Origin of the sequence: Legionella nagasakiensis (genome assembly GCF_900639915.1) — a bacterium.
Classification (GTDB): domain Bacteria; phylum Pseudomonadota; class Gammaproteobacteria; order Legionellales; family Legionellaceae; genus Legionella_A; species Legionella_A nagasakiensis.
Genome location: NZ_CAAAID010000013.1, coordinates 1 through 57,671 on the forward strand (window position 1 = coordinate 1; position 57,671 = coordinate 57,671).

Sequence of the window (57,671 nt, forward strand, 5' to 3'; positions counted from 1 at the left end):
ACTCTTCAGTTTAATCTCTCAACATCAGTATCTCTACTGACTCACTTCATCTCTTTCAAGCACTCCAGTCACTCAAAGCGCCCACACAGTTTGTCTTCTATCTTCTTAATCAGCTCGCCCTCAAGGCAGTGACGCACATTCTACTCATACAGCTCACATTGTCAATCTATTTTTAAACTTGGGAGTAAATAATCTAAGTTTAAGCTATTGGACTTTAGAAACTGCTTGTTGAAACAACCAGATATTAAAACCACGATAATCGAGTAAGATTATTGCCTCTTACTAATCGTAAAGCGCCATTACTAGATGTAATTGTAATACACAAATAGTGTAGCATATTATCCAAAAACAAGTTAAACAAAAAATCCAAAACGCACTATTATCCAATGGCATTCATGCAATTTTTTATATCTTTTCATAACGATAAAAGGTCATATCATATTTATTTTTTTCATCATGCGGCCTAAAAATTGCCTCTCGAACTTGCCAAGTATTTTCCTCTAATTTTGGAAAAAAAACATCTGCATCGAATTGATGATGAATTTTTGTTAAATAAATTCGCTGAGCGAATGGTAGCGTTTGTTCGTAAACATGCGCACCACCAATAATCATGATTTCCGGTTCATGGCGGGTTAATTCCAGAGCGCGATTTAATGTGTCAACAACCACAGCTCCATTGATTTGAGCTAGACGCTTACTGAGAACAAGATTCAATCGCCCAGCTAAAGGTTTACCTATTGACTCATAAGTCTTCCGTCCCATGAGGATAGGTTTGCCAAGGGTAAGCGCCTTGAAATGCCGTAAATCAGCCGGCAAATAACAAAGTAACTGATTATCTTTACCCAATGCGCCATGTTCATCAACCGCTGCAATCAAACTAATGAGCGTCATGTTTCTCACTTTTTTTTATTGCCATGAATGCGGCCATTTCTATTGCAGCCTTTATGCTCCCAATGCCGGCTTTGCCAGTGCCGGCTAACTCCAAAGCTGTACCATGATCGACTGAGGTACGAATGATTGGCAGGCCTAAAGTAATATTTACTGTCCGTCCAAAACCAGCGTATTTTAAAACAGGCAATCCTTGATCATGATACATTGCTACAAAAGCATCACAGTCATTAACATGCTGTGCCGTGAACATGGTATCGGCCGGAAACGGGCCATGCACATCTATCCCTTGGTCTTTCAATGCGCGCAAAGAGGGGCGGATGACTTCAATTTCTTCACGCCCAAGAAACCCATCTTCACCAGCATGCGGATTCAGTCCTGCAACGAAAATCCGAGGTTTGGAAATTCCAAACTCTTGCTTTAACGATTTATCAAGGCAAGTAATGACATTGGTCACAGATGACATGGTCACTGCCTCCGAAACATCCTTGAGCGGCAAATGAGTGGTCACCAAAGCAACCCTCATGGCATCGCACGCCAGCATCATCACGACAGTCTCGGTATTGCATTGATGTGCTAAAAATTCCGTATGACCACTAAAAGCGAATCCAGCTTGATTGATCACTGCTTTATGCACAGGAGCGGTAATCAAGGCGGAAAATTCCCCTTGCAAACAACGTTGAACTGCGATTGTTAACATGGCAAGTACATAAGAAGCATTTTGAGGATTAAGAACTCCAGCTATCGGTTCTGCGGTGCAGGGAACGTGTAATACGGTTAACTGATTGTGGGGCTTGGTGACGGTCTCGCCTATCGCATAATCTTTTAAGGTAATGTTCAAGCCTAACTGCTCAGCACGCTGAGCTAACAATGACTTATCCCCTAAAATGACGATAGGTAAGTGAGAAACAGCCAATGCCAAACAGACATCAGGTCCAATTCCAGCTGGCTCACCACTGCTCACGAGCAGTGGTTTCATGCCAATTCCTTTTCTAGAACTTTCACGTAAGCATCGGTACGCATGTGCTGCAGCCAATTTTGCACCGCTTCCGTAAATTTACGCTGATGTAAAAACTGCCTGACTTGCTGACGTTGAAACGCCTCTGAATCATCAACGGTTTTGCGCTCTAACACTTCAATTAAATGCCAACCGAATGGGGACTTTACAGGTTTGCTGACAGTATGCAACGGCAAGCTATCCATTGCGGTTGCAAACTGAGGAACCAATTCATCTGCCGTCACCCAGCCTAAATCCCCCCCATTGACCGCACTGGCAGCATCCAGAGAATATTGTTTGGCCATCAATGCAAAATCCTTACCGGATTTTAATTGTTGATAAATATTATTGATTTGCTTTTCAGCTTCAGCGAGGGTTATGTTAGCACTTTGCTTTAATAAAATATGACGTGCATGGGTTTTTGTCACATGGTGTTTTTCATCTTTGCCGCCGATGGCGATTAGCTTAATCAATTGTAATCCATTACCCGTACGGATGGGGCCTGAAATTGCTCCCCTTCTCATGTGAACGACTTCCTTGGCAAACACTTCTGGCAACTCAGCCAAATGCCGTTCACCTAAATCACCACCTTCCAATGCATATTCACCACTCGATTCCTCAACAGCCAAGCGACTAAAATCATCACCTTGTTTAATTTTTTGCAACAACATCCGAGCTTTTTTTTGTGCTTTTTTTAGTTGATCGGTAGTAGGCTCTTCTGGCAAGGGAATAACGATGTTTTGCAAATGGTATGTCCATTGATTTTTTTCATTATTCCGCGAGGTTTTGAGATAATCATCTACTTGCTGCGATGAAACCATCACCTCCTGTCCTATTGCTTTTTGTTGCAGTCGACTGATTAACATTTCTTTACGAATATTATCTCGATAGGTTTCCCAAGCAAGCCCTTGCTTCCCAATTTCTTCACGTAATTGCGTCAGAGATAAATGATTGGAAGAAGCAATTTTCGCTATAGCACCATCCAATTCGGCATTATCAACAGAAATATTGTTATTTTTTGCCAACTGTAATTGCAAATCAACATCAATTAAATGCTGTAGAACTTGTTTACGTAATACTGTATCGGGAGGGAGTTCCATTCGTTTCTCAGCAAGCTGCTGCTTTAGTGCATCAACCTGCGCATCTAACTCACTGGCGGTAATTACATCATCATTTACGATAGCTATTACACGATCTAAAGGCTGTGCAGACACTGCCATAACAAGCGCGGGAAATAACATTAAAAAAATTAAAATCTGTCTTCGCATGCCATAATCCTCATCTCTTTAAGTATAACTGCTCTAAGGCATCATTAGTTGCAGCAATTTAGGTTATTATTAATCAAAATACAAGCAAAGTTACTTAATTTAAGTCAAAAATTGCGATCAAAATTATCAAGTTAATGCCGAAAAATATCAGAATAACCCGGCAAATAACTGTTAATCACGCTGGATGGGTCACCACTTGCAGCGCTGCCTAAGCCTTTAAGTAAAATTTGCAGATATATACTATTATTGTATTGTGGTGACAACGTTGTAGGCGATATGCTTTTAAAGGTGCGGCCACCTAATACACGAATAGCCCAACAACAATTATCATATTGCAACCCTAAAAACGTCATCATGTTATATCGCTTGCTGATATTATAACTATATATCCCAAGACTGCTCCATCTATCCGAGAATGGCCAAGCATAGGAAAAAGTGGCCTGATGCAATGCATTATTTTGTATGTTACTGTTAGCCACTTGAGTGACATCACCATCCACCAGATAGGTATAACCAAAATTGATGATTTGGTTTACCTGAGGTTGATAATGAATATTTAAATAACCATTGTTTGTTGCATGCGTATAGACATCCCAGACATAATCCCCTGTCATCATCCAGGTGGAATTTAAATGATATTTTAACCGCGATGCAATGGGTGATGACTTAGCCACGGGTGATAAATAACCCAGCATAAGAGAACCATCACTGCAATTTCCTTCTTGGCTATAGCAAAGCTGGACACGCCTATTGGAAAAATAACGAATCTGGCCTATAGAAAAACTGGCTTTCTCCTGGCCGTTTTCTTCAGACAACCACCGTGTGGTTACAGCATAGGCCAATTGATTAGCATCACCAATACGATCAAACCCAGAAAAGCGGTTTGTACGAAATAACTGGTCATTATTAAAAATCATATAAGCCGAATCAAAGACCGGAATCGTCGTTTGATCATGATATGGAACGTATAAATAATACAATCTAGGTTCGAGTGTTTGTAAGTAGCCATGCCCCATTAGCGCTGTAAAACGTTCAAAAAATAATCCACTATCCAAGCTGTATCGAGGGATAGTCCGATTAAATGATTGAGACATCTTACCCCCGCCATATTGAATGTTATAATAATTTTCAACTAATTGCAGGGAAGGTGTTACATAACCCCAAGGTTTAAATTCTGCAAATGACAAAATTGGATTTAAATGATAACGGGGCCCTTGTGGCTGAGGCATACTTGCCGACCAGCGAAAATTATCCAATTGACCTAACACATTGAAATTGGCTTGAAATGGCAAATCGTTGTACGCGCCTCGTGCCAGTAATTGCGGCAACCGTTGATAAATATCGGAGATGACGGATTGATTAATTGGATGCAGGGTTTGATAACTTTGCATCATTCCACGAAACAACCAATGTTCTGTTGTATAAGCTAACGTCCCCTGGCGCAGTAACTGGTTCTGCGTCGAAACAGCTAAATTAGTACTAAAATCTTGCAAATAATAATCATCTGATACCTGCTGATAGTCAATTCCCAGATGTAAATTAGGATTAAATTGGGTATGTTCCTGCAGCAAAAAAGACCAACGATTATTTGGCGTCCCTCGTAAACTAGGGTACTGGTTGCTATTGTCTGTGACAAACTTGGCAAAAGCACGATCATTAGGCAAGAGATGACCGCTGACGATTCCAGCCGAACTCTCTGTTAAAAAGCGAAAATCTCCCCCCATCATCAATCCACGTCGCGTATAGACATGAGGAATCAAAGTTGCATCATAATTAGGCGCAATATTCCAATAGTAAGGAAGCGCTAAATCAAAACCACCTATGTTTGAATAGCCATACATCGGCATTAAGAACCCCGATTTTCGTACTTTGGCCGTCGGAAAGCTTAAGTATGGCGCGTATAAGACTGGCCAATCATGGACGCGCAATATGGCATGTTTTGCTACTCCCCTGGATTTCGAATAATCAAGCGAAATTTCACCTGCTTCAATCTGCCAGGCGTTGTCCTGGGGTGCACAGGTGCTATAAGTAGCTTTACGTAATAGATAATCTTGATTCGCGAACCGCTCAATAAAGCTAGCGCGTCCCCAAGCCGGTAAGATTGCGTTAGCACGCTGGGTACTAAATCGGTATAAAACATCCTCAACGCGTCCGGATTTATCTTGCGGATTAATGACAGCTTTTCGCGCAATCATGAGGCGATCAGGTTCAAGATAACGAACCTCTCCCAGCAATTCAATTTTTGTCACTTGGCTGGTTTGTTCATCACGATAGATATAGGCAGTTTGCGCATTAACCACTCGCTGGGTTTCATGCACTTCTACATTTCCGGATAAGCGGGAACGACCTTTCGCATACAAAGAGGCTTCATCGGCCTGAACACGGATTTCTCCTTCTGTAAAAGGCACTACAGAAAGCGGTTGATATACACCTCGACACAAAGGATAGGCATTGTTTGGCTGCCATCCAAGGCACTGAGCAAATGTCGTGCGAAGCATAGCATTTAATGGCACATCACGAGACATTACACACGCCTGCACAGGCTCTATACTCACCTTGGTAGCATAGGCTACTGCACGATGTAAGCCGCATGCAAGCACTACTGCAAAGCCTATAGCAATTAGCGTATAATACCCCCCATGCCGGGGAGATAATTTATAAATAGAGAAAAAACCCCATATTTTCAGTGCAGCAATGAAAAACTTACCCCGGTATTTAGTAAGCGAAGTTAAAAAAATTAAGGCCTTACGGCCAAAATAATAGAAGTGTCCACAAGCCTTAATATGCACCACCATGAATATCGCCAAACAAGGCAGGAAGTATAACATGCACAGTCGGCAAAGAGCACTTAACCAGTGGCTTAAAGAACAATTTGGAACGATACAATTTACTTTAATACCATTGGCTGGAGATGCGAGCTTTCGCCGCTATTTCAGACTTCAACATGAACAAACTACTTACGTAGTCATGGATGCCCCTCCTGATAAGGAAACCATACACCCGTTTATAAAGATTGGCAAAGCGTTGGCTGACATCGGTCTTCACACGCCCCAAGTATCTGCTGTCCATCTTGCTCAAGGATTTGTGCTTCTTGAAGACTTTGGCGATCAATTACTCCTGAATGCGCTTTCTCCAAATAAGGAAGATATCCTTTATAAAGCTGCCATGACCACTTTAATTCAAATGCAGCGTTGCCCGAGTGATAATCTATCAGAGTTCAATAAGGCTCATATGCTTGAAGAAATGAATCTGTTTCAACAATGGTTTCTAAAAACTTACCTTGGGCTAACACTCACGGCCGATGATATCCAAGTTATTCAAAATACATTCAATAGGCTTGCCGAAGTTATCTTAACGCAACCGCAGGTTTTTATTCATCGCGATTATCATTCACGCAATTTAATGATCATTCATGAAATCCCTGCCATTAAACTGGGTATCATCGATTATCAAGATGCGATGAGAGGGCCCTTTACTTATGATTTAGTTTCCTTGCTAAAAGATTGCTACATACAATGGTCGCCTGAAACAATAGAGAACTGGGCTAGTTATTTTTATCATGCGATGCCAACAACCTATGGCTGGTCCCTGGCAGAATTTTTATGGGCCTTTGATATGTGTGGATTACAGCGGCATTTAAAAGTTTTAGGGATTTTTTCTCGATTGCATTTACGTGACCAGAAGCCTGCCTATTTACAGGATTTGCCACGTACCTTTAACTATGTTATGGCTTGCCTGGAAAAACACGATGATTGGCTTTCTTTTTATCATTTTTTACAACAAAAAGTACAAGCTCCTTTTATAGAGAAACACTCATCATGCATACCGCAATGATATTAGCCGCCGGACGAGGCGAACGCTTAAACCCAATTACAGAAACAATGCCTAAGGCATTATGCATAGTTCACCATATTCCTTTAATTGAACATCATATTATTAATTTGGCTAAAGCCGGATTTCAGCGAATCATTATTAATCATGCCTATCTGGGTGGAAAAATTCGCCAGCATCTAGGAAATGGAGCCCACTGGGATGTTAGAATTTTATACTCCCCAGAGCCTCCTGGTGGTCTTGAAACAGGAGGAGGAATCGTCAATGCTTTACCTCTATTAGGAAATCATCCTTTTCTGGTCGTGAATGCCGATATTTTTACCGATTATTCATTTTCTTCCCTTGCCTTGCCTCCTAAACAGCTAGCCCATTTAGTTCTAGTCAACAAACCGTTTTATTATCAGCATGGAGATTTTGGCTTATCTACCCTGCAATATCTTGAGAATGAAAATAGACAATATACTTTTGCCGGCATTGCCTGTTACCATCCTCATGCCTTTAAGCATGGTCATCCTGGTCGCTATTCACTGACCCCTTTGCTTCGTGACCTGGCAAAACATAAAAAAGCAAGCGGTGAAATTCATAGAGGGAAATGGATTGATATTGGTTCGCCAGAAAGATTGCAACAGGCGAACCGTGAGACTCACATACCCGAATGAGGCGCTTGCTCTTGCTCCGTTTCTGCAGTGACTTTTTCTTCTACTTTCTGTTCTGGATAAGCATGTTGTCTTGTTGATACCATCACATCATCATTTTTATTGTGTACATACGCTTCAAAACCACGATGTGTGTCTTGGATCAATTCTTTAAGTTTCTCCGCATCTGCTTTTACAGGATTACCTGCTGTGTCTTTTTTTACATTACCTTTTTCATCCATTTCATAGATAACGCCCCCTTTACTCATCATATTGTTTTCCACCAGCCAAGCATTAAATAATTTATCCAAGGCTTCAACGGTTTCAGCATCAAGTTCTTGGCCATTGCTGCTATATCCACGCAGCAATTCCGCCGCGTCACTAACAGCAAAATCAAAGGTAATTGATTTGTCACTAATATGATGCGCTGCTTCTGCAGCAAGATTAAACTGAAATTGTTGTATCGTAGAAAGCTGTCTCTCGCCTAGCCATGCATCAACGCTTGTTTTAGTCTGTTGCTCTCTGTAATAGACAAATCGCGCCATCTCCTCCAAGATTTTACTGGAACGATCGAGCACACCAGCTTCTTGTAAACGTGCTTGGAATAACTCATAACCGTATTGAGCGGTATCAGCCCTCGTGGCAACTTCCATAAATTTTTCCAAAGTTAAGGCACTTGGCAATGGATTTAAGCTGATCCCCCCACGAGATTTTGCTAATGGTAAAGACATATTATTCTCTCATTTGTTCAAGAATAGTTCGTTGCTAATGATTATAGCAAATTGCTATTGGTCCCCAACGACATCATTAATCAATCGTATGTTAAAAACATGTAAATTAATCCAATGGCGTTTTAAACTGCTGCGTCAGTGACGCAAACGTTTTCCTTTTCATGGAGTCAAATGAAAATTCATCCACTTGAATGGCATCCCATCGCAATTTTTCGACAGCAAGCAAGTGATTCATTTCTTCTTGAGTGATTTCATTTTTATCAACTTTTTCCATAAGTTTTTGCTTGAGACTGCCAAATTTAAAACGTTTCAAATCACGGATTTTTTCATACAAGGCTTCATGTTGAATCATCGCTTGCAATGCTATCTCCATGCGGTCAACTGGTTGATTATGATCACCACTTAAGTAAACATGTTTACTTAAGTGTTCGCGATAATGATTATTCCTGGTCATCATACGAGCCAACTGCTGACTAAGTTTGTCACTAGGATAACGCATGCTTTGCCCTAAGGGAAATGCCAGTACGCGCATCACCCCCCCCATAATACGTGAAGGGAAATTCTGACAGAAAGCAATCATGGATTTCTGCGCATGATAAAAACAATAAGAAACAGCCCATTTGGCATGTAATTGTTCTGCTTCTGTTGCATGCTCTCGGGCATACTGAAGTGCCGCCATAGCCATGTAAAGGTAAGACATCCCATCAGCGAGTCTTGCAGACAACCGTTCCTTACGTTTTAACGCACCACCCAAATAAATTAAAGCCAAATCAGCTAACCAGGCAAACGCATGACTCAAACGCACAAGTCGCTTATATTCTTTTTTAAGTTCATTATTGGGCACAGCAATAAAGAACCCGCCACTCCATGCAGAACAGACTGTTTTGGCAATATTACGGATAAAATAATGGATATGCTGCCAAATAATGTCTTTAAACGCATGTTTATCGCCACTGGCCAAGGCATAAAATTCCTGACGAATAAACGGATGGCATGCCATTGAACCTTGACCAAAAATTAATAAATTACGTGACATAATGTTGGCGCCTTCAACAGTCACAGAGATTGGAATTCCTTGATAAAAGCTAGTCATGTAATTGCGAGGCCCCACCACCACCGCACGACCAGCATGAATATCCATAGCATCATTAATGACAATACGGGCCAGTTCCGTGTTGAAATATTTGGTAATAGCAGAAGCAACGGAAGGTTTTTTATGCTGATTTACAGCCGCCACCGTCAGTAAACGAGTAGCATTCACCAGATAACTTAAGCCAGCAATTTCCGCAAGCTTTTCTTCGACGCCCTCAAATTGCGCTATTTCAACGTTAAATTGTCGACGAATACGTGCAAAAGCCCCTGCTGTCAGATACGAAATTGCTGACGATGCAGTCCCTAGCGCAGGCAAAGAAATGGAACGCCCTATCGACAAACATTCAACCAACATTTGCCACCCATGTCCTGCCTGTTTCTGGCCACCGATGATCGAAGCGATAGGAACAAAAATACTCTCACCGCGAATAGTGCCATTCATAAATGGCTGATCAGCCGGTAAATGCCGATTTCCAATCTCAAGATTTTCTGTATCGCGAGAAATCAATAGGCAAGTGATCCCTTCTTCGCCTTCCCCCTGCAATAAACCATCTGGATCTCTTAAATTAACGGCCAATCCTATCAATGTTGCAACTGGGGCCAAAGTAATCCAACGCTTGTTCAATGTCAGATTAAGTCCAAGTATCTTTTTGCCGTTAATGACTTTCTTGACCACTACTGCCTCAGATTTAATAGAGGTTGCATCACTACCAGCATCAGGCTCAGTTAAAGCAAAACAAGGAATATCAATCCCTTTTGCAAGCCTTGGCAAATAATATTTTTTTTGCTCGTCCGTCCCATAATGTTGCAATAACTCTCCAGGGCCCAAGGAATTAGGAACCATGACCGTCACGGCAGCTACCCCCGACCGGCTGGCAATTTTCATAACCACATCCGAATGAGCACGAGCCGAAAATCCCTTGCCTTGATATTCCTTGTCAATCACCAGACCGAAAAATCCTTTTTCCTTAAGATAATCCCAAACTTTAGTTGGTAAATCATGCTGCTGACTGATTTCCCATTCATCCAGCATGCCACATAATATTTGAGTTTCATTATCAAGAAATGCCTGCTCTTCAGGCGTAAGGTCTGATGTAATAGAATTTAATTTATTCCAATCTGGCGTTCCGGTAAAAATATCTTTTTCTAGCCACGTATCGCCTGCATTTAATGCCTCTTCTTCAGTTTTTGATAACTTGGGAAGCGATTTTTCCGCATGATGGTATAAGAATTCACTGATGGCACCACGAATCGACTCCACTCTGATAATAAGAAAGATTCCAATGATGACCACCCACAAAAATAACCCAGCAATCCAGGGAAGACCAATAAAAAACGTCGCGATTAACAAATAGACAGCACTTCCAATGTCCCAGACAAGTGGGTTCAGTGCATGATAAAGAACAATCAAAGTAAACAGCAAATATAACAAAAAAAACAGTGTAGCCATAACAATCCCTTCCTTTATCTATGCAACCTCTTAATCATTTTGAGCCTGTCAAAAAGCTCGTAAGATTAATTATATTAATTCAATATGTTATGCCAGTATATACTTCTCTTAAATCGTGATTAACAAAAAATAAGAGACACCTTGTCAGCAGGCACAAAATGTCCTAGGCTCTGTTAGTGTTCAATCCTATTGTCGTTGATTGATGATGAGTAAGCGTTTCGTCTGGAATTTTGAAATAAAAAATGAATTCCTGCTGGAATTACCAAGCAATAATGACACACCAGCCGATGAGCTGCGCTGGGAATCACGGTATTTTTGGCCTGAAAGCGCAATTATTTCTTTAAATGGCCTTAATGATCAATTTTTAGAATTATCTAGATACGAGGCCAAGCATCGACAAGACACTTATTATCTATTGCCTGATGTCAATTTCAATTTAAAAATGCGGCATGATCAATTACTTTATAAGCCAATGCTTAAGCAAACGACTTGGGCAGCCGCCTACGGCAAAAAAATTAAACTTGCAGCGACTGAGCAATCCCTTTTTATTCCTAATAGTAACCCTATCGATATTCAATCGCTTTTGGTAAATGCTAAAGACAAAATAAAAACAGTGACCGTCAGTAAAGAGGCACTGATTTACCAATTTCCCATTACCCCTAAGCTTAAGATGGAATTGGCAAGATTGTGCATTGGTGATGAAGTTTACTTTAGTTTAAGTCTCGAATCCAAGGTATTGACTTGGGTTGAATACATGAGCAAAAGCCTTCTGCAAGGCAAAACGCCTTGTGATTATGTAACCTTCCTTAAAACACTTATTTAGCTACTCTCGTTGAAGAACGATGCAAGATGATGGCAGAATAAGGTGCAACCATTTAATGATTTAAATTATGCCCTAACATGATGATTAAAACGTTATTTGCCATCATTATCAGCTTCGGTAAAATCGGATTGATTTCATTGGGCGGCGGCAATTCCATGTTAAAACTATTGGAATATGAAGCCGTTACCTATCGCCACTGGATTGGGCCTGAAGAGTTCATTCGTATGGTCGGCAGTACCTTTTTATTTCCTGGTCTAACTGCTGTCAAATTATCAGCGCTGATTGGCTATAAAGCAGCCGGGCTCTTAGGACTCATGTTCGCCGTTATCTGCTTAAATCTGCCAGGATTACTCCTCGCTGTTGCAGGGTATCAATGGTTAACGAGTCACGATGGTCCTATGATTAAGAAAATTATGGTTTCTGTGCAGTATGGTGCATTGGCATTATTAGCAGCAGCCTCTTTTTCCATTGCTCAAGGGGTGCTTGAAATGTATTATTCTTTCTCAATCGTCATCGCTTGTATTTTATTTTTTTTAGCGCTAGCTTTTTTACAATTGTCTCCTTTTTGGGGACTCATTGCCTTTATAGGAATTTGTTTTTTTCTAGTGCGTTGAATTTATATTGCCATTGGAGGCCAGCTTGACTCTCTCTCTGGATAACCCAGACTATTATATTAACCGCGAATTTACGGCACTAGCATTTAATGAGCGAGTTTTGCAGCTCGCCCGCAATGAACAGCTACCCTTGCTGGAAAGAATGCGTTACCTTTGTATTTGCAGTAGTAACCTGGATGAATTTTTTGAAATACGAGTTGCAGGATTAAAAGAAAAAATAGCTCTTGCTTCAATAAAATTAAGCATCGATGGCCTGCGCGCAGATGAGCTGTTAAGTCAATTAAGTAAAAAGACCCACCGATTAATCGACGAGCTATACAGCATTTTTAATAAGCAATTATTGCCCGCAATGAAAAAAGAGAATATCCATTTTTACAATACGGAAGACTGGACTGAGGATATTCACTTGTGGGCACAGCATTATTTTAAAAATGAAATTTTGCCCATTGTAAGTCCCATTGCTCTGGATCTTGCGCATCCTTTTCCTCGTTTATTTAATAAAAGCTTGAATTTCATCATTTCATTAAGTGGCAAAGATGCTTTTGACCGTAATATTAATTATGCAGTTGTTCATGCTCCCAGATCTTTACCAAGATTGATTCATCTACCTTCGGAACTATGTGGTGAAGGAAGTCATTTTGTTTATTTATCTTCGATTATTAATACCCACATCAACCGTTTTTTCCCAGGTATGGAAATTGACGGCTGTTATGCTTTTCGCCTGACCCGCAATAGTGACCTCTCACTAAGAGATGAAGAGGCAGAGGATTTAGCAGCCGCTGTGCAAAAAGAATTGTTTTCCCGCCATTATGGTCATGTGGTACGGCTCGAAATTGATAAACAATGCCCACATCACATTACAGATTTCCTTTTACAAAAGTACCACTTGCGTCATGAAGACACTTATTATTGCGATGGTCCTGTTAATATCCAGCGTTATTTACAAGCAATTAACCGTATTCCAAGAGCAGATTTAAATTACCCGCCACTTACTCCCCGATTTCCCAGCTTTCTTAAACATAAATATGATCTATTTAGCATTCTTGATGAGCAAGACATCCTGCTTCATCATCCTTTTCAAAGCTTTGACGTCGTTATTGATTTTGTTCGACAAGCCGCGGCCGACCCCAGCGTGTTTGCTATTAAACAAACGCTCTACCGCACTCGCTTCGACTCCATCATGGTTAAGGCGTTGGTGGAAGCAGCCCGTTCTGGTAAAGAGGTCACTGCAGTTATCGAACTGCGGGCACGATTTGATGAAGAATCAAACTTACGGCTTGCCAATCAGCTGCATGAAGCAGGCGTCTTAGTGTTGTATGGCGTGGTAGGCTTCAAAACGCATGCTAAAATGACTTTAGTTGTGCGACGCGTGCATGGCAAACTAAAACGATATGTCCATTTAGGGACAGGCAACTATCATGAAGAAACAGCAAAACGCTATACAGATATCAGCTTACTCACCGCTAATCCTGCAATTACCGCAGATACTCAAATTATTTTTCAACAACTCACAGGGCTCGGTAAAACCGTTAAGCTTAAAGAATTATGTCATTCTCCGTTTACACTGCAAAAAAATCTTTTGCAACTTATTGACCAATGTGTTCATGCCGCAACAAAAGGAAAAGAGGCAGAAATCATTATCAAGGTCAATGGTTTGACGGACATAATCATGATCCAAGCACTTTATGCTGCGTCGCAGACTGGTGTTAAAATCACGCTTATCGTACGCAGCGTCTGCTGTTTGCTTCCCGGCATAAAAGGAATCTCTGAAAATATACGTGTCTTATCCATCGTCGGCCGTTTTTTAGAACATCATCGTATTTATTATTTTCGTCATGAAAAAGAAGAACATTATTACTGTTCCAGTGCTGACTTAATGGAAAGAAATCTATATAACCGAATTGAAATCATGTTTCCTATTTTGGAAGAGGCATGCCGTCAACGCATCAAACACGAAATATTGAAAAACTATTTGAAAGATACAAAAGACATCTGGGAAATGCAGAGTGATGGGACTTACAAACCTCCACGCAATGGCACCTACAGCGCCCAGGAAAAATTATTGGAATTATACAGCGACAACAATCAACTAACCTAAATGTTGTTAACCATTCTAAAGCGCTGCAATGTGTTCTGTTATAATAAGTGACTTGCTTTTCTTGCCAGCTTCTTCACAGGCAAGGCGCGGTACCAAGTACCCTGGCAAACGTGTCTGCAAGGACTGAAAAATGTTTTTTGCTTCAGCCAAAGACACATCAAAATGCGCCGCACCTTGCACTTTGTCCAGTAGGTGCAAATAATAAGGCATGACACCACATTCCAATAAACGCTCACTTAAAGCCGCCAAGATCAAAGGATCATTATTAATGCCGGCCAATAAAACAGACTGATTCAATAGATGGCAATCGACATGGCGTAATGCCGCACATGCCTTAGCCACCCGTTCATCCAGTTCCCGTGGATGATTGCTATGCAATACAATCACCTTTCGCAAAGACATAGACGCTAACAAGTCAAGCAAAGACTCATCAATACGTTCCGGCAATACCACAGGAAGACGAGAATGGATTCGCAGCGTACGTACGTGTGGAATCCTTGAGAGATGAAAACATACTTCTCCTAATACTTCATCTTGAGCCAGTAAAGGATCGCCACCACTCAGAATAACTTCCTGAATAGAAGAATCCTTAGCAATATAATCCAGGGTTAACTGCCATCCTTTTCGACCAGGGTTATTATTGCGATAAGGAAAATGCCGGCGAAAACAATAACGACAATTGATGGCACAACTACCAGTAAGAATGAGTAAAACCCGACCATGATATTTATGAATCAATCCTTTGATGGGGTTCGCTGACATTTCTTTTAGCGGATCATGAACAAACTCATTGCGAATGTGCAGTTCTTCTTCCACAGCAAGCACTTGCAGTAATAGAGGATCATAACGATTTCCTTTTTCCATAAGCTCCGCAAACGCTCGAGGGACTCGTGTTTTAAATTGCTTTTCGGCCAGATGACTTGCTAGAAAGAGAGGAAGTTGCAAAAATTCTAGCAATTCAGCGGCCGAGGAAAAACCTTGAGCTAGAATTTTTTGCCAACTGGAAGTGGAATCTCGCATTCAAGATACAGAATTGGTAAACTTCACGAACTTTAACGAAATCACACCAAAATCTCAACAGTGGGGAACAAATGGCAATCTACAGCACCAATGAATTTAAAAACGGATTAAAAGTGATGGTTGATAATGCTCCCTGCAGCATTGTTGATTGTGAGTTTGTCAAACCAGGCAAAGGGCAAGCATTTACACGAGTAAAAATTCGCAATCTCAAAACTGGTCGTGTGGTTGAACGAACTTATAAATCCGGTGAAACATTACCTTCTGCGGATGTAGCCGATGTAGAAATGCAATATTTATATAATGATGGTGAACTTTGGCACTTCATGGTACCTGATAATTTTGAACAATATGCAGCCGGCCCGGAAGCAGTTGAAGAAGCGGTAAAGTGGCTCAAAGAACAAGACCTATGTACTGTTACACTTTGGAATAATGAACCACTTCAGGTCATTCCTCCCAATTTTGTCGTGCTTGAAATTACTGAAACTGACCCTGGCCTTAAAGGAGATACTTCCGGCGGAGGTGGAAAGCCTGCTGTTTTAGAAACAGGAGCGGTGGTCCGCGTTCCATTATTTGTACAAACTGGAGAATTAATTAAAGTCGATACCCGCAAAGGGGAATATGTATCTCGGGCTAAGGAGTAACTCTTTAAATAATGGACAAATCACCCACTTGCCAGAGAGAGGGGGATGAAAACCGGCAAGGGGTATGTCCATAGTTAGTATCCTTACCAACGATACCAAGAGCGTCGATAAACACGCGGGCCATAATAGGTGCGGGTGTTATAATAGCGATAGCCAGAATAATAACGTGTAGGATAATAATAACGAGTACCCCAATAATAAGAGGGATAACCCACGCCTACGGAGTAAGTACTATAAGTTGGTGTATAGGTTGTGGTAGCTACTGTGCAACCACTCAATAATACTGCGGCTGATAGGGCTAAAAAGCCAGAGGTTAGCGTTTTCATGACTGCTTCCTTGCAAAATATGTATATTAATTATACTTTAAGATTAAAATTATATCAACTTAGAAGGGGGGTTAATACAACTTTTAGGCGTGCTTTAACATTTTAATTTGAGTGGTCAATTGATCATACCCAGCTTCAACATTGACATAATCTCGAGAAGCTAAGTAAATAGACAAAGAGCCATCATCTTCTGCATTTCTGGCTTGCCATACACTATTATAATTTAAATCTTTTAGGCGTATAAAATCATCTTTTTTAGTCACTAGATAAAAATTTCTATAATGACGCTTATCGGAATAATTCAACGCCTGAGCCTCAGAAGACAGAGGATGGCCGGGCAAATATTCATGGACGGAATAAGAGCGATTATTATGGACGGCAATAATTTTCCCTTCAGGTAACAGCATTTTAATCTTATCTGCTAGTTTTTTGACTTCTTGATGTGCCTCAGGGGTGTAAGAGCCAAACTGCATCAGCGTTTTTTTAATACCAATATCACTAAAAATACGATTTGGATCAAATTCATAACGTTTATGATATAAATGAAAAACAATATTTCTTTCACCAGAATGAATTAAGGTAAGAAGATGCCCGCCCTCAGCATTGATGATTGCATTTGCCGCCTTTAGAGCCGTTGTTTCATTTTGATGTAAATGCACAAAGGTTTTGCCACGACCTCGCTCTTTCTGGTGGATAATAACGATTTCATCACCTACTCTCACAGGATGCTTATCGGCAAATACTGGTTGCAACGACAGAAGAAAGCACACAAAAATCCACCCCATTTTCATTTAACTTTAACCATTAAGTTTAAATTTGTAACATATTATCGCAATCCGATCCTAATCTCAATGTTCAAATTCAAGCCGAATTGGTCAAATGCCTCAAAATGGATTCAAAGATAAGACGACACTGATTTAGATATCAAAGATAGAAACAGGCAATGATCCCCTGCGCATCTGAGCCGCAAATCCTATTCATCATGGTGACCTATGAAATGCTTGAGGTTCCCTGCTCAGAAACAGATTTACACACGGCATCTCAAACAAATCTCCTTCTTTCCATCGTATTTTGGTTCAGCCAGGGTAAATCATTACCTCTATGTTTTATAATAGACCACTAAGTGGATAATTGGCAATAAACCTTCTTTATATTCTCCCCATTTTAATAAGCACAATTAGTCAACACACTGCACATATTGTTAATAATGTGGTATGATTCGTACTCTAATTTCTCAAGCAACATTCGCTGAAGGTACTATGAAAACCATTGTCGAATCATACCAAGCGGGCCTATTTCAAAAAAAATTCTGGATGCCTAACCTTATTTCCGGGATTATTGTCGGAGTAGTGGCGCTACCCTTGGCTATGGCATTTGCGATTGCCTCTGGTGCAAAACCAGAGCAAGGACTTTATACAGCGATTGTAGCTGGTTTATTGGTCAGTCTATTTGGCGGCAGTCGTTTACAAATTGCAGGACCCACCGGTGCTTTTATTGTGGTATTAGCCAGTATTACGAGTAAATATGGCATCGATGGCTTGCAAATCGCAACAATACTCGCCGGATGTATGCTGCTTTTTTTTGGGTTAGCACGACTTGGAGCCGTTATAAAATTTATACCGGATCCGGTCATCATTGGGTTTACAGCGGGGATTGCAGTTGTCATTTGGGTCGGACAATGGCAATATTTCTTTGGTTTGCCACCAATACAAGGTGGACATTTTCATGAAAAATTATGGCATTCCTTGCAAGTGCTTCCTCAATTAAATCTGGCAACCACCTTATTGGCTGTCCTGTCATTAAGTATTGTCATGTATGCCAACAAAATACGGCTTCTCAAACAAGTTCCAGGACCTTTGATAGCACTTGTTATCGCTACGTCCTTACAATCAATTTTTCAATTCGCTGATGTAGCAACCATTGGAAAAGCCTTTGGTGGTATTCCCCAAGGACTACCATCTTTTCAATTACCTCAAATCAGTATAAATCGCATTCTGGAACTGATAGGCCCTGCTTTTACCATTGCCATGCTGGGGGCGATTGAATCGTTATTATCTGCGGTTGTTGCTGATGGCATGGCCGGGACACGCCATAATTCAAACAGAGAACTTATAGGACAAGGCATTGCTAATATAGCAACACCCTTTTTTGGCGGTTTTGCTGCAACCGGGGCCATCGCCCGCACAGCAACCAATATTCGTAATGGCGGTAATAGTCCTTTGTCAGGTATTGTTCATTCTATCACTCTAGTGCTTATTATTTTATTTCTTGCCCCATTAGCGTACGACGTACCGCTGGCAGCACTGGCAGCAATTCTTTTTGTAGTTGCCTGGAATATGAGCGAAGTAAAACATTTTATTAAACTGCTTCAACGTGCTCCAAGAGCTGATGTATTGATTCTTTTGGTGACGTTTTTTCTGACGATTTTTGTGGATTTGGTCGTAGCAGTCAACATTGGGGTCATTCTTGCCATATTACATTTCCTCTTACGTATGGCATCCAGTGTTGAAGTGCAGCAACAAACTGAAGAACAAATCTCTCAGGAAATGAATCAGCAAAATACCGCTGAATTCCCAAAAGATCTAGTCGTTTTTGCCATTGAAGGACCTTTCTTCTTTGGTGCAGTAGAAATTTTTGAACGAGCTCTAGCCAGTACCCACACCGACCCCAAAATTCTTATTATCCGTCTGCGTTGGGTGCCTTTTATTGATGGAACGGGCATACAAACACTAGAAGAAGCCATTACCGAAATGCATAAACGCGGTATCAGAGTCATCGTGTGTGGCGCTAAACCCCGAGTTGAAGCAAAATTGAAAAAAGCTGGGATACTCACCTTACTTGGACAAAATAATTTTTATCGAGAATTCAATCAAGCATTGGCAACGCTGCAAATCGAAACAGAGTTACCAACCAACATGAATGAGCCAGGCTATTTGCCAGAAAGATCAGCTATGCAATCAAATGCTTAGGCCGTTGCTGCAAAAAATAAAACAAGATATGATGAATTCCGCGCATCATTTGCTAACCTAGGTAGCTCATTGGTACACGCTCTTAATCAAAGGACGGATTATGAAGACGCTAGTCATGCTTATTGCTTTGTTGACAACTCCTTGCTTATTAGCAAATAAGTTAATTATTGGTAGTGCACCTTTAAATCCACCTTTTGAAACACTAGCCACTGAGCCCAATCACTTTTTTGGTTTCGATATTGATCTCATGTTGGAAATTTGCAAACGTATTCATGCTCAATGTGACTTTACACCACTCCCCTTCGATAATTTATTTTCCAACATAAAAGAGGGTAAAATCAACCTTGCCATCGCAGCCATTACCATCACACCGGCCAGAGCATCTGAATTTCTATTTAGCCTCCCCTATATGGAAAGCAATGGACGTTTCCTGACTTTAAAAAAGTCAATCATTAATGATCCAGCAGCGATCAAAGGGAAAAAAATAGGAGTCCGCAAAGGTACACCCTATAAAGATTTAGCAAAGAACCTCTACGAAAATAATGTTCAAGTCATTGAATACCCTCTTAATACTGATCTGCTTGAAGCTTTAGCGAATGCAACGGTGGATATCATTCTGGTCGATAGTGAAGTCGCAAAATATTGGGCAGCAAATAACGACACGTATAAACTTATTGGCAGTAAATTGCCGGTAGGAGAAGGTTATGGCATCATGACAACGCTAGATAATTCAGAATTAATAGCCGCAATAAATGAAGCATTATTGAATATGGAATCCGATGGAAAATATCTAGAAATTTACCGTAATTATTTTGAATTAAAATAAGCGGACTCCGTCCACTGTAATAAAAACTCACACACCGCTAATCACGAAAATTATTAAACTGTAAAGGCAATTCAATGTCTGATTTTTTCAAAAGTGCGATCGCATCCTGCAGATCATCCCGATTCTTTCCAGTAATACGTACTTTATCGCCTTGAATCGAGGCCTGCACTTTGCTTTTTCTATCTTTTATCAGCTTTACAATTTTTTTTGCTGTTGGCTGATCAATGCCCTGCTTAAATGTCATTGTAAGACTATAAGTTTTACCACTATGGACAGGTTTATCATCAATATCGATACCCGCCGTGCTGACACCCCGTTTACTGCAGTGATTGCGAAAAACATCTTCCATCTGTCTCACCTGAAAATCCGATTCTGATGTCAACGTTACCGTTAAATCTTCAAGCGTGAAACTGGATTCAACGCCACGAAAATCAAAGCGGTTATGTATTTCACGACTCGCATTGTCGACGGCATGACGCAATTCCATGGAATTGATTTCTGAAACAACATCAAATGACGGCATAATACTCCTTATATTTTTAAGCGATACAATCAAAATTCTAAAAATTACACCTAAATTATAACGGTTTCAATTGAATGGATAAGTCTTTATCGACCATCAGCAAATGGTTTTCAGGCACATCCTGCCATTCAGCATTGAACCTGGTGAGCTTTTCGGAGGTTACAAGAATGCACTGTTTCTTCCCTTCCTCTTGCAGCATATGGTAACCACCATTTCTCGCCACAAACTGACTACCCACTGAATAATGCATACTCGAGGGACGAGAACTTTTATAATTGCAATAACGGCTGGCTAATAAACGTTTACCATCTGTAAGACACACATTAAAATAGGAGGCTCCGCGTTTTCCAAATTGTCTAATTAATTCGGCAATTTGATAAAAAACCGCCTGTAATACATCCGCTACCACAGATAATTTCGATAAATCTTTGCCTTTTGCCATTTGCAAAAATAAAGCAAATATGTGTTCAGAATCAGTTTCACCCTGAATCCAATGATAAACATCATCTTCCAATAAATGACGAAGATGCCTTTTAACATCAATAAAATCCTGAATACCACCGTTGTGCATAAACATCCATTTCCCATGAACAAATGGATGGCAGTTATAATTAGTAACACCCCCAGCGCTAGCGGCTCGCACATGAGCAAATAATGCGGGTGATTTAATTTTAGCGGTTAAATGAAGCAGGTTTCTATCATTCCAGGCGGGGGCAATGGAAGTAAATAATGCCGGCTCCGGACTGACATGTGGCGCATACCACCCCACGCCAAAACCATCCCCATTTGTAGGAATTTCTGTCTCGCGTGCATGCAGACTCTGCATAATGATTGAGTTAACTGGCTTTACTAATACATCTTCTAATACTATCTCATGCCCTATATAAGCTATTAATCGACACATAGCAGTCCCTTAAATATTTTAAAAATAAACCCATTTAACAACAGACTTAATAAGTCTTTAAAAGAAAAGCACATATAATAAATATGTGCTTTTTAAAAAATGTAACCTAATATCAGTAAGATGAATTATCCGTGGCGTCAGAACCACTTGATTCAGAAGGTGTTGAGTCCGAAGACATGGTACCTGCATCTTCCTGGCTCTTTGTCTCATCAGCGGCACCAACTTGCAGCTCATCATTGACTTTGGTTACGCCACTGACCGAACTCACAACTTTAACGACATCTTGCTTTTCCTGCTCACTTTGCACCGTTCCAGACAAATACACTTCGCCATTTTTTGTTTCTACACTGATAGACCAACTTGGAATGTCTTTATCCATCAGATCGGTTTGAATGAGTGCACCTTTTACCTTAGCAGTAATGTAGCTGTCATACAAAGGGCTGTTGCTGTCTTTAACCGTAAGATTATCTGCGTTGACATCAAGTACTCCCTTGATCGATTCTGCAAGTGTAATGGCTTTCTCATAGTCTGTGTCTGAAGGTAATTGACCAGATAAATACACGGTCCCGCCTTTGACTGATGCATTAATTTTACCTGCATAATCCGCTAAAGCCGCATTAACATCACTGGTTAGGTTTTCATCACTCGGTTTAGCCGCTTGTGTCGCCATTTGACCATTTTGTGCACCACTATTACTGCCATTTGTCATCGCATCATCAGCTATTACACCACTGGCAATGCCACTGCAAACCAGAATTGCCACTGCTTTTAATTTAATTAACTTATCCATGATCCACCTCTTCCTTACCATTCCATTTATTAAAACCCTTTCCTACTATTTTTTTTCAGTTCACTTATGATTCTTTGTTTCTTCAATAAATACACCTTCTATATCATTCAATATTAATGATACTTACATCACTTCATGACGAAAAAATAAATAAAAAAGAAAGACAAGCAATAACAAACCCACTACACCCGCAGGACGATATCCCCAGTTTTTACTATAAGGCCATACAGGTAATAGTATTGCTATAAGTATGATAAAAATTACCAGTCCGATAAGGTCCATCACAAGTCCATTAATGCGAAACATCCATTTTATTTATTTAGCATAGTAGACTCACCTGATTTATGCAAAATGCATGGTATCCATCTATACTAGATAGATAGCATGTAAATATAAAAGCAAACTCTTTTCCATGAAATGCAGGAGGATATTAAATTTAGCTATCAAAAATAGGATTTTTTAGCATATCAGTTGATGTGTTTTTAAGGAGATTTATCATGTTAAGCTGGGCAATTTTCTTTTTTATTATCGCAATAATTGCCGCAATTTTCGGGTTCGGCGGCATTGCCTCCGCTGCAGCAGGGATAGCACAACTTCTATTTTATTTATTTATTGTTATCTTTGTTGTTTTATTGGTTGTCAGTCTAATAGGCGGCAGAAGACCCCCTCCACCAGTATAAAAATTTATTATGATAGCCCCTCAATTAAGGGGCTAATAAATTTTTATAAAAAAATAAGGGAGACCATTAACTTAAGTTACTTAAATTCATGAGAATTTGTTTAAAAAGATGAGCGGTTTGTTATGGTTTATAATTAAAAATAACCATATAAATTGATGCCTTATTATTGACCTAAGGATAATTATCATTTTTTCGTGGTCATAAAATGGAGAATGTAATTATGAAAAGGATTTCATCAAAAATAGCCATCCTATTCTTTACAATAATGAGCTTCTCAGTTTTTGCTGACAAGATAATCATTACGGGCCAGCCAATCGTATTGGAAAGTCATGACAACGTATATTACCTTCCAGCAAATTATGCAACGACAGCCTCTTATAACTATGTGACGATTAATGGCGTAAACCGAGTCTGCTATCTCGAACAGCAGCCAACATTAGCAGATCTGGACATGATGGTGATCCATGTAGAAGTAAATGGTGTACAAACCGCATGGAACTGTTATGCGTACAATACGCAGTATTTTGAAGTTACTCCCTAAAAAGAGCAATGACGTGGATAAGTACCGTAACCGCCAAGAGGCAGGAAAGGTTCTTGCCTCCCATTTGATATCCTATCAAAAAAATCCAAATGCAATCGCACTGGCTCTGCCACGCGGTGGGGTTCCCGTTGCCTACGAAGTTGCGGCTGCACTTTCTGTCCCGCTCGATGTATTTCTGGTACGAAAGCTTGGAGTTCCTGGTCATACGGAGTTGGCAATGGGTGCAATCGCCACAGGAGGCACCGTAGTTTTTAATGAGAGTATTCTGCAAACGCTGCAAATTTCAAAGGAATCAATTCAACAAGTCATCGAGTCTGAAAAAAAAGAGTTGCTGCGTCGGGAATCCATTTATCGTGGAAACAAGACGTTACCAAGTTTGCAAAAGAAAATCATTATTCTTATTGATGATGGTATTGCAACCGGCGCAACGACACGTGCAGCCATAAAAGCGCTGCATAAAAAACATCCTGAAAAAATTATACTGGCTGTTCCTGTGGCTGCTCTTTCAACCTATAAAGAAATAGCGAAAGAAGTAGATGAATTCATCTGCCCGTTAAAACCCGTAAACTTCCAGGCGGTAGGACTATGGTTTGAGGATTTCTCACAAACTTCAGATGATGAAGTCACTCATTTGCTTGCCAAGGCCCAATCAGAATAAATTGTCATTGAGATTATTTTAAACAACTATAGATTATGGTTATCAGCGTAACCGCATAAAACAAATACATTTTTAAATGCTGATAACGTTTTAACAATATACTTGCCAATACAAGACAAATAATACCAGGATAAAATACTTCGAGGATCGGTTGTAAAAATGCTGCAATACCCCGAAAATCAAGCAAGGAAATAACAAATGCGATGCCTGTTGTAAAGAATAACATTTGATAAAATTTATTATCTTTTAAATTGAAAAGACCGCATAAATAACGCGCATAAAGATTATTAAGGGCCACCGCAGTAGACAGACATGAAAAAAGCATCGTAAAGCCTATCAGCTTCGTCGCCTTTTCCCCCATCGTATAAAGTGCGATGGTTGGCAACATGGATTCTGCGGGAGTATCATGAATTAGAAAAGAATAATGAGCACCGAGATAAACAAATCCCAAATAGATCATCGCTAATAAACCAGCCGCAATCAGACTGGATTTGATGGCAAAACGAATCAACGCCTGACTCGTTGTTTTTTCAGGCATTTTATTCTGAATTTGCGCAAAAGTAAGCGCGGAAAAGAAAAAAGCTGCAAATAAATCCATGGTTTGATACCCAGTACGGAAACCAGTCGTAAATGCCTCCCGAGCTTCAGGATGCATGGTAGGATTTGGTGAGTGTGAAATGGAAGTCACCGTAAGAATAATAAGAATAATCAATAAAATAGGACTTATCCATTTCCCCAGAATATTGACCATCCATTGATCATTCAAGCAAATCATATAAATTGCAAGACAAAACAAAAAACTGAATGTAACTAATGACATTTCCGGTATCATATAATCCATGCTGCCGTATGCGACCGTAATACATCGGGGTACCACGCCAAAGGAACCCAAAAGAGCAAGCATGACAAAGGGTAAGACAACCCGAGCCAATCGTCCTGCCTCACCAAAAAATGATTGATAATTTCCTTGATGCAACTTAATTACAAAAAGTCCTAAAAAAGGCAAAATAATACCGGTAATGAGCAGTCCCATAAAACCAAGTAGCCAATGATCTCCATTAGCGTAGCCTATTTGCAAAGGAAATACTAAATTTCCTGAACCAAAAAACATGGCAAACATGGCAAACCCGTAAATCAACATCGATTTAATTTGAGGCATAGATAGTTCCTCTTTTTAGAATTTATCTTGGATAGGTATTGAGTTTTTTTTAGGAAAATTAGACGGCCGCGAAGGCCACAATCACATGAACCATTGAACGATGGACAATAGAATGGATGATTTTAGCTTTCACTAAAAACATGGGAAACATTAAATCGTGTAAAATAATTAACGCCTTCATTTTATTTTATTGTACAAGTGCTCATTCTAAGAACAACTTTACTTATAGTCTTTTATGCGGCTCATGTCAATCACATCCTAAATCGAATGAATGCATTCAAACACAACTCAGCATTAAAAATTATGCGATTTTACCATCTATGATATGGATTATCCTATCCGCCGTTGCCGCAAATTCAGTATCGTGAGTCACAATGACCACAGCACGCCCATACTGGTGCGCTAATTGCCTCATGATTGTTTGCACATTAGCACTTGCTACCGTATCAAGATTTCCAGTAGGCTCATCAGCTAGAATTAATAAAGGATCGTTTGCAAGTGCGCGGGCAATGGCAACACGTTGACTTTGACCGCCAGAAAGCTGCTTCGGTAACTTGTCCAGCTGTTCCTGAAGGTTCAAATTTGTCAATAATATTTCAGCTCGGCTTTTTACTTCGGCGGGTGTCAGCCGCCCTAATCGCTGCATGGGTAACATGACATTTTCCAAAGCCGTAAATTCCGGCAGTAAAAAATGAAACTGAAAAACAAATCCCAGCTGGGCAAGTCGAATATCCGCCAGCCGGTCTTCAGAATAAAAAGAAGTATTTTCCTCATTTAGCCATATTGTGCCGCTGCTTGGCCTATCGAGTAACCCTAACAAATAAAGCAATGAAGATTTCCCGGAGCCAGATGGACCAGTAATGACCACAAATTCACCCGCGTGGATTTCCAAATCAATATCTTCCACTAAAGTAACAGGAACCTCTGCTGGTAAACGGCGTGCCAATTGCTTTGTCTTGATAACGGTAGTCATCATTACGCCCCTCCTCGAAGAATATCAACAGGCTGAACCAATGCCGCTTTGCGTGCGGGAAGCAATGCGGCAACCACGGCAGCAATCATGGCAAACGCCGCAGCAATGACAAATTGCAGATATCCCCAGTCCAGTGGCATGCTGACCACTTCCGAACTTCCCGGCGGTTTAAATTGCACCTGCATGAGGGCATACATTAATAAACTACCTAGGGGCAAACCCAGCAGGCACCCCATCATTCCAAGCAGCAATCCTTGAATAATAAAAATGAACTGAATATCGCGCCCATAAAAGCCTATTGATTTCAAAATGGCAATGTCACGATGTTTTTCCATCACAACGGTAGAAATAACGTTGTAAATACCAAAAGCTGCTACAATCAATACCGCGCTGACAACACTGTACATAATGATGTTACGTATCACTAACGTATTCAGCAAATCTTCGGATTTTTCCTGCCAGGAAACCGCCTGATACCCAATCTGTCTCTCAATCTGCGCCGCAAGTTCATAAGCTTGATGAGGCATGGGTAATTTAATAAGAATACTGTTGGCACGATTGACCCGATTAAGCAAAGCTTGCGCCCGCTTAAGGCTCACAAAAGTCTGATTTGTATCAAAATCGGAGCGGCCAGTACGAAAAATTCCTAATATTTTAAAGGTACGCACTTGCCCTGAGGTTGCTGTAGCCGTGATATTATCACCCAACTTAAGCGACAACTTTCTTGCCAGTTCGCTGCCGATAACAATCCCATCGGGATTAACGACCAAATCGTCAATCGTACCAACAAGCATATAATGGTTAATGGTTGAAACGGTTTTAATTTCCTCAGGGACCATCCCATTCATCGTAATGGAAAAATCCTTTCCAGCATAATTAAGCAACGCCTGTCCCACCAATGCCGGGGAAACATATATATCGGCAAGCGTATGTCGCAAATAACCGATGATTTGTTCATAGCCACGAATGCCACGCGTTTCGGTCAAAGGCTTGACGCTACGAAGTTCAATGGCACCATGTTGATAGAGTTGATGGACTGGCTGTAAACGCGGATTACGGTATTCATCCATGATGGTAATATGTGGGGAATTATCAATCAGTCTTTTGATAAAATCTTTTTCCGAGCCTTGCATCAACGATGAAATGGTCAAGAAAAATGAAACGCCCAACACGATGCCAAGCAAAGAAACCAGGCTTTGCCGCTTTCGTGCAAGCAAATGCTTTAACGCAATCAGCACGAACAATTTCATTTTTCGTCCAGTTTAACAAGAACTGGACGCACGCGCGTTCCTTCCTTTAATTCACCATTAGGATGCAAAACAACCAGATCAGCGGCGGTCAAACCGTTTGCAATTTCCACTTGCTTTAAACTTTTCGCTCCCAATGATACCGGCACTTGGCGAAGCTTATCATGTTCAACCAGCCACACTTTATCAACCATCACCGCACTAGCAGGTAACAACAAGGCATTTTGTTTTTTACGAAAGATGATATTGGTTTCAGCCGTCATGCCAATCAACAACGGTGTATTTTCCGGCAGGCTTACCCGAACCCGGTAACTGCGTGCAATGGGATCCCCTTTAGGAGTAATACGTTGTACTTTTCCATAAAAAATACGCCCAGGAAAGGCATCTGCACGAATCAGCACGTCCTGGCCGCTGCGAACATGCACAATATCTTCCTCATCGACTTCCGCGCTAATCCTCAAAGGCGCACAGCAGGAAAGCCAAAAGACAGCTTGATTTGCCGGGATCAGTTGGCCTATTTCACCATCGCGGCGAATGATACGGCCATCTGCTGGAGCCATTAATTTAAGATAACTGACTTGAGCCTCGGCTCCTTGCCTAGCAGCTATTGCAGCCCGCCACTCGGAAACCATGCGATCGTATTCATCTTTGGAAATAACGCCTTTCTTCATCAAAGGGGTATGACGTTCGTATCGTATGCGCGCCAATTCTTCCCGTTCCTTTAACTCTCTTAATGTTTCTTGCAGATGCCAGTCCTCAAGCTGCGCCAATACTTGGCCTTTTTTCACATCATTCCCTTCATCAACATACAGCGCTAATAAACGAGCAGTAATATGTGTGGAGATAGGCATCATGACGGTTGCTTCAACGGTGCCCGTTGCATAAGCTGCCTGAACAGCCGTTCCATAAAAAGGATGTACTACCTCTACTCGTTGTTTTCCATAGCCGTAAATGACAGCCCAGCCAATTAATAAGACAAAAGTGATGCCTAAGACTAATAGGAACTTTTTCATAAATGATGAACTTTTTTCCACAGTCGCTTTTTTTTAAACCTGCCTTTCACTTCGCGCTCCTTTCTTGTCAGGCGTATTTTTTCCTACTGCTCAAAATTGATATCATATTCCGCTGCAACATCCAATAAGTCATCAGCATGTTCTTCTTCTACAGCCAAAATGTCTTCAAGCATTTTACGTGTTGTTGGGTCAGCATTACCGATGTAATTAATCATTTCTCGGTAAATATCGATAGCAATTCGCTCAGCAATTAGGTTTTCTTTTACCATGCAGGCAACATCTTCACAATCCACATAATCGGCATGGGAACGCTCCGGTAATCCTTCCGGTGAAAAATCCGGATCACCACCTAATTGTACTATCCGTTGGGCAATTTGGCTGGCATGATCATTTTCTTGATTCGCATGCTCTAAAAATTCGGTAGCCGCCACACTTGCACCTAATGCTGCTGCCTTATAATAATGCTTTTTATACCGTAATGTGCAAATCAATTCAGTAGCCAATGCGCCATTTAACAAGCCTATGACATTTTTTAAATCAAGCTTATAATTTTCGGTAACAGGCCCTCTTTTTAAATGTTTTCTAGCCTCTCTACGAATTTTTTTGATATCTGAAATAAAATCTTTATTTTTCATGACTGATCTTCCTTTTATATTCTGCTCTTCCTAACACGGGATACAGACGGCAATCATTCTTTTTATCATACGTCCATCCTTTTAATAGTATAGTTGTTGTAAACTACAGCAGACAAAAAACTAAACATGGGCGTGCTGTCAGGCGCCTCTAACATAAGGATTTAAAATGACTTGGACCCCTGCATTGCCACTCAATGAATTAAAACAAGCACTACGCCAGAGACTGACCATCAATGATCAAGACGTCTTATTTCTGTGGCACCAAAATGAAGTGCATGCTATAGAATCTAAATGTCCTCATCTAAAGCTTCCGCTAACCAAAGGTAAATTAACGGATGACTGCGCTATCATTTGTCCTTTTCATAAAAGTGCATTCAATTTAAAAACAGGCAATGTGGCCTGCTGGTCCCCCTGGCCGCCCATCGTTGGAAAATTGCTTGGAAAAGTATCTAAAGAAAAACAATTAAAAATCTATTCTACACGTATTGAAGAGGACATGGTTTGGGTTGATGCTTAAGTTGCTTATCCCGGTAGATAACTTGAAAGATGGCTGATGCATAAAAAAGAGGTCGTTCCTATCACCAGACTAAGAAAAGTATTTCTTAACCAAAGATGTGTGCCTAAGAGCAAGCATAATGCAAGCAGCGCAGGCAAGCCATAGGGCGGTCTTATTATCGTTTTGATATTTATTTCATAAATAACAAGCAATAACATAATATAGGCCGGCAATAGCTTGCCCAAGCGATTAAAACGCTCTGTCATGAAATTGGCTATAAGAAAAGGCAAAGCGCGTGTGAGAATAATGAGCAGACTTAAGCTCAAAGTAATAGCCCAATAGTAAGTTTTCATGGAATCAGCCGTATTTTCAAATACAAATAAAAAGTACACGTTAATATGGAAATTAATAAGTAATATTGCGGCATAACCCAATAAGCAAGACACGCTGCAAATATGGGAATGATAAGCGCATCGATTTTTTTATTAAGTAAATAGTATTCAATAACCAACACCATAAAAAAGCTGGTTAGAATAAAATCCAATCCTTTTACTTCTGGAATAAAATCGGCTAAGAGAGCGCCCAAAAATGTCCCGCCCACCCAACTGAGATAGGGGAATAAAGTCGCATATAAACAAAAATCAATATCATTTTTCTGTTTTGGGCGTGTCGATAAAACGGCATAAGTAGCGTCAACCAAACCGAAAATCAGGAAGCTTTTAATCCAAAAGGGTGCCGGTTTAAATCGTTCAATTAAGCTTAAACCATAAAAGGAATTTCGCAGCGCAATAAATAATGAGGCAAACAAAATAGCCAGAATACTTGCATGATCAATCATCATACTCAACACGACAAATTGTACAGCGCCAGCATAAACAATAGCACTCATCAACGGCGCTAAATACCATGGATAATCGGCATGAGTAAATAAAATGCCAAAAACCATGCCTAATGGCGCATAGGCAAAAAATGTTGGTGTTGTCGCATGGAATGCTTGCTTTAATTCTTGATTTTGCATGACTTGATTTTTAATTTGACTTATAAAAGGACCCATCACTCAACTTCATAAAGCCAGTTGCCTATTGGTTACATTCGTAATACTCTTTTTTATCATACTTAAACTCAGTGATCACTTTTAGCGGTAAAACGGATTATTGTATATTTTTTTATACTCAAAGTGTATAATAAAAACACTAAAATTCGGGGAATTGACTCTATGTCTACTCACTCTTCGCCACTATCACCTAAGATACCCCTTCATGATACAAACGCTTTGCAAGCTACAACAGCGAAGATCGTCTGTCAAAATTTAGTCATGCTCACCCTCGAAAAGATCAAAACTTTACCACCAAATGAACTGAGTTATTATCTTGTTCTATTAATCGCCTCGATTCAGCGTGAAAAAAAACATGATCAATACGTGCTGCTATTGGCTGAAACTCATGACTTGGTTTTGGCGCTTCAGCGGTTGTACCAAGAAAAATCACCCAAAGCTTGCGAAAAACACCTGCAAGAAATTGTCTTACGCTTAAATACCTTGATGAATCAAGCACACATCAATACCGTTCCGATGCAAATCAAAAACGTGTTACTCACCATGTGCGGGTTGATTACTGCAATTATTGTAGGCATCCTTGGTGGAGTGCTTGGTTTGGGTATGGGAATTTTTTCACAACCCAATGTACTTAAAGGAGCTCGCTCTGGCTTTCTATGCGGATTTGTTATCGGTTTAATCATCGGCTTTCGCCTACCAAGCACCTTTTGCAGGAGCGATTTTGAAACTAAATTGATTTTTTGTCTTAACAGCATTAAAAAAATCAGTACAGAACTTGAAGAAAAAAATACAAACCGTTTTAAAGCAAGCGGCGTTGAAGATGAAAATCCATACATCAATCCAGATTTTGATTTTTATCAAAATGAAACGAAACGATACATCATTGAAACCTTTTTAGCAGATGCGCCGGATAAAGAGGCTGCGTTCTCCTCGTTTTTAAGTTCAGAACAAACATTTCAAGTTTGTACCACCCCTTCAGGGCTGGTTGACCGCAAACTGGATGGCACCTTAGGCCATCATTCTCTCATTCGTTTTAGCATCAATGGCAAAATTGATATTCCAATTGAGTTTGGCTCCCGGAAAAAAAGTCCTCGCTGGGTGGATCAAGCTGAACCTGCTCGCCACGTATCAGGAAAAAAACTATTTGAAATGCTTACATTAGATAGGATCTTACAAGAAACTCATCCCAAAAATCTTGAATTCACCGTGAAGCATTATCAACTGGGAGACAATGACTGTCTGACCTACGTGAATAAAATATTGATTGGCACAGGACAAGCACCCACAAAAATCAAACGTTTTAACCCACAAATCGACACGCCGGTTGGCCGGATGATTGGTGCTCTTACTCGCTTTACCAGTGCAACTGCAGAAGATGAATTAGACTCAGTGGCCACCTTTTTTCCAAGTGAAGCTTACTCCCCCATTCGTTTCTTTAAAAGACCTCCTCCGGGCGTCAACCAGGTTCTGCCTGATTGGCCATCAACCATGCCGGCGCCCACAGTATGACGTGCTCGATAAACAACAGCCATTCTTTGCATAAGAAATAGCAACCCTATCGCGAAATAAGCCAACCAAGCATGCCGCGGAATCGCCTGATACATCAGGCCGTTATACATCATGAGCACAGAAGCGGTCCAAAACAATGTCTTGAAAAAAGAATGAGGGTGATGCACGAATAACCAGCGTAACATCGCAATGAGCAATATCCCACTTACAAACCCTCCAATTACATCGTATAAATTATGGTAACCAAAATGAATGAGGCTTGCACCAATTCCTATTAATAACACCATGATAAGGCTTCGACCTGGCCGGGAAGCAATAAGGCTCGCTAACCAGCAATAAAAAACCGTGGCAAGCTGCATATGACCACTGGGAAAAGCATAACCCACTTTATGCAGTGAGGCAGCCAAGGGAATTTTAAACGTGCCTTTTAAGGCAACATTCACAACGATATCAAATGCAACTAGAAAAACCGTTGGCAAAAAAAATCCTCGCCCCCACCGCAATGATCCGATGATTACAAGCAAAAACAGAAGCGGAAAATGGGTGAAAGATAAGAAAAAATTCGCAATATAATCCAGCATCACCAACCACAGACAAACTCAACATGGCGCCATTATACCTTGAGCGGCGCGGTTTCCATACCTCATTATGCTGATTTAAGCAGCAAGGCTTTACCGCACTCAAAACGATGAACTATTTCCTGCGATTTTACGTGTCATGGTTTTCTTTGCGAATGATAATGATTATCATTCGCAAATATCATCGGGATGTCGGGATTTTATTGTCATGTTTAAAACGGCTGCCAGTTTTCCCCTTCTTGTATTAAGGATGACCATGTATGGATCACTTCTTGCAGGCACAACTTATGCGCAGCCAGAATCATTACACTTCTCTTACGATGGTCATCTATTTTTTAACGCCACAAATTCAGCCATGCAGGGAGAAAAGTATTTACTCAATCAACAATTATCAAACATCAAATTAAATTCGGAATTACAGATGACGGCAGAACACAAAATTAAGGGATTATTTATCTATAATACCGTGCCTACTCCAGTCGCTCCAACATACTATGTTGATCAACTCTATGGGGAATTTAATCCTGGATTGTCCAATTGGACCGCACAAGCTGGGAAAAATTGGCTCGCCTTTGGCCGCTATAAAAATGATTTAATATATAAACCACTGACAAAAGCACTCGGCCAAACAAACAAATCCGCCTTTGTAATTGATTATCACTCGACTCATTATGCAAGTCTCTCTTTCTTTTATCCTTCTTCACGCATTCGCTCTTCATCGCTCCCTATTTATTACAATTTGGACATAGGGCTACATCACACGTATGTTGAGGCAGGGGCCAGCTATTTATATTCCATCGCTGACAGTCAGATATTTCAATACAACAAAGGTTTTGGTGGATTCTTGGCTAACCCAATTCACAGTCATATTCCCGGTGTTTCTGGATATATAAACATGAATTATCAGCAATTCAGTACCTATCTAACGTATGTCACAGCACTACATCCATTTCAAATCAATGAACTCAGCTATAATCATCAAGGCGCTGTGCCTAGTGCTGTCAGCATACAAAGTGCTTACGCAATTAACATCAGAAATATTCCATTAAAAATAATAGGATTTTACGACCACTCCTTTCAAGCTTTATCTTTAAAATTGCCCAAACGCAGAATCGGCATAGGCCTCTCTGGCGAGTTCAATCGATATATCACTATCCAATTTCAATACGGCAAAGACAATGGTTATGCAAGCAATCGTTCCTCGACAGGACTGAATCGTCCTGTGATAAACAATGCATCAAACGTTAACACATTTGCATTGCAAGCCATATTAAATTTTTAAATGTTAATAGGCATAGAAACCACCTATGCAGTTATATCTTAATTTTTTATTGCAAATGATAATCATTATCATTTATAGTAGGGTTTTCATGACATCGCCAAGGAAATCATGATGGCTTTAGCCTACGGAAATTTTAATCATTTAAGTCAACAATTACGTTTTTTATTATTTGAAATCGGGATTGGAATGACTGAATCCGCTATAAATCATTTCATTACCATAGCGCATCGCCAATGTTTGCAACGATTACAGCAGGCCGCCGTCATGGAAGGGCTTATGGATAGAGAAATCACCAGTCATCATGTTCATGACTTTCTTGATTTGCTTAAGATTGAACTAAAAAAATCCAATCCTGCCAGTGCATTCAATCGCTGGCAAGATTTACGCAATGAGTTAGACGAAACCATTGCTAACCAGGCATTAGCACTGGCTTATCGTCAACATTGGCAGCAGACTTTAAGGTTGCACGCCAAAAAATACCCCAGTTTATGGTCGTGGTTGTGTGCACAACATGACTCTTCTGATATCACCCAGTTTTTAGAGCAATGGGGTTGCATCGGCCACCCCTATCATCCAAATTTTCGTGCCAAAATGGGGTTTAATCGCTGCGAAGTCATGCAATATTCCCCTGAATTCAATGCGCTTGTTCGCATCCATTGGGCAGCCATCCACCGCACAATCACTCATACTTCTGTAAACAAGAAACATTACCGCCAATTATTGAACTATCATTTTCCCGAGGAATACCGACGCTGGGCTCAGGCACTGCATTTTAAACGCTTAAATCCGGACAATTATTATCCATTGCTCCTGCATCCTTGGCAATGGCGCAATAAACAACACACGTTAGGCGCCAGTCTGCAAGACGATAAACAATTGATTCTTGTCCCCCATCACCAAAACACCATGCCAACGATGTCATTTCGTACCATGATGCCTTTATCCAATCGCGGACCTCATCTCAAACTGGCGGTCGATGTTCATACGACGTCTTCTTTTCGAACCGTTTCACCGGCCTCTATTGATAATGGTCCGACCGTTTCTTCCTGGGTCAATCATATCCTTGCCCAACATCAATATTATGAAGAGCGCTTATTTTTAGCGCGAGATTTAGCCGGAATCAATGTCACCCATCCCGCAATCCCTCTCCATGAAAAAAGACAACTCGCCATGCTGATTCGGGAAAATCCCCTAAACGCTCTTAAAAATTCCCAGCAGTTGGTACCGCTTGCGGCTCTCTTTGCACCATCACCTGTCAGCCAAACACCATTATTGCTAGAAATCATAGAAGCCAGTCAAATAAATCCAGAAGACTATTTCGCAGCTTATTGTGCAATTGTTCTGAAGGGACAAATGCATTTACTGCTACACTATGGGATAGCCTTGGAAGCCCATCAGCAAAATACCTTAGTCATTTTTGAAAACAATCAACCGAAGGGATTGATCATTCGTGATCTAGGCGGCATTAAAATCTGCATGCACCCATTATACAACAACGTGAGCAAACCAGAGTTACATCCTGATTCAACCATCACTTGTACCGAACTGGATGAACTGACCAACAAATTTATTCATGGCAACCTGCAAAGTAATCTGGGCTACTGGATAAAGTGCCTGCACTCTCATTATGGCTTATCGCGCCGCATTCTTTGGCAGCACGTTTATCAAACATTACAACAACAATTTACAACATTAAAAACGAAAACCGATCGACGTCTTCATCAATGGCATCAGCAACAATTATTGTCCATGCCTTGGCATCAAAAAAGTTTGCTCACCATGCGGCTTAATCGTGAACCACATATCGATGTCTATACCGCCATAGACAATCCGTTGAGTACCTGTTCATGACCAAGCGATTACAGCGAACCATTCTCTTGAGTCAATTTTTTATGTTGCTTGCGCTGGAAATGACAAATCCCTTTTTACCACTGCTGATTGCAACCATGCATCATTCCACGCAAGATGCAATGCTTTATAGTACTCTGGCATTGTTTTTGCCCATGGTAGCCAACTTATTAATGGCTCCTCTCTGGGGGCTAGCTGCTGATCGCTATGGCTATAAACCCATGCTCATGCGGTCTGCCTGGGCGCTGGTTTTCACTCAGGCCAGCATGATATTCGTCAACTCGGTTAGCTGGATTCTTTTAATTCGCACCGCTCAAGGGGCGTTTGCCGGATTTATTGCAGCAATGCAAACTTACGCATTAAGTATTCATGAATGGGATAAGAAAAACAGACAACTGTCGCGCCTACAGGCAGCCAAGGCTATAGCAACCCTGCTAGCAGGATTAGCAGGCGGATTAGCATTAGCCTGCACAAACTATCATGGACTATACGCTACCGCGACCATCATTTGCCTGTTAACGACGGTGTTAATGCATCAACGATTACCGGCCACACCCAAGAAAGTCATGATTGTTAATACAAGCAATAAAAACCATACCATGCCTCCATGGAAAGGAATACTGTTCTTTCTCTGTCTATTAATCACCTTAACGCAAATCGCGAGATTTTTGCCAGACCCTGTTTTTTCCCTGTTTCTAAATAAGCAATACCCAAATAATACGCTGCTCATTGGTTTTCTTTATTCACTGCCAGCAGCTGGTCTCTTTGGCAGTGCCGAATGGTGCGGGCGGCAATTTGACCGCTGTCGAAAAAACAGCGCGCAAGTCAACCAATACCTGCTAGGCTACAGTTTGTTAGGTGCACTCGTGATGATAGCCCATGCTTTTGCGGGAAACATCTACCTATTTGCCGTGGCACGTATCGTCTGGGGCATTGTCTTAGCGGCGTTGCTGCCTGCCTTATTTTCCTTATTAACTGACCGCATTCAAGCAACAGGCTATGCTCTTGGAGTCGCCAACTCCTTTGCCAAGCTGGGTAATCTTTCAGGCATAGCCTGTGGTGGCGTAATAGCAAACGGAGTATCATTTCGCACTTTTTTCCTCATCGTTGCAGCCCTATATGGGTTCATTGCTGTGCTGATATTTACCTATCATCTATTAACGTCAAGATACACGATAATTTTTTTCAATGATTATTCCAATATAGAACGATGACTAGAACCGCTTTGCTTATGGTGTTATTGACCTGGTTTTTAGGCAACATGGACGTCCACTTTCTTGCTCCAGCATTACCTGCACTGACTGATTTATTTTCTATTTCCGCAGGAACAGCTCAACTGACTATTAGTCTTTTTCTATTAGGTAAAGCCATTAGCATGATGCTATGGGGTATTCTTTCTGAACGTTATGGCCGTAAGCCCATTTTTATCTTCGGTTTAGTGCTCTACACAAGCAGTAATTTTCTGGCAGCTTTTAGCCCATCCATCCACATTTTTCTGATGCTGCGTTTTATCCAGGGTGTTGCAGTCGGCGCAACGCTTTTGATGGGACGAGCAATGATTAATGATACGTACAATGAACAACGCGCCACAGGTTGTTTTGCCTGGCTATTTACCTTAGCCGGTCTATTCATATGTTTTTTGCCACTTGCCGGTGGTCTCATTAATGATTACTGGAATTGGCGAATAGCATCCATGTTTATGGCTGCCTATGGATTGATGTTGCTTTCATGCAAGCAGGTTTTAAAAGAAACACGTACTCATCACGCCATTTCAGGCAACTTACTTAGGGCAAGCAGGAGCATGTTTCATCATCCCGTATTTATCGGTTATCTATTAATATCCGCTTTGATGATGGCTGGTGAATCAGCCTTTAACACCAGCGCGTCATTTATTCTCATTAAAGGTGCCCAGTTCAGCAGCACGCAATATGGCCTGGTCAAAACTGCGATGGCCATCATGCATCTGCTGGGCACCGCCTGCTGTGCTCTGTTGGTTCGTTATTATCAAAGCACCCAATTGACTGGCATTGGTGTGCGTTTATTTGCATTGTCTGCAGTCTTGATGTGTTTATTGACCAATATGCAAAATCATATTCTATGGATTTTTATTATCCCAATGATGCTTTATTATTTCGGCACGGGTTTTATTGTTGCCTCTGCCACTGCTGCAGTTGTACGCCCATTTCCCCAGCAAATGGCCATTGCTTTGGCATTGACGCTGTTTTGCCAATTCAGTTGCTCCGCATTTTTCAGCTTTATTACCAGTTTGTTAAGTATTGAGACAGCCACCTCCTATATGCGCCTTTTAACCATCGTGAGTTTTTTAAGTCTATTCACTTGGCATAAACTCCATCGTCACAAACATGCATTACCTCCTATCAATAAAGTTGGTAAAACCACAAACGCTGAAAAAATAACAAATTAATGTTATACCTTATAACAGCAACTAAAAAAAACAGCAGGGCACTATGACGATTCAAAATGACCAGTGGTTAAAATGGATTTCAGAAATTCAAGCCATATCGCAGACCGGTCTGGCATATACAGAAAACGATTTTGATAAACAACGCTATTTAAGACTTGGAGAAATTGTAACGGAATTGGCCACCCATTGTGCTGATAAATCGCTGGAAGATATTCAACGTATATTTTCCTTGCAAAAAGGTTATGCCACACCAAAAATAGACGTGCGTGCCTTCATTCTTAAGAATAATAAATTACTGCTTGTCAAGGAAAAGGCCGACGGATTATGGGCATTGCCTGGTGGATGGGCTGACGTCAACGAATCCCCTTCTGAAGTCGCTGTGAGAGAAACCAGAGAAGAAACAGGGTTTGAAGTGTCTGCAAAACGTTTGCTCGCCTTATGGGATAAGCTAAAACACGATCACCCACTTCAATGGCCCCATACTTACAAGTGCTTCTTTTATTGTGAAATCATTTCTGGGGAAGCCAAAGAAAATCTGGAAATTTCGGAAATAGATTTTTTTAATATAAACGACTTGCCATCCTTATCCACTCCACGAGTGACGGCAAATCAGCTCTGCCGTTTATATGATCTTGCCTGTCATACGCAATCCACTGATTTTGACTGACAGACCGTTATTTATTTTAAGACCGACAAACTATTTCTAGCCGGCTCATCCACAGGAACTGCATCTTCCGGTTTATCAGAACGACCAAAGGTTGTTAACGATAAATAAGGCTGAATAACTAATTTTGACATGCGCGCTACCAGCGTTTGGGCAATCTGAGACGCTGCAGTTTGCGTGCTCACCGGCGCTAGAGCCGGTGTATGCTCTGCAGTAATATCCGTTACAATGCCTAATCGAAGATAATCGGCTGCATGTCTTAGATGGCTGTCATTCTCACTGCCTGGATGATAAGCCACCACTCGTACTCCTTTTTCTGCTAGATACGTACTCTCCGTCACCATCGATATTGATTCAGAGGGGACATACCAAATACCTTGCCGGCTATTGGCAACCAGATGCATCATTGGTTTGTAGGCACTTGGCCCCTCTTTTAAAGCATCAAACTGAAAATCATAAAAGTGGATTTTCGCTTCAGGCAATTGCACACTCAACTCAGCAAGAAATGCTGCTGAACTTGCATCAATAGCATGCGCACGATGCGGTTCAGGTTCAACAGGTTTCCCCGTTACCGGATTATGTTTGCCTGTTCTTGGGCCATTCGTCACCATGACAGCTGCATGTTCATGCCATAAGCCATTCGATTTTATATGAGATGCAATTAATTTAGCTTGTTCTCTCGCATCTTCTGCAGTAAAAAAACGCATTTCTCTACTTTCCGTCGGGGCATCCCCAGCAAGAACAATGCCAATGCAAGTGGTATAATCCTTTGGCAATTCCCCTTTAAATCTGGAAAAATCAACAGAGACTGTTTCTTCGTTGACACAATGCGCCACTCCTTTAGTCAACTCCAGATGGGTATGCGCTCGTATGTATGCGGCTTGCTCAGCAGTGACGGCCGTTTCAGGCAAGGCCACCACATCAGGCCACACTGTCCTATGATTTAATGCTTCAAAAAATTGATGGCCTGACCAGACTATACGCACACCGGGAAATCGTTCTTTAATGCGAATAACCTGTTCCATGCCATGATCACCTGCGGCTAATACAATTGCATCTGGTGTTAGTGCATCGATATTCAATTCCGCTTCTTCAATCGCTGAATGATCAATTTCAGTTTTTAATGCCATGAGAGCCAACAAGATGCCTTGCAATTGATTGTTATCACCCGTAAATTCTTTGTTGGTTAATTTAATAATTTTCATGATTACAAGTAACCAAGCAAATTGCGCAATTTTATCGCAAATCTACCAACAAAAGAAGAATAATCACACTTGTATTACCGAGGTTTTTAACTAAATTAATAAAAAGCATCATCTATCCGCATGGTGTAGGTATGAGCATAAGGAGAGCATCATGGGTTTGCTGGTTAAAGGGAAATGGGTTGATGAATGGTATGATACAAAATCCCATAAGGGTGAATTCAAACGAGAAAAGACAAAAATTCACCAGTGGCTTACGCAGGATGGCAGCCCAGGTCCTGTCGGTCAAAAAGGATTTAAAGCAGAAAGTGGACGTTATCATTTATACGTTTCATTGGCATGCCCTTGGGCTCATCGAACGCTGATTTTCCGGGCCTTAAAAGCGCTTGAAGATCACGTATCTGTCTCTGTCGTAAGTCCCGACATGCTGGAGCATGGCTGGACATTTCGAGAGGATGAAGGCAGTACAGGCGATGAAATCAATCATTATGATTATTTGCACCAAGTATATACCGCCCATGATCCCGAATACACTGGTCGCGTCACCGTTCCAGTGCTCTGGGATAAAAAAACCAGCCGAATTGTTAATAATGAATCTGCAGACATTATTCGCATGCTGAATCAGGCCTTTAATTCCACCACCGGCAACCAAAATGATTATTATCCGCATGAATTAAAAGAATCTATCGACAAGATTAATGATTTTGTCTATGAACATATTAATAATGGTGTTTATCGCTGTGGCTTTGCCACCACGCAAGCTGCTTATGAAAAAGCGTATCAAAAACTATTCGATGCCCTTGAATTTATTGAAACCATCCTGGCCCAACACCGCTATCTGGTTGGCAAGAGAATCACCGAAGCCGATTGGCGCTTGTTCACCACACTGATTCGCTTTGATGCGGTTTATCATGGTCATTTCAAATGCAATAAGCAACGACTTGAAGATTATCCCAATATGTCTCATTATGTTCGCGAGCTCTATCAATGGCCGGACGTGGCAAAAACGGTCGATTTTAGTCACATCAAACGACATTATTATTACAGCCATACCATGATTAATCCTAACCAAATTATACCCGCTGGTCCGGAAATTGATTATTTCAGCCCCCATAACCGTGAGCATCTATAACCAGAAAAAGCATGTTAGATTGTACACTTAGGATGAATTAGTTAGGGTTATTTTAAAATCAAAGAAACGTTTGCTATGGATAAGAACATGAAAAGACGCCTAACGGTCATATTACTGATGTTATTCACTCAAGCAAATGTTGCAGGAACTCTGGAATTTTATCATCAACGATATTTGGAAAAACAAACATCCTATCTTCTGCCTTCATCAATAAAAACGGCTCATTTTGAGCAATGGATTGATCATGAACATCCCGCAGCTGGCATTTTTTTACAACGCTATTATCTTGATGAAACTTATGGACCATCCAAGGATTCCCCTGTCTTTTTTTATATTTGCGGAGAAGCTGCCTGTTCTCCTAAAGCATTAAACGGTGCCATCAGAGATTATGCGCAAACCTTTCATGCCAAATTAATCGCTTTGGAACATCGCTTTTATGGGAAAAGCCAACCTTACACCACCTTGTCTGCTAATCATCTGCGGAGCTTAACGACAACCGCAGCCTTACAAGATTTAGCCAACTTTCAACAAGCCATAAGCGCACGCAATCACTGGACAGGAAAATGGATTGCCTTTGGCGGTTCTTATCCAGGCTCATTATCCGCTTATTACCGCATGCGTTACCCTGAACTGGTCGTAGGAGCCCTGGCTTCCTCGGCACCGGTGATGGCAAAAGAGGATTTTTATGAATACGATGCTCATGTCGCTTCAGTTGCCGGCCCAGAGTGCGCGGCAAAGATTCGTTTGGCAGTCAATGACATTGAAGAAGCATTAGCCGATGCTGATAAAACCCGGTTTACAAACATCAAAACCCTGTTTAACGCAGAAAACGTGCATAATGACATTGATTTTCTTTATCTTGTTGCCGATACAGCGGCTGCCGCCGTACAATACGGCATGCACGATGAATTTTGCTCTTCTCTAATAAACGATGACACCGCTCTTGAAGGTTATGCCCATTTTGCCAGAACACTTTTTGCAAGATGGGGCATCACCGCTTTGGAATTAACCGCCGAAGGAGCAATGAGCGAAAATCCCGAAGATTACAGTGAAGGGCTTGGGCTTCGCCAATGGTTTTATCAATCCTGCAAAGAATATGGTTACTGGCAAAATGCCAACCCCGACCGCCTGCATTCCACGCGTTCCGTTTTAATTAACAATGATTATCACCGGAATATTTGTTGGCGACTTTTTGGTATAGATAGACCGGTGAATACGGATTATACGAATGAATTTTTTTATTTGCCTCTAATAGACTTATCAACATCAAACATTCACTTTACCAACGGTTCCAATGACCCCTGGTCAAATTTGTCAATGACGGAGAAAAATGGCAACGCCACCAATCCGCACTTAACTTATGCAACCATTGAAAACGCGGCGCATTGCGATGATCTGCATTCTCCCAAGCCATCGGATTCAGTCTCACTCCAATCAGCACGGCAAGCGTTTGAATATCTCTTAAATCAATGGTTAAATTAATCAGAAAAATCAGCTCATAAGAAAAATTGGGGAATTAGTGCATCTCATACTTACCAATCATAATCCCCAATTGCAATATCGGCAGGCAGTGATTGACATCGCCGCCTCAACCTGCACGCTTGATGAACAGCACGAAATCAAGCTAAAGCAATTATTTCATTTATCAGGATTTAGCCACCCATTGTTTAGCGCAGTGCCTATCCCAAGACAGGATGATTTCTTTCATTACGAATACGATGATATAGAAGGTTTACTGCACGCGGGAATAAGAGTATATGCGACACTCCTCCATGCCGATAACCCTCTGACCGCTCAATTTAAAATCAACCCATCGTCTCGCTTTAATCATGTACAAAACGCTAGAGTGACGTATTTTTCAATCCATTCCCATCGACCTGCAGAAGAAGTGGTGACCATTAAGCAGCTTGAAGCATTAATTAGCCATTTGCATCATTATCCATTTAAATTTATAGAAGAAGTTGTTATAAACGACCAATTTACCATTCATGACCTTCCCTCGCAGGTTGATGGCGATACTCTCTTTTATCAACAGCCCATAGCACTTGAATTATTAAAAACACCCATTGATTTACGGCAGCTTGAACTGCGCTATATAAGCCCGAGAATTGGTTTTGGCGTATTCAGTAAAACGATCATTAAAAAAAATGAGAATCTATTTATCTATAGTGGCATCAAAAAAATTATCAATGGTGGCAATCTGACTTATGTTTTTGAACAGGAAAAAGACTGTCTAAACATGGACATTGATGCGCACCAATGTGGGAATATCGGCCGATTTATTAATCATGCAATCAAACACCCATCATCTGCTCACCCGGTTTATGACAAAGAAGCACTGGCCGCCAACATAAACTCTACCCCCTATTATCTTAACGGCATAGAATTCATTGTTTATTCGGCCAATAGAGACATTCTAGGTGGTGAACAATTACTCGTAGATTATGGACAACAATTTTTTAAAGGAATTCCTTTCTATCAATTCAATCGGCGGGGAAAGATTATCAATCGCGATAGGAGGATGCTGTTCAGCCATCTCTATCATAAATCAAGGGCGTTAAGAATCATGGCTGCTCACGACATTAAAAAAGCACAACGTTATTATTTGTATGTAAGAATTCTTGTTATTCTGGTGTTGCTCTTTATTTTGCTTGAGAGCATCAACCATATCGCATAGTTCGCATGAATTAACTTGCCACAATCATCCTGGTCCACTAAAACGAACTTCCTCCCTCCTGTCGCTATCAAGAGTCTGAGGGGTAGAAAAACCGCTGCTTAAAGAGTCACTAGAATAATCATCAACTGCTGCTAAAAGAGGCTGCTTTAAGCGTCTAGAAGCATCACTGTCATATTCTGAAGAGGCATCTCGAGGAGGACGTACACCAACCGGTAAGCTAGAGCTATAGCTAGCAACAGTCATTCCATCATCGTAACCACCTTTTCTCAATCCAGCTAAAAATCTTGCTTGTTTTTGCTCAGCTTCAGTTTCTACCGAAGACATCAAACAATCACCGCCAACCATGCCTCGGGTTTCAACGTCATTGGTACCTGCGGTCCCTGTGGCCATTTCAACCTGATCATGCTTGGTTTTTGTCCGACCATAATCATGAAGAAAAGCTCTTTTTTCTTCTCGGCTGTCATTGTAGCTGACAATTCTGCCTTCTTCGGCAAATTGCTTTCTCATTGCAGCCCGCTGTTCTGCCATTTCCAAAGCCCTGTCGGCGGAACTCATACAACCACCCTGCAGCTGCCCTAAATTTTCAGCCAATATTCCTTCGTAAGCCGCCTTATAGACCGACTTTCTCTCGCCACGATGCTTCAACATTTGAGGTAGACTAAAGAGACCAGTAACCAATTTAAGCCCTAATCCTACCACCGCCATTGTCCCTCTAACTGCCCAATCCGCCAAATGCCCTATCACCGGTACTTTGCGGAAATAATCGCGAGTAAAGTTGGCAACATTTCGCCTTAGTGAACCCGCCCAGGTTTCGTGGACCGTGCATTTTAATTCCACCGCCGCCTGCATACTCAGAGCCAGGCTTTCCCTCGTTTCTTTTGGTAAATGATTAAACGCTCCATTATCCGTTCTTAATTCCGCAGTTAACCGAACCATCGCCTCTTTAACAGCCGGGCCGCGAAATTTATACGGCGTTATGAAAGAATGATCGGATGAATTCAAAAAACGAACGATGGTGTTAAGATCTTGATTCGGTGGTTGCAGTTGCGCTCTGCTTAATACGTCTGCGGCAGTACCAATTAATTGCCGAGCATGATTAACGTCATGATTGCGCACGCGGGTTCTCGCACTCCACATATTAATGCCGTTATTGGTTTCCAACAAATTGACTTTAACTTCTTGCCACCCATCGGGCACAGGACGTGATTCTGATTTAGGGTGAATTTCAATCTTCCCATCGGCTTTATTTCTAATAATCTGGTGTTCTGCTAGCCAGGCGCGCATCGCTGCATTGGCTGCTTCTTTGGAATCAATCACACTGCCGCCAAATTTCGAAGCCTTTGATTTTTGTTGATCGGGTGAAAGCGTCACCTCATCGCCGATTAATGTTTGATGAAGGACGGTAAAAGGAATGGCGCCATCTGGATAAAGCGCTCCCCATCTTTCCATAAACGCATTTACACCGGTCTCTAGCCGCTCTTTTGCCAGTAATTGGTGGTGATTCCAGATGGTAATCGGCAAACGGCTTTGAGTTGAACCGACCGCTAACGGTTCAGTAATTGCCGTTCTTACATGATGACTCATCTGTGTTACTTCATCATCTTTCATCATGAAATCCGTGCAGTCAAATGCATTGGCAGGATTCGGTGTAAAACGTGACATTGGGGTAGGAGACAATCGTTTCAAGTCAGCAAGATGTTCTTGAAAAAATGGCCCTAACCAACCAGCGCCAACAGAACTTGCCAGTTTTCTTTTCCAGGGTTGCTCGCCTTCCCATAATCGCGAATCCCCTGCATGAAACGTCATGGGTTCAGCATAGCGCATCATGTTGCCATCGAGCACACAACTGGCCGTGCACAGATCCCTTTTCCATAAAAAATCGCGGACAAAACTAATGGCATTATTGGCTTGTTCACGTCGTTCCACGGCACCATGCTTAACCAGCAAATCCGATAATGCCCCATTAAAACGTTGCAATTCCTTTTTGGCATTTTTCAATCCTTCTTCGCCATTTGGCTCATGATGTGCCATATTTATCTGAAATCGCTCAATTAATTGCACAAGCTCTCGTCTAGCTGGAGATTCTATTCCCAAACCACCCATGTGGCTTGCAGAATCACTTGCCGGAGCTAATCGCAAAATTTCGGTTACTGCTCGTGCTGAATCAACACCACGAGCATAGATATCATTGACATCACTGTTGATATTTTGGCCTGGTGTATCAGGAAACACTCGGACTGGTTTACCGTCAAAATCGACAACCACAGATTTGCGGTCAAGGCTGGCCTCGCGGATATCGAGCAAACGTTGTTGCAGATCACCAAAATTAGCGACCGCGCCCAAAGGAGCATCAATCTGCCAACGGCGTCTCCCATCCTCTACTTCCTTCTGGACATCTGCGCCACGTATAAGGGAATGAAGGCGGTCTGCTTGTACTCGTGTTAATGGCATTGTTTCTAGTCCTTTACATGATTTTGCTTATGGTTTCTTAAATTATAGACAAATGATTTATTTTATTTGCAAAATCAGGCTAAATGCGTTGAGTTTAGAGGACCACAGCGGAGCATATCTATTGAGTATGTGAGCAGCGAACCGCATAAATCAACGACTTTAGGCTAAAATAGTAGGCTATGAAGACCGATTCTTAATGATTGCTGAAACATTACAAGCCAGATAGAATAAACCTTTTACATGGAGCTTGATCATGCCGGGTTTTTTTTCTTCAGAAACAGCAAACGCTTTAACCGCACGTTTTCATCATCTTGTGGATTGGTCTCGGGTTGGTGAACTTCTTGCCTCTGGCCGTCATCGTTATACCACTCGCCAACTCATTGAACGAGGGGTCATTATCGCCGCCATGGGCGCAGGTGTCTGCGCGGGATATAATATGGCCGACAGTGGTTTTGGCTTGGGCTCTACCTTGTACAGCATGGCAGGATGTTTTATCGGATTTGTGGCGTCACATGCTGTTGTCATTCTTCCACTCATCCATAAACGATATCAGATGAGTCAAGCCTGCAGTGCAGCGCAAAAAAGAATTTTATCGCTGTTACAAGAGATAAATCACCTTGATGGTGACAGAGAAAAAGTAAGTGAATTGGTTCGTACCATCAGCCGTGTGGTGGCAGAAACCATGACTCTTAATCTTTCCGATGAACAACACGCCAGAGCGTCGCAAACTTGGGGAGCAAGACGCGCGCTTATGGAAAAAATCAGCGACAAACTCTCGGTTGATTTTAATCTTCTTCGCAGCACAACAGACCAAGATGCTTTACTGGATGAATTAAATGGTTTCTGGTCACAAGAACAATCAACCTTACATGTCACACTTCGTGCGTTTAAGCGACCAGAAACATCTGCAGAACACCAGGAAGCACTTCCTGCATCGATGCATTTAAAAACAGCTTAACGTTGGCAACATCCGGTGCGGGTAAGCGCCTCTATTTTAGGTAATTACCCGCCTGACCCCCCAAATATTATTTAAATAAAAGCACGGGGTGACCATCCGATAATCCGCTCCCTGATAATGACTGTCAGTAATGACCCATTCTCCGATTTGCGGCAACCAATCAGCCGTTGGGCATAAGGCATTGGGCGCTATTTTTTCTGGTGGGATATCGTTCGCCCCATGCCCTATTTTTTTGCCAGTCCACATCACCACATGAGTAACGACCGATTGTGTTGGATGTACTTCCAAACCAGCTGCAATGTATATTAAATCACCCGGTTGCAGCTTTTCCAACATGTCAGGCGTGACATCCGCTGGATTTTTCTGACCGGCTGCATTCCATACGGAAATGTACCCAACCGCACCACAGGAATGATCAACCTCAACCGAATTATCTCGACATACCAGGCGGCCTGCCGCATTGGGATTATCCAGCTCATTTCCAGGCATTTGCTGATTGGGATATAAATCATCCTGCGAGCCATCTGCACGTTGACCAGCCTGATGACCCACATCGCCAGTAAACCAAATGCCGAAAGCAAAATTATAAAGCAAGGCCGTATAATTACTGCAATCAACTCCATACCACATGTAATTATTATTGACCCAGTTACTGATGGTTTCAGAACCGATGCCCGAATAATTCCACCGTGCCTGCTGATTGAAATAAACGGAACCGGGCATGATATCTAACGCCGGATTACAATAACCACCTTGAGTCTTCGCTGCTCCGCGATTCTGGACTGGCGTCATATAATCCGGCATATGGTGGTGACAATAATTTAATTTTTGCCGGATAAAATAATCGGCAGCAGCCAACACGCGTTGCTGCTGCCATGTTTTTCCTGCGGTTTTCGCACAATTGCGAAGATTGGGATTGACAGGACTTAAAGTAAATACATGAGGATACGGCCCCCACATAGGGTCAGGTAATAGGGTGGTAGAATCAAACGGTTGCGTTAGCTCATAATTAAAATTATGGGTATTGGCGTTACAGCCTTGTGGAATGGGTGCAGATGAAACGGTTACATGCAATTGCTCAATATCCAACGGTTGGCTGCAATAAACAGGATGGCTGGCTGTATAGCAAATCACAGGACCGCCTTGAATGGAACTGCTCATCCTATTGCCGTCCATACGCAGCTTAATCAAGCAACTTTGATTGTTATTTAAACTAAAAGGAAACTGACAATAATCAAGTCCAGCATTCACAACGGTTGTAACGCCGCCAGGTAAATTATTCAAACCAATGCCGCTAAAATTAAAACCACTAACATTGGTGACTTGAAAAATACCTGTTCCTACCTCTCCTTGTAATAGTTGCGTTGGCGCCTTAAATCGCGGTGTCACTAAAAATATTGGAGAAACCGACCAGGCAGAAACATTGAATAACCCAATCAAACTTATAAAAGCTGTTATTTTTTTCATGGATTTCATACTCCTGAAATCACTTAATTGATTGGAAATGGGCATATGGATGACGGCAAAAGATTTTCACTTATTGGTGTATAAACAACCGAATCTAGGGCGCCATCATTCCGTGTAATGGTAATTTTATACATCGTATCGTGACTTGGCGGTTCATTGGGAATATCATCAGGGTTTCCACCCGCTGCCGCATACACCCGTTTCACTAAATCAGGCATTTCTTCTCTTTCCCAAGCCACAGCAAGTATACGATTGGTAAAAAACTCCGAACTTAGGAGAAACGTTGCCATTGAAAGATTATCTTGATATCCAAATAATGTATAGAGAGGACTTCCTTGGGCAATCGCCACTGGCTCAAGCGTCATCATGCCACGCAAGTAATCATAGAGATTACCACCCACATCAAACCGATTTAAGGCCGGTGCCGGAGCAAAAAAAGCATAGATCGCCTGACCCAATATCTCTGGAGATAACACCTCTTTTAATCCCAATGCTCGATTTAAGCCCATGCAATTTAACTGGGCCATTCCGGAGGTTTCTGCTGCCGGGATAAAATAAATAGTTTCCTGTTCATTCAGCAAATTAGGTTTAAATGATTTCAATGCGGCAGGTCCAAGACAAACAGGACTCAAATGATTGGTAATATTCTGTTGCTGATGGGAGAATGATACGGATGTATTTCCCGCATCCCAAACAATAGTCAATACATATAAACTGTCAAAATCATTTTGCGGCCAGTCTGGAATAATCGTTGGATCTGCGCCTAATAAAGTCATGATGCCACGACTAATGGTTACAATATTATTATGCTCCCAGGCCACAAAAATAAGCGAATTATGATAGGGTGATGAGATTAATTCAGCAACAACCGACTGATCATCATCAAAGGTAAAAGAGGTATTGACCGGTAACCCATATTGAATGGCTGTTGGTTCAATCGTTGCCAAGGGCCGCACATAGCTATTCGGTGAATCACTGCCATCCTCAATTGAGCCTGCGGTATTAGGGGCAAAAATATAATTCGGCGGCCGCCCAAATTTCTTATTTAATGTCTGTGGTAATTTCAAGGCACGATTTAAGCCTTTGCAAGTCAACTGTCCCTCGCCAGATAATGGCGGCAAAGGTTTTTCCCCATGGCGTATGAAAACAATTGTCTGAATATCAACCACTTTCTTCTGCACATTCAATTGTTCAGCAGCAGCCGGTGAGGAACAGTATACGGGATTAGTAGGTGTATTACAGATGATGGGGCCTCCATAGATACCGCCGGTCATAGCATCTGCATTAATTTCAAGCCGCAAGGTACAAGAAGCATTTCCTGCCAGATTAAAAGGATTCTGGCAAACCGACTTATCAGCCGAAGTCATTTGTCGCAGACCACTGGGTAATTGAACCAGACCATTGCTATTCAGGGCAAATGGTGTATTGTTTTTTACTTGATAAACTGCAATCACTTTTTGTCCGCTCACAACAATACGCGGTGCTTTCACCGTTGCCGTAATGGTAAATACAGGGGTATTGGTAAACCCTGACAGAGGAAAAAAAAAGCAAATGAACAACACAACATTAAATAGAATAGTTTTCATCACACAGCCTTAAGCAACAAACGTCAGCTGAAATCGAAGTTCATGGCCATCCATCCGATTGATGGCTAATGTTTGGCTAGTTTCTTGGGCAACACTTGTTCCTAATGAAAATTTACCCAAGCGAAAGTATTGATACCCTACGCCTAATCGCAGTGATTTAAATAGATCCACATCCAAACCGCCACCGACGCTGAATGTTAGTGAAGTTTGATCTTGATTGGCAAAAGGACTCATTGGGACAATTTCAGAAGAAAGCGGCTGTTCTTCATAAGCATAAGCTTTATTCGAAGATACTCCGACATTTCCTGAAAGATAGGGATGAAATCTATTCTTTAAGGTCGTTAAGAGTTTACCCTCAACAACCAGCCTCTGACTTTGAATGCGATAGCTGTAATTCAGGTTGGCAAATTCCGGTAATCCAAATTGCCAAACCATGCCATTGATATCCGTTGCCGAATCAACATAGCCCCCCAAACCTAACTGCACACCCACCAACGGATTTTGCCAGTACTCAACGCCTAAAAACAAACCACCCATAAAAACCGAACGCCTGGAATTATTATTGACGGTATAATAATTTTCAAAAGGAGGAATTAAAGAGACTGATTGAGGCTGTGCTGCTTTAATCCAGTCATACCCTGCGGATAAAGAAACAATTTTATTGAAATAAGCCGTAGAAATTTTACTCTGAAGTGACTGAGTATTCTTCTCAATTGGATAGCCAGATACCCCAGCGGGGGCTGGCCCATTTGTCACCATTCCCAAAAAAATGATAAATGGCAGCATTAACGGATAACGCATTCTTATTAAATCCTTTTAAATTTCCCAAAAGCAGCTGATAAACCATGAATTGACTTACCAAATACATGATTTCTTCATTATACTTATAATTTTCCTCATCACAAGAATTCATCCCAGCCCAACTGCAATTCTCACATCACTTATCCTTACACGTAAAACAAGGTAAAATCTCCATGACACTTGCTACCCAAGCGTCATTTTCTTTTTTCCTTATGGTATGCATGCGCCCATAGAGCCTACTGTCAAGCATACAGCGCGTATATTTCATAAGTTGCTTATTACACACGACTGTAAAATATTCCCGCTCACTATCATAAACTTGAATGTTGTTTTTAATTAGAATTTTGCCAAAAGGCACGGACGTATTCCGTATGGCTGAGATAACTTTTTCAGGTAATTCATTAAAATTCATGGTAATAAATGCCAGTTCGGCGATCACTAATTCTTGATGCAGTCGTGCCGCATTCACATTATTTCGAACCTTGTTGTTATCCATTAGCATAATAATCATGCGCGAATAAGTATTCTTTTTTTTATTGCTGACCGCCTGTATCGTCTTAATTTCTCCTGTACGCTGATAATAACGCTCCAAACCAGGCGTCATAAGGGACTGTGTCAGTAAAAAACTATAAGGCTTGGGTAATTGGTCAAGGCTAATTTGCTTGAGATTCAATGGATTATCAGCAAAAGCAGCCGAATCTGATTCCAGCTTGGAAAAAAGGTTGGCTTCGGACCAATCATTCACTTGCACTGAAGCATCGCTCGGTTTAGACATTGTAGTCCAGCCCGTTTCAAAGGCAGCACTTATCCCAAGGATTAACCACAAAGCAGTGACTATCCTAAAACGCTGATTATTTTTCATTACTTTCAGCCATGACCTAGTACCTATCATAAAAATCATCCTAACAAAGTGGCTGATCTTTAATAAAATGCCGAAATAAATTTAATGCCCTTGCAGGTTGATCTATCGGCGCTAAATGACCTGCACCACGAATTTTAACCTGTGTTAAACCAGCCCCTGACTTAGCATAGCCGTTAACCTCCTTGCCGGTACGCCATACACAAGTGGAAGCCTTAGCAAACTCTTTTTTCCCTGACCAATCCAGGGCTGAAAGCCATAAGTCGGTGCTGATGAAATTAGAATCTTTTGCATCTTCAAGCCCATTATAGATTAATACACGAATGCCGGCGGCTAATAAAATGGGATATAGATCAGCAACGGAATCTTGTTCACCCACTTCAAGAATATACGCCGCTTTAGTGCTAAATGTCTTAAACTCCGCAACACGTGAGTCTACATGCAAGGCTTTGCGCACGTCCGATCGATTTAGATAGCGCACCATCGCTCCATCATCAGGCTCTGTTCCCGTTGCAATGTTAGCCAAATTAAGTCCGCCACTTTCTTTTTGAATAAATTCTTGAATCTTTTCACAAACCTTATTAGCACGGCGGCTTGATGGCGTAACTTTATCGATTTCTTTAATACATTGCTGATATAACGTTAAGACTTTCTTCCGGGCACGCCTGTCAATAAGTCCATGAGAATAGGCAAACTCAATATTCGCTAGCTGTTGTAACCGTGGATTGACCCAAGGATCACCAACAAATAATCCTTTTAAATTTATAGATTGGCCGGATTGATTATCTGACAAGATACGAACAGCTAACTGCGGAAGGTATTTCCCAGCATAAGATTCACCGGCAAGATACAACGGTCTAGAAGCCCACTCAGGATACTTAGCGAAAAAGAATTTTACCGCATGATGCAGTTGATCCATCGCCTGAGATTCATTCAAGTAACTATTTTGTTTTCCATAAGAAAATCCAACACCTGCAGGTTGATCAATCACTAAATAATTAGCATCCTGAGTCCAGGAATCATGCCGCGCCGAAAGAGTTCCATTTGGATTGACAAGATAAGGACCATTCTCCATGAAAAATCCATATAAACTAGCAGCTCCAGGCCCACCATTAAGCCATAATACTACCGGCGCATCCTCAGATGGCTGGCTCTTTTCTACAAACCAATAAAATAAATGGCCTATCTCAGAATCACAAGATTCCTGCGTGCACTCTAAGCTGGACAAGGGAAGATAGCCAGCTAATTGCAGGCCTTTGATTTTTCCATATCCTGGTAAAAAGGCTACTCTGTCTGAGGAGAATGCAGAAAAGTTAAAAAGTAATGAGGTAAAAAACAATCCTAAACAAACCACAGCCAATCGATTCATAGTAATAGACACTTATAAACGCTTATTGAATGAATAATAACTCGTTTAATCTTTTTAACGAGCAAAAAAGCCACAAAATAACGTTATATGAGCAGAGAATTTAAAAAATGCTCGCTAAATTGTCCGCGGCATTATATTCCTTATCTAGAATAAAGGATTAACAAATCATCGATAAAATTGACAACGGGGAACCTCTCTCAATGCATACAAATTATTATGATAGTTACCAAAATCTTCCTAAATTTTCTGATGAGTTTTTTGGTCAATTCTTAAGGACTTTAGGCAAATCTTATACTCAATGCGCCGATATCGGAGAATGTTTTATCACTTTGAACAAAATTAAAGACAAAGATTTTAACAGCTGGTATGACGCCTGGAATGAACTTGCATGCTATTTACAAAACTTAGCCGATGAAAGCTGGCATCATGAGCATCTTATCTCTTCAGCCAAAACATATTTGAGAGCCACTGAATATCATCGCGCCAGTGAATTTTTTCTTAGAGCAAACCTGGAAGACGAACGCATTCTACCCTGCTTTGGACACATGCAATATTGTTTTGAAAGAAGCCTGCAAGCGTTGCATCCTCGTGCAAAAAAGGTGACCATTCCTTATGACAGCACATCATTGGGAGGTTATTTTTTTCTAACAGATAAACCTTCTAAAGCCACGTTAATCGCTCCCGGAGGTTACGACAGCACCGTCGAGGAAATGTACTCACTGGTTCCTGCCGCTTTGCAGCATGGTTATAATATTTTAATATTTGACGGCCCAGGACAAGGTCATACACTTCGTCAACAAAGATTATACATGCGACATGATTTTGAACACGTCACGACCCAAGTCCTGGATTGGCTGGAAGCCAATCACGATCAAATACCATATGTATTGATCGGCCGAAGTTTCGGAGGCTATCTGGCTCCACGTGCCGCTTGTTTTGAGAAACGCTTGGCAGGATTAATTTGTGACCCCGGGCAGATGAATATTGCAGGCTCGTTGCATCGAATCCTACCCAAAGAAATACAGTCACAATTTGAGCAAGGCAAACAAGAAAACGTTAATGCTTTCTTTTATGAATTATTCAGCCGAGATAAGATGAAAGAATTTTATTTTCTCTCGCGCATGAATACCCATGGGGTCAAAACACCTTATGATTATCTACAGGAAATAAAACAATACACCTTCAATCATGTCGCTAAAAATATCCGATGCCCCACCCTCGTTTGCGACAATCCTCATGATAAAATATCTAATCGCGGCAATATATTATACGATGCACTCGAATGCGACAAAACCTATGTGGCTTTTACTGCGCGCTGGGGAGCAGGCATGCATTGTGAAGCCGATGGCAACGGGCAATTTCAACGAGTGATGTTTGATTGGCTGAATGAAAAATTCAGACCGTCGTTTTGAGTGTCTCTTTCTCACGAAGCAAAGATATATAAATTGCAGTTTTTGCGAAAATTAACCGATAATAAAGAATGAGTTCTTTATACAATCAACCCTTAATCGTGGTGTCCTTATGAAATGGATAGTCACTGCGTTACTATTTTTAACACAAATAAATACCACATTTGCACTTAAAATAGGCAATATTTATTTTAACCCACCATTCATCATGTCGCAAGAAACTGGATTTGATATCGATTTGATGCACGATATTTGCGATAAAATGGCTGAAACATGTGAATTTTACCCAATGACGTATTCGGCCTTATTTAATGCATTACAACAAGAAGAAATAGATCTCGCCATTGGTGGCTTTACTATTTCTCCAGAACAAGAATCAAAATATATTTTTAGCCTACCCTATAAAATCAGTAAGGGACAATTTTTATGCTTACAGAGTAATCCGGCTCTTCAAATAAACGATATACAAGGAGGGAAAATTGCGACATTAAGCGGCTCCATTTATGTTGATTTTCTCAAAAAAACTTATGGGAACAGGTTTGATATTATCCAGTATGACAGTATTATGAGCATGATTTCCGATTTAAGCAATCAACAAATTGTCGCTGTTTTTCTTGACCAACCGGTAGCAATATACTGGGATCAACACGATGGGAATGCATTTAAGCAATTGGGAGCATCTATCATGATAGGCGATGGCTATGGAATAATAGCCATACCAAAAAATCAGCGTTTAATTGAACGGATTAATGAACAGTTAAATCAAATGGAACAAGATGGCGACTACGTACGCCTTTATTCGACTTATTTTTGATCTCTCATTTACCTACCAAACAATCAGTTGCAATATACTCGACCATCTAAGCTTCCTGATTAAACAGGTGTTCCACCTAAAGAAAATGGCTCATCCTCGACCTCACTAAAAGACGGAGCATTGGGACGCATCAAAAATCGATGCCTATTATAAGGCATCTGGCCAGTCTCATCATGCTCACTGAGTGGTGGTGCACTAGGCTCTACCGGCATACGTTGTGCCCTACCTTGTGACTGTCTACCTGGATATTCTTCTCTATTACTCAAGGCAACTGGGTCTCTTGCCGTATTAGGAAACACTTGCGGCGATGATCTATGAAAAACTTCATCAGTCATCATACCTCTGTGGTCAGAGTGGTGATGAGACTCACGAGATGGGCGATGGGGATTAAAGAAAGAATGATGTTCCGAGCGAGCGTGGTGTAAATCACTTTCTAATGGACGAGTGACACGCCGATGTTGAACCTGCAATGATGATGATCGGTCATACTGTACAACGTCTGGATGCGGAAGTTCAGTAACTCTATCTGCACGCATCGCGCCATAGGTCACAGGGGCTGGATTGACCTCATGTGGATGAGGAAAAACGCGATACTGTCTTGTTCTTGATGAGTGATGGATAGATACTTCTTCCGGTTGGTGTAATCGAACACGTCTTTGCGGCGGAGAAGCCTCAGCATGAGAAAATGTTTCTTCATGTGCGGGAACTCGCGTGGCTGTCGGATAATGATGTTCCCGGCTACGTACCCGCTCTTGTCTAGGATGATGCTCAGGATAGCTACGATGCTCTTGATTCGTTGCGGTGTCCCACCTATATTTTCGTGAACGAAAAATATTATCGCCAAACATCAATCCTATCGCTTCTTTCACACTAATTCTATTTTCAATCAAAATTCGTTCTTTTACAGCAAGAATACCACGAGACAATCTTACCAAGGCCAATAGAGATTCCGATTCATAAGCACGGGCATCGATTATTTCTTTAGTGACAGGACTTTGCAAGAGACCTGGTTCTCTTGAGCTATTATATAATTCTTGAAACGTGCTGCGAAAATAGGAGTAACCATCCGGTAAAAAACACATTGGATCGGCCAGGTTACCCAAATCTAGAATTTCGCCGCGATCGCCTGCTTCATTTTCTTTATCCATTAATGATTCAAAAGTCACGGGATCTGCATGTGCATTAATCAATTCAATGATAGCAAGCTGCAGCTGTTCCATCCGCTCTATCAAACCATCCACTTCGCCAGGAAATAGTACAATTTTTTCCGAGCTAGAAATCAATTTTTCGGAAAAACGATGGTACTGGCTTTCTGGATATTGGCGTATTAAGTTTTGCCATTGCTCAGTCAAGCGGTGTTCATGAGTGTTCCAATGACAAGCCATGTTAATTTCCATTTGGGCAAAAAGCATTGCCTTGAAATCAAACAGACGAAAGAAATGCCGTAGTGAACCATCATGTTCATCTGCTGGTGCTGTTGCAAGTGCCAACTCTGCTTCATGCAAGAGCGATGGCAATAAATTGGGAAATCCTCGTTTTAAGGCAATGTTTAATAAATGAGCGCCTCTATTTGGCTCAACCCAAAGAACAGTCTCATAAATTCCAGGATTTGTTTCAATGCGAAATAAATTCGAACACATGGCAAACGTACGAAGGTCTTGGCACCAAGCTTCGTCTTTGTTGTTTTGACATGCCAAATAAAGTAAGTATTGAATAAATTCGCGGTAAATTCTTTGTGCACAAACTTTTGCTTCACTA

Annotated in this window: 53 protein-coding genes (1 of these 53 running past the window's edge); 24 read left to right on the plus strand and 29 right to left on the minus strand. The window is 41.2% G+C overall.

The features are described 5' to 3' along the window. Positions 1 to 405 precede the first annotated feature (405 nt). From E1O52_RS10380 to E1O52_RS10395, 4 genes are all read right to left on the minus strand, one after another. Positions 406 to 891: a dihydrofolate reductase gene (locus E1O52_RS10380; RefSeq protein ID WP_133128644.1), complete on the minus strand. Its 486-nt coding sequence runs from the start codon at positions 889 to 891 to the stop codon at positions 406 to 408. Further along, on the minus strand, positions 878 to 1,867 hold the full coding sequence (gene pdxA, locus E1O52_RS10385; protein WP_133128645.1) for a 4-hydroxythreonine-4-phosphate dehydrogenase PdxA: 990 nt from the start codon (positions 1,865 to 1,867) through the stop codon (positions 878 to 880). Before pdxA ends, E1O52_RS10380 begins: the two co-directional genes overlap by 14 nt. After that, a complete protein-coding gene (locus E1O52_RS10390; protein WP_133128646.1) occupies positions 1,864 to 3,153 on the minus strand; it encodes a peptidylprolyl isomerase in 1,290 nt (429 codons plus the stop codon). The genes pdxA and E1O52_RS10390 overlap by 4 nt, the downstream gene beginning before the upstream one ends. 131 nt (positions 3,154 to 3,284) lie before the next feature. After that, positions 3,285 to 5,774 (minus strand): LPS-assembly protein LptD, encoded by a 2,490-nt coding sequence (locus tag E1O52_RS10395; protein WP_165474790.1) that lies wholly within the window; start codon positions 5,772 to 5,774, stop codon positions 3,285 to 3,287. Between the two features lie 205 nt (positions 5,775 to 5,979). Between E1O52_RS10395 and E1O52_RS10400 the strand changes: the two genes are divergently transcribed. Both E1O52_RS10400 and murU read left to right on the plus strand, forming a co-directional pair. Then, positions 5,980 to 6,987: an aminoglycoside phosphotransferase family protein gene (locus E1O52_RS10400; RefSeq protein ID WP_133128648.1), complete on the plus strand. Its 1,008-nt coding sequence runs from the start codon at positions 5,980 to 5,982 to the stop codon at positions 6,985 to 6,987. Then, positions 6,972 to 7,643 (plus strand): N-acetylmuramate alpha-1-phosphate uridylyltransferase MurU, encoded by a 672-nt coding sequence (gene murU / locus E1O52_RS10405; protein ID WP_133128649.1) that lies wholly within the window; start codon positions 6,972 to 6,974, stop codon positions 7,641 to 7,643. Before E1O52_RS10400 ends, murU begins: the two co-directional genes overlap by 16 nt. Here the strand turns inward: murU and E1O52_RS10410 are convergent. Together E1O52_RS10410 and E1O52_RS10415 are read right to left on the minus strand one after the other, a co-directional pair. Then, positions 7,628 to 8,350, minus strand: coding sequence for a hypothetical protein (locus E1O52_RS10410; RefSeq protein WP_133128650.1), 723 nt, complete (start codon positions 8,348 to 8,350; stop codon positions 7,628 to 7,630). The genes murU and E1O52_RS10410 overlap by 16 nt on opposite strands. A gap of 106 nt (positions 8,351 to 8,456) precedes the next feature. Further along, a complete protein-coding gene (locus tag E1O52_RS10415; protein ID WP_133128651.1) occupies positions 8,457 to 10,892 on the minus strand; it encodes an acyl-CoA dehydrogenase in 2,436 nt (811 codons plus the stop codon). Positions 10,893 to 11,094: 202 nt separating this feature from the next. On the opposite strand from E1O52_RS10415, the gene E1O52_RS10420 reads away from it, so the two are divergent. From E1O52_RS10420 to ppk1, 3 genes are all read left to right on the plus strand, one after another. After that, positions 11,095 to 11,715, plus strand: coding sequence for a hypothetical protein (locus E1O52_RS10420; RefSeq protein WP_133128652.1), 621 nt, complete (start codon positions 11,095 to 11,097; stop codon positions 11,713 to 11,715). A gap of 80 nt (positions 11,716 to 11,795) precedes the next feature. Then, a complete protein-coding gene (locus tag E1O52_RS10425; protein WP_133128718.1) occupies positions 11,796 to 12,329 on the plus strand; it encodes a chromate transporter in 534 nt (177 codons plus the stop codon). Between the two features lie 25 nt (positions 12,330 to 12,354). Continuing rightward, the gene (ppk1, locus tag E1O52_RS10430) at positions 12,355 to 14,427 is read left to right on the plus strand and encodes a polyphosphate kinase 1 (protein ID WP_133128653.1); all 2,073 of its coding nucleotides are present in this window, start codon (positions 12,355 to 12,357) and stop codon (positions 14,425 to 14,427) included. Positions 14,428 to 14,442: 15 nt separating this feature from the next. On the opposite strand, the gene epmB is transcribed toward ppk1, so the two are convergent. Beyond that, positions 14,443 to 15,447, minus strand: a complete 1,005-nt coding sequence (gene epmB, locus E1O52_RS10435; protein ID WP_133128654.1) for an EF-P beta-lysylation protein EpmB — start codon at positions 15,445 to 15,447, stop codon at positions 14,443 to 14,445. A 71-nt stretch (positions 15,448 to 15,518) separates the two neighbouring features. On the opposite strand from epmB, the gene efp reads away from it, so the two are divergent. Further along, positions 15,519 to 16,088 carry an elongation factor P gene (efp, locus tag E1O52_RS10440; protein ID WP_133128655.1) on the plus strand — a complete coding sequence of 190 codons (570 nt, stop codon included), beginning with the start codon at positions 15,519 to 15,521 and terminating at the stop codon, positions 16,086 to 16,088. Positions 16,089 to 16,171: 83 nt separating this feature from the next. Here efp and E1O52_RS10445 read toward each other — a convergent pair whose 3' ends face one another. Beyond that, positions 16,172 to 16,414 carry a hypothetical protein gene (locus tag E1O52_RS10445; RefSeq protein ID WP_133128656.1) on the minus strand — a complete coding sequence of 81 codons (243 nt, stop codon included), beginning with the start codon at positions 16,412 to 16,414 and terminating at the stop codon, positions 16,172 to 16,174. Between the two features lie 83 nt (positions 16,415 to 16,497). Beyond that, entirely contained in the window at positions 16,498 to 17,199 is a 702-nt protein-coding gene (locus E1O52_RS10450; protein ID WP_133128719.1) for a protein tyrosine phosphatase, read from the minus strand. Positions 17,200 to 17,673: 474 nt separating this feature from the next. Here E1O52_RS10450 and E1O52_RS10455 point away from each other — a divergent pair, with 474 nt between their 5' ends. Then, complete coding sequence (locus E1O52_RS10455) at positions 17,674 to 19,383, plus strand: SulP family inorganic anion transporter (RefSeq protein WP_133128657.1); 1,710 nt, start codon at positions 17,674 to 17,676, stop codon at positions 19,381 to 19,383. Between the two features lie 100 nt (positions 19,384 to 19,483). Further along, the gene (locus E1O52_RS10460; RefSeq protein WP_133128658.1) at positions 19,484 to 20,209 is read left to right on the plus strand and encodes a transporter substrate-binding domain-containing protein; all 726 of its coding nucleotides are present in this window, start codon (positions 19,484 to 19,486) and stop codon (positions 20,207 to 20,209) included. Positions 20,210 to 20,246: 37 nt separating this feature from the next. On the opposite strand, the gene E1O52_RS10465 is transcribed toward E1O52_RS10460, so the two are convergent. The 4 genes from E1O52_RS10465 to E1O52_RS10480 all read right to left on the minus strand — a co-directional run bounded on the left by E1O52_RS10465 (position 20,247) and on the right by E1O52_RS10480 (position 22,732). Then, complete coding sequence (locus tag E1O52_RS10465; RefSeq protein WP_133128659.1) at positions 20,247 to 20,732, minus strand: YajQ family cyclic di-GMP-binding protein; 486 nt, start codon at positions 20,730 to 20,732, stop codon at positions 20,247 to 20,249. A 55-nt stretch (positions 20,733 to 20,787) separates the two neighbouring features. Beyond that, the gene (locus E1O52_RS10470) at positions 20,788 to 21,636 is read right to left on the minus strand and encodes a class II glutamine amidotransferase (RefSeq protein ID WP_133128660.1); all 849 of its coding nucleotides are present in this window, start codon (positions 21,634 to 21,636) and stop codon (positions 20,788 to 20,790) included. Positions 21,637 to 21,748: 112 nt separating this feature from the next. After that, positions 21,749 to 22,426 (minus strand): BON domain-containing protein, encoded by a 678-nt coding sequence (locus tag E1O52_RS10475; RefSeq protein ID WP_165474786.1) that lies wholly within the window; start codon positions 22,424 to 22,426, stop codon positions 21,749 to 21,751. A 123-nt stretch (positions 22,427 to 22,549) separates the two neighbouring features. After that, positions 22,550 to 22,732, minus strand: a complete 183-nt coding sequence (locus E1O52_RS10480) for a DUF3309 family protein (protein ID WP_341272575.1) — start codon at positions 22,730 to 22,732, stop codon at positions 22,550 to 22,552. Positions 22,733 to 22,923: 191 nt separating this feature from the next. On the opposite strand from E1O52_RS10480, the gene E1O52_RS10485 reads away from it, so the two are divergent. The 3 genes from E1O52_RS10485 to E1O52_RS10495 all read left to right on the plus strand — a co-directional run bounded on the left by E1O52_RS10485 (position 22,924) and on the right by E1O52_RS10495 (position 24,305). Then, a complete protein-coding gene (locus E1O52_RS10485; protein ID WP_133128663.1) occupies positions 22,924 to 23,106 on the plus strand; it encodes a DUF1328 family protein in 183 nt (60 codons plus the stop codon). A 220-nt stretch (positions 23,107 to 23,326) separates the two neighbouring features. Continuing rightward, positions 23,327 to 23,647 carry a hypothetical protein gene (locus tag E1O52_RS10490; RefSeq protein ID WP_133128664.1) on the plus strand — a complete coding sequence of 107 codons (321 nt, stop codon included), beginning with the start codon at positions 23,327 to 23,329 and terminating at the stop codon, positions 23,645 to 23,647. Beyond that, complete coding sequence (locus E1O52_RS10495) at positions 23,610 to 24,305, plus strand: phosphoribosyltransferase (RefSeq protein ID WP_133128665.1); 696 nt, start codon at positions 23,610 to 23,612, stop codon at positions 24,303 to 24,305. Before E1O52_RS10490 ends, E1O52_RS10495 begins: the two co-directional genes overlap by 38 nt. 13 nt (positions 24,306 to 24,318) lie before the next feature. Here E1O52_RS10495 and E1O52_RS10500 read toward each other — a convergent pair whose 3' ends face one another. The 5 genes from E1O52_RS10500 to E1O52_RS10520 form a co-directional block, all read right to left on the minus strand. After that, positions 24,319 to 25,464, minus strand: coding sequence for a branched-chain amino acid transport system II carrier protein (locus E1O52_RS10500; protein ID WP_133128666.1), 1,146 nt, complete (start codon positions 25,462 to 25,464; stop codon positions 24,319 to 24,321). 301 nt (positions 25,465 to 25,765) lie between these two features. Then, positions 25,766 to 26,440, minus strand: a complete 675-nt coding sequence (locus E1O52_RS10505) for an ABC transporter ATP-binding protein (protein ID WP_133128667.1) — start codon at positions 26,438 to 26,440, stop codon at positions 25,766 to 25,768. Next, the gene (locus E1O52_RS10510; RefSeq protein ID WP_133128668.1) at positions 26,440 to 27,687 is read right to left on the minus strand and encodes an ABC transporter permease; all 1,248 of its coding nucleotides are present in this window, start codon (positions 27,685 to 27,687) and stop codon (positions 26,440 to 26,442) included. Before E1O52_RS10510 ends, E1O52_RS10505 begins: the two co-directional genes overlap by 1 nt. Next, on the minus strand, positions 27,684 to 28,697 hold the full coding sequence (locus tag E1O52_RS10515) for an efflux RND transporter periplasmic adaptor subunit (protein ID WP_133128669.1): 1,014 nt from the start codon (positions 28,695 to 28,697) through the stop codon (positions 27,684 to 27,686). The genes E1O52_RS10510 and E1O52_RS10515 overlap by 4 nt, the downstream gene beginning before the upstream one ends. Before the next feature lie 83 nt (positions 28,698 to 28,780). After that, entirely contained in the window at positions 28,781 to 29,332 is a 552-nt protein-coding gene (locus E1O52_RS10520) for a ferritin-like domain-containing protein (RefSeq protein WP_133128670.1), read from the minus strand. Positions 29,333 to 29,498: 166 nt separating this feature from the next. Between E1O52_RS10520 and E1O52_RS10525 the strand changes: the two genes are divergently transcribed. Next, complete coding sequence (locus E1O52_RS10525) at positions 29,499 to 29,849, plus strand: Rieske (2Fe-2S) protein (protein ID WP_133128671.1); 351 nt, start codon at positions 29,499 to 29,501, stop codon at positions 29,847 to 29,849. A 5-nt stretch (positions 29,850 to 29,854) separates the two neighbouring features. Here E1O52_RS10525 and E1O52_RS10530 read toward each other — a convergent pair whose 3' ends face one another. Both E1O52_RS10530 and E1O52_RS10535 read right to left on the minus strand, forming a co-directional pair. After that, on the minus strand, positions 29,855 to 30,181 hold the full coding sequence (locus tag E1O52_RS10530; RefSeq protein WP_133128672.1) for an AzlD domain-containing protein: 327 nt from the start codon (positions 30,179 to 30,181) through the stop codon (positions 29,855 to 29,857). Beyond that, positions 30,178 to 30,882 carry an AzlC family ABC transporter permease gene (locus tag E1O52_RS10535; protein ID WP_133128673.1) on the minus strand — a complete coding sequence of 235 codons (705 nt, stop codon included), beginning with the start codon at positions 30,880 to 30,882 and terminating at the stop codon, positions 30,178 to 30,180. Before E1O52_RS10535 ends, E1O52_RS10530 begins: the two co-directional genes overlap by 4 nt. 162 nt (positions 30,883 to 31,044) lie before the next feature. On the opposite strand from E1O52_RS10535, the gene E1O52_RS10540 reads away from it, so the two are divergent. After that, positions 31,045 to 32,391, plus strand: coding sequence for a hypothetical protein (locus E1O52_RS10540; RefSeq protein ID WP_133128674.1), 1,347 nt, complete (start codon positions 31,045 to 31,047; stop codon positions 32,389 to 32,391). Here the strand turns inward: E1O52_RS10540 and E1O52_RS10545 are convergent. Next, positions 32,298 to 32,972: a phosphatase PAP2 family protein gene (locus tag E1O52_RS10545; protein ID WP_133128675.1), complete on the minus strand. Its 675-nt coding sequence runs from the start codon at positions 32,970 to 32,972 to the stop codon at positions 32,298 to 32,300. The genes E1O52_RS10540 and E1O52_RS10545 overlap by 94 nt on opposite strands. Before the next feature lie 205 nt (positions 32,973 to 33,177). On the opposite strand from E1O52_RS10545, the gene E1O52_RS10550 reads away from it, so the two are divergent. The 5 genes from E1O52_RS10550 (at position 33,178) to E1O52_RS10570 (ending at position 39,191) form a co-directional block, all read left to right on the plus strand. Further along, the gene (locus tag E1O52_RS10550; RefSeq protein ID WP_165474787.1) at positions 33,178 to 34,251 is read left to right on the plus strand and encodes an LbtU family siderophore porin; all 1,074 of its coding nucleotides are present in this window, start codon (positions 33,178 to 33,180) and stop codon (positions 34,249 to 34,251) included. Between the two features lie 108 nt (positions 34,252 to 34,359). Further along, positions 34,360 to 36,102: an IucA/IucC family protein gene (locus tag E1O52_RS10555; protein ID WP_242602230.1), complete on the plus strand. Its 1,743-nt coding sequence runs from the start codon at positions 34,360 to 34,362 to the stop codon at positions 36,100 to 36,102. Beyond that, positions 36,099 to 37,313, plus strand: coding sequence for an MFS transporter (locus tag E1O52_RS10560; RefSeq protein ID WP_133128677.1), 1,215 nt, complete (start codon positions 36,099 to 36,101; stop codon positions 37,311 to 37,313). The genes E1O52_RS10555 and E1O52_RS10560 overlap by 4 nt, the downstream gene beginning before the upstream one ends. Continuing rightward, a complete protein-coding gene (locus tag E1O52_RS10565; RefSeq protein ID WP_133128678.1) occupies positions 37,310 to 38,524 on the plus strand; it encodes a multidrug effflux MFS transporter in 1,215 nt (404 codons plus the stop codon). The genes E1O52_RS10560 and E1O52_RS10565 overlap by 4 nt, the downstream gene beginning before the upstream one ends. Positions 38,525 to 38,567: 43 nt before the next feature. After that, the gene (locus E1O52_RS10570) at positions 38,568 to 39,191 is read left to right on the plus strand and encodes an NUDIX hydrolase (protein ID WP_133128679.1); all 624 of its coding nucleotides are present in this window, start codon (positions 38,568 to 38,570) and stop codon (positions 39,189 to 39,191) included. A gap of 11 nt (positions 39,192 to 39,202) precedes the next feature. On the opposite strand, the gene E1O52_RS10575 is transcribed toward E1O52_RS10570, so the two are convergent. Further along, positions 39,203 to 40,393 carry a hypothetical protein gene (locus tag E1O52_RS10575; RefSeq protein ID WP_133128680.1) on the minus strand — a complete coding sequence of 397 codons (1,191 nt, stop codon included), beginning with the start codon at positions 40,391 to 40,393 and terminating at the stop codon, positions 39,203 to 39,205. A 151-nt stretch (positions 40,394 to 40,544) separates the two neighbouring features. Between E1O52_RS10575 and E1O52_RS10580 the strand changes: the two genes are divergently transcribed. The 3 genes from E1O52_RS10580 to E1O52_RS10590 all read left to right on the plus strand — a co-directional run bounded on the left by E1O52_RS10580 (position 40,545) and on the right by E1O52_RS10590 (position 44,199). Next, complete coding sequence (locus E1O52_RS10580; protein ID WP_133128681.1) at positions 40,545 to 41,522, plus strand: glutathione S-transferase family protein; 978 nt, start codon at positions 40,545 to 40,547, stop codon at positions 41,520 to 41,522. Positions 41,523 to 41,609: 87 nt separating this feature from the next. After that, positions 41,610 to 43,004 carry a S28 family serine protease gene (locus E1O52_RS10585; protein WP_133128682.1) on the plus strand — a complete coding sequence of 465 codons (1,395 nt, stop codon included), beginning with the start codon at positions 41,610 to 41,612 and terminating at the stop codon, positions 43,002 to 43,004. Between the two features lie 37 nt (positions 43,005 to 43,041). Next, complete coding sequence (locus E1O52_RS10590; RefSeq protein ID WP_133128683.1) at positions 43,042 to 44,199, plus strand: SET domain-containing protein-lysine N-methyltransferase; 1,158 nt, start codon at positions 43,042 to 43,044, stop codon at positions 44,197 to 44,199. Positions 44,200 to 44,223: 24 nt separating this feature from the next. Here E1O52_RS10590 and E1O52_RS10595 read toward each other — a convergent pair whose 3' ends face one another. Continuing rightward, positions 44,224 to 46,650 carry a hypothetical protein gene (locus E1O52_RS10595; protein WP_133128684.1) on the minus strand — a complete coding sequence of 809 codons (2,427 nt, stop codon included), beginning with the start codon at positions 46,648 to 46,650 and terminating at the stop codon, positions 44,224 to 44,226. A 253-nt stretch (positions 46,651 to 46,903) separates the two neighbouring features. Here E1O52_RS10595 and E1O52_RS10600 point away from each other — a divergent pair, with 253 nt between their 5' ends. Then, complete coding sequence (locus E1O52_RS10600; RefSeq protein WP_133128685.1) at positions 46,904 to 47,608, plus strand: hypothetical protein; 705 nt, start codon at positions 46,904 to 46,906, stop codon at positions 47,606 to 47,608. Positions 47,609 to 47,644: 36 nt separating this feature from the next. Here the strand turns inward: E1O52_RS10600 and E1O52_RS10605 are convergent, their stop codons facing one another. The 5 genes from E1O52_RS10605 to E1O52_RS10625 all read right to left on the minus strand — a co-directional run bounded on the left by E1O52_RS10605 (position 47,645) and on the right by E1O52_RS10625 (position 53,690). Continuing rightward, complete coding sequence (locus E1O52_RS10605) at positions 47,645 to 49,075, minus strand: hypothetical protein (RefSeq protein WP_133128686.1); 1,431 nt, start codon at positions 49,073 to 49,075, stop codon at positions 47,645 to 47,647. Between the two features lie 23 nt (positions 49,076 to 49,098). Next, positions 49,099 to 50,661, minus strand: a complete 1,563-nt coding sequence (locus tag E1O52_RS10610; RefSeq protein WP_133128687.1) for a histidine phosphatase family protein — start codon at positions 50,659 to 50,661, stop codon at positions 49,099 to 49,101. 9 nt (positions 50,662 to 50,670) lie between these two features. Further along, positions 50,671 to 51,462, minus strand: coding sequence for an outer membrane protein (locus E1O52_RS10615; RefSeq protein WP_133128688.1), 792 nt, complete (start codon positions 51,460 to 51,462; stop codon positions 50,671 to 50,673). A gap of 136 nt (positions 51,463 to 51,598) precedes the next feature. After that, positions 51,599 to 52,354 (minus strand): hypothetical protein, encoded by a 756-nt coding sequence (locus tag E1O52_RS10620; RefSeq protein WP_165474788.1) that lies wholly within the window; start codon positions 52,352 to 52,354, stop codon positions 51,599 to 51,601. Positions 52,355 to 52,364: 10 nt separating this feature from the next. Further along, entirely contained in the window at positions 52,365 to 53,690 is a 1,326-nt protein-coding gene (locus tag E1O52_RS10625; RefSeq protein WP_133128690.1) for a S10 family serine carboxypeptidase-like protein, read from the minus strand. A 200-nt stretch (positions 53,691 to 53,890) separates the two neighbouring features. Here E1O52_RS10625 and E1O52_RS10630 point away from each other — a divergent pair, with 200 nt between their 5' ends. Both E1O52_RS10630 and E1O52_RS10635 read left to right on the plus strand, forming a co-directional pair. After that, the gene (locus E1O52_RS10630) at positions 53,891 to 55,102 is read left to right on the plus strand and encodes an alpha/beta hydrolase (protein WP_133128691.1); all 1,212 of its coding nucleotides are present in this window, start codon (positions 53,891 to 53,893) and stop codon (positions 55,100 to 55,102) included. 109 nt (positions 55,103 to 55,211) lie between these two features. Further along, positions 55,212 to 55,913, plus strand: coding sequence for a transporter substrate-binding domain-containing protein (locus E1O52_RS10635; protein ID WP_133128692.1), 702 nt, complete (start codon positions 55,212 to 55,214; stop codon positions 55,911 to 55,913). A gap of 59 nt (positions 55,914 to 55,972) precedes the next feature. Here the strand turns inward: E1O52_RS10635 and E1O52_RS10640 are convergent, their stop codons facing one another. Then, positions 55,973 to 57,671, minus strand: partial view of a hypothetical protein gene (locus tag E1O52_RS10640; RefSeq protein WP_133128693.1) — the 3' portion only. Its footprint extends 185 nt past the window's final position; 1,699 of the gene's 1,884 nt are visible here — the last part of the coding sequence; its start codon lies beyond the right edge, outside the window — the gene reads right to left on this strand; it ends in the stop codon at positions 55,973 to 55,975.

Bases quoted from the DNA above. Each gene is read 5' to 3' on its own strand.
- murU (WP_133128649.1), top strand. From the start codon at position 6,972: ATGCATACCGCAATGATATTAGCCGCCGGACGAGGCGAACGCTTAAAC.
- E1O52_RS10540 (WP_133128674.1), top strand. From the start codon at position 31,045: ATGTCTACTCACTCTTCGCCACTATCACCTAAGATACCCCTTCATGAT.
- E1O52_RS10605 (WP_133128686.1), bottom strand. From the start codon at position 49,075: ATGAAAAAAATAACAGCTTTTATAAGTTTGATTGGGTTATTCAATGTT.
- E1O52_RS10600 (WP_133128685.1), top strand. From the start codon at position 46,904: ATGCCGGGTTTTTTTTCTTCAGAAACAGCAAACGCTTTAACCGCACGT.
- E1O52_RS10520 (WP_133128670.1), bottom strand. From the start codon at position 29,332: ATGAAAAATAAAGATTTTATTTCAGATATCAAAAAAATTCGTAGAGAG.
- E1O52_RS10390 (WP_133128646.1), bottom strand. From the start codon at position 3,153: ATGCGAAGACAGATTTTAATTTTTTTAATGTTATTTCCCGCGCTTGTT.
- E1O52_RS10505 (WP_133128667.1), bottom strand. From the start codon at position 26,440: ATGATGACTACCGTTATCAAGACAAAGCAATTGGCACGCCGTTTACCA.
- efp (WP_133128655.1), top strand. From the start codon at position 15,519: ATGGCAATCTACAGCACCAATGAATTTAAAAACGGATTAAAAGTGATG.
- E1O52_RS10495 (WP_133128665.1), top strand. From the start codon at position 23,610: ATGCGTACAATACGCAGTATTTTGAAGTTACTCCCTAAAAAGAGCAAT.
- pdxA (WP_133128645.1), bottom strand. From the start codon at position 1,867: ATGAAACCACTGCTCGTGAGCAGTGGTGAGCCAGCTGGAATTGGACCT.
- E1O52_RS10400 (WP_133128648.1), top strand. From the start codon at position 5,980: ATGCACAGTCGGCAAAGAGCACTTAACCAGTGGCTTAAAGAACAATTT.
- E1O52_RS10630 (WP_133128691.1), top strand. From the start codon at position 53,891: ATGCATACAAATTATTATGATAGTTACCAAAATCTTCCTAAATTTTCT.
- E1O52_RS10530 (WP_133128672.1), bottom strand. From the start codon at position 30,181: ATGAAAACTTACTATTGGGCTATTACTTTGAGCTTAAGTCTGCTCATT.
- E1O52_RS10380 (WP_133128644.1), bottom strand. From the start codon at position 891: ATGACGCTCATTAGTTTGATTGCAGCGGTTGATGAACATGGCGCATTG.
- E1O52_RS10475 (WP_165474786.1), bottom strand. From the start codon at position 22,426: ATGGATAAGTTAATTAAATTAAAAGCAGTGGCAATTCTGGTTTGCAGT.
- E1O52_RS10470 (WP_133128660.1), bottom strand. From the start codon at position 21,636: ATGTGTCGATTAATAGCTTATATAGGGCATGAGATAGTATTAGAAGAT.
- E1O52_RS10580 (WP_133128681.1), top strand. From the start codon at position 40,545: ATGGGTTTGCTGGTTAAAGGGAAATGGGTTGATGAATGGTATGATACA.
- E1O52_RS10420 (WP_133128652.1), top strand. From the start codon at position 11,095: ATGATGAGTAAGCGTTTCGTCTGGAATTTTGAAATAAAAAATGAATTC.
- E1O52_RS10515 (WP_133128669.1), bottom strand. From the start codon at position 28,697: ATGAAAAAGTTCCTATTAGTCTTAGGCATCACTTTTGTCTTATTAATT.
- E1O52_RS10450 (WP_133128719.1), bottom strand. From the start codon at position 17,199: ATGGGGTGGATTTTTGTGTGCTTTCTTCTGTCGTTGCAACCAGTATTT.
- E1O52_RS10465 (WP_133128659.1), bottom strand. From the start codon at position 20,732: ATGCCGTCATTTGATGTTGTTTCAGAAATCAATTCCATGGAATTGCGT.
- E1O52_RS10620 (WP_165474788.1), bottom strand. From the start codon at position 52,354: ATGATAGGTACTAGGTCATGGCTGAAAGTAATGAAAAATAATCAGCGT.
- E1O52_RS10490 (WP_133128664.1), top strand. From the start codon at position 23,327: ATGAAAAGGATTTCATCAAAAATAGCCATCCTATTCTTTACAATAATG.
- E1O52_RS10485 (WP_133128663.1), top strand. From the start codon at position 22,924: ATGTTAAGCTGGGCAATTTTCTTTTTTATTATCGCAATAATTGCCGCA.
- E1O52_RS10555 (WP_242602230.1), top strand. From the start codon at position 34,360: ATGATGGCTTTAGCCTACGGAAATTTTAATCATTTAAGTCAACAATTA.
- E1O52_RS10610 (WP_133128687.1), bottom strand. From the start codon at position 50,661: ATGAAAACTATTCTATTTAATGTTGTGTTGTTCATTTGCTTTTTTTTT.
- E1O52_RS10445 (WP_133128656.1), bottom strand. From the start codon at position 16,414: ATGAAAACGCTAACCTCTGGCTTTTTAGCCCTATCAGCCGCAGTATTA.
- E1O52_RS10615 (WP_133128688.1), bottom strand. From the start codon at position 51,462: ATGCGTTATCCGTTAATGCTGCCATTTATCATTTTTTTGGGAATGGTG.
- E1O52_RS10415 (WP_133128651.1), bottom strand. From the start codon at position 10,892: ATGGCTACACTGTTTTTTTTGTTATATTTGCTGTTTACTTTGATTGTT.
- E1O52_RS10550 (WP_165474787.1), top strand. From the start codon at position 33,178: ATGTTTAAAACGGCTGCCAGTTTTCCCCTTCTTGTATTAAGGATGACC.
- E1O52_RS10570 (WP_133128679.1), top strand. From the start codon at position 38,568: ATGACGATTCAAAATGACCAGTGGTTAAAATGGATTTCAGAAATTCAA.
- E1O52_RS10575 (WP_133128680.1), bottom strand. From the start codon at position 40,393: ATGAAAATTATTAAATTAACCAACAAAGAATTTACGGGTGATAACAAT.
- E1O52_RS10410 (WP_133128650.1), bottom strand. From the start codon at position 8,350: ATGTCTTTACCATTAGCAAAATCTCGTGGGGGGATCAGCTTAAATCCA.
- E1O52_RS10455 (WP_133128657.1), top strand. From the start codon at position 17,674: ATGAAAACCATTGTCGAATCATACCAAGCGGGCCTATTTCAAAAAAAA.
- epmB (WP_133128654.1), bottom strand. From the start codon at position 15,447: ATGCGAGATTCCACTTCCAGTTGGCAAAAAATTCTAGCTCAAGGTTTT.
- E1O52_RS10480 (WP_341272575.1), bottom strand. From the start codon at position 22,732: ATGTTTCGCATTAATGGACTTGTGATGGACCTTATCGGACTGGTAATT.
- E1O52_RS10510 (WP_133128668.1), bottom strand. From the start codon at position 27,687: ATGAAATTGTTCGTGCTGATTGCGTTAAAGCATTTGCTTGCACGAAAG.
- E1O52_RS10625 (WP_133128690.1), bottom strand. From the start codon at position 53,690: ATGAATCGATTGGCTGTGGTTTGTTTAGGATTGTTTTTTACCTCATTA.
- E1O52_RS10560 (WP_133128677.1), top strand. From the start codon at position 36,099: ATGACCAAGCGATTACAGCGAACCATTCTCTTGAGTCAATTTTTTATG.
- E1O52_RS10535 (WP_133128673.1), bottom strand. From the start codon at position 30,882: ATGGGTCCTTTTATAAGTCAAATTAAAAATCAAGTCATGCAAAATCAA.
- E1O52_RS10525 (WP_133128671.1), top strand. From the start codon at position 29,499: ATGACTTGGACCCCTGCATTGCCACTCAATGAATTAAAACAAGCACTA.
- E1O52_RS10460 (WP_133128658.1), top strand. From the start codon at position 19,484: ATGAAGACGCTAGTCATGCTTATTGCTTTGTTGACAACTCCTTGCTTA.
- E1O52_RS10595 (WP_133128684.1), bottom strand. From the start codon at position 46,650: ATGCCATTAACACGAGTACAAGCAGACCGCCTTCATTCCCTTATACGT.
- E1O52_RS10545 (WP_133128675.1), bottom strand. From the start codon at position 32,972: ATGCTGGATTATATTGCGAATTTTTTCTTATCTTTCACCCATTTTCCG.
- E1O52_RS10565 (WP_133128678.1), top strand. From the start codon at position 37,310: ATGACTAGAACCGCTTTGCTTATGGTGTTATTGACCTGGTTTTTAGGC.
- E1O52_RS10425 (WP_133128718.1), top strand. From the start codon at position 11,796: ATGATTAAAACGTTATTTGCCATCATTATCAGCTTCGGTAAAATCGGA.
- E1O52_RS10635 (WP_133128692.1), top strand. From the start codon at position 55,212: ATGAAATGGATAGTCACTGCGTTACTATTTTTAACACAAATAAATACC.
- E1O52_RS10500 (WP_133128666.1), bottom strand. From the start codon at position 25,464: ATGCCTCAAATTAAATCGATGTTGATTTACGGGTTTGCCATGTTTGCC.
- E1O52_RS10585 (WP_133128682.1), top strand. From the start codon at position 41,610: ATGAAAAGACGCCTAACGGTCATATTACTGATGTTATTCACTCAAGCA.